The sequence below is a fragment of the Naumannella huperziae genome (genome assembly GCF_054073625.1).
Window position 1 is genome coordinate 3341886 of the sequence record NZ_JBSXPH010000001.1, and the last position, 55218, is coordinate 3397103.

General features: G+C 69.1%; 58 protein-coding genes and 2 tRNA genes (2 of these 60 running past the window's edge). 31 read left to right on the forward strand and 29 right to left on the reverse strand.

The annotated features are described in order from the left end of the window. The 3 genes in view from ACXDC7_RS15950 to ACXDC7_RS15960 are tightly spaced (each overlapping or abutting the next) and all read left to right on the forward strand, a layout consistent with a single transcriptional unit that may run on beyond the window. Positions 1-183 carry the 3' portion of a hypothetical protein gene (locus tag ACXDC7_RS15950; protein WP_459222719.1) on the forward strand. 453 nt of this gene lie to the left of the window's left edge, so only the last 183 of its 636 coding nucleotides appear in the window; its start codon lies off the left edge, out of view; the stop codon is at positions 181-183. Further along, positions 180-812: a SipW-dependent-type signal peptide-containing protein gene (locus ACXDC7_RS15955; protein ID WP_459222720.1), complete on the forward strand. Its 633-nt coding sequence runs from the start codon at positions 180-182 to the stop codon at positions 810-812. The genes ACXDC7_RS15950 and ACXDC7_RS15955 overlap by 4 nt, the downstream gene beginning before the upstream one ends. Continuing rightward, the gene (locus ACXDC7_RS15960; RefSeq protein ID WP_459222721.1) at positions 812-1852 is read left to right on the forward strand and encodes a signal peptidase I; all 1041 of its coding nucleotides are present in this window, start codon (positions 812-814) and stop codon (positions 1850-1852) included. The genes ACXDC7_RS15955 and ACXDC7_RS15960 overlap by 1 nt, the downstream gene beginning before the upstream one ends. A 28-nt stretch (positions 1853-1880) precedes the next feature. On the opposite strand, the gene ACXDC7_RS15965 is transcribed toward ACXDC7_RS15960, so the two are convergent. After that, positions 1881-2567: a TetR/AcrR family transcriptional regulator gene (locus ACXDC7_RS15965; RefSeq protein WP_179445513.1), complete on the reverse strand. Its 687-nt coding sequence runs from the start codon at positions 2565-2567 to the stop codon at positions 1881-1883. A gap of 93 nt (positions 2568-2660) precedes the next feature. Between ACXDC7_RS15965 and ACXDC7_RS15970 the strand changes: the two genes are divergently transcribed. The 5 genes from ACXDC7_RS15970 (at position 2661) to ACXDC7_RS15990 (ending at position 6642) form a co-directional block, all read left to right on the forward strand. Continuing rightward, a complete protein-coding gene (locus tag ACXDC7_RS15970) occupies positions 2661-3416 on the forward strand; it encodes an SDR family oxidoreductase (RefSeq protein WP_459222722.1) in 756 nt (251 codons plus the stop codon). Positions 3417-3461: 45 nt separating this feature from the next. Further along, positions 3462-3791, forward strand: coding sequence for a nuclear transport factor 2 family protein (locus ACXDC7_RS15975; protein ID WP_459222723.1), 330 nt, complete (start codon positions 3462-3464; stop codon positions 3789-3791). A 233-nt stretch (positions 3792-4024) separates the two neighbouring features. Then, the gene (locus ACXDC7_RS15980; protein ID WP_179445510.1) at positions 4025-4927 is read left to right on the forward strand and encodes a MetQ/NlpA family ABC transporter substrate-binding protein; all 903 of its coding nucleotides are present in this window, start codon (positions 4025-4027) and stop codon (positions 4925-4927) included. Continuing rightward, a complete protein-coding gene (locus ACXDC7_RS15985) occupies positions 4928-5974 on the forward strand; it encodes a methionine ABC transporter ATP-binding protein (protein WP_459222724.1) in 1047 nt (348 codons plus the stop codon). Next, a complete protein-coding gene (locus ACXDC7_RS15990; protein WP_179445508.1) occupies positions 5974-6642 on the forward strand; it encodes a methionine ABC transporter permease in 669 nt (222 codons plus the stop codon). Before ACXDC7_RS15985 ends, ACXDC7_RS15990 begins: the two co-directional genes overlap by 1 nt. Before the next feature lie 16 nt (positions 6643-6658). On the opposite strand, the gene ACXDC7_RS15995 is transcribed toward ACXDC7_RS15990, so the two are convergent. Further along, positions 6659-7021, reverse strand: a complete 363-nt coding sequence (locus ACXDC7_RS15995; protein ID WP_459222725.1) for a winged helix-turn-helix transcriptional regulator — start codon at positions 7019-7021, stop codon at positions 6659-6661. 71 nt (positions 7022-7092) lie between these two features. Between ACXDC7_RS15995 and ACXDC7_RS16000 the strand changes: the two genes are divergently transcribed. From ACXDC7_RS16000 to ACXDC7_RS16010, 3 genes are all read left to right on the forward strand, one after another. After that, entirely contained in the window at positions 7093-8463 is a 1371-nt protein-coding gene (locus ACXDC7_RS16000; protein ID WP_459222726.1) for an MFS transporter, read from the forward strand. 99 nt (positions 8464-8562) lie between these two features. Further along, complete coding sequence (locus tag ACXDC7_RS16005; RefSeq protein ID WP_459222727.1) at positions 8563-9429, forward strand: amidohydrolase family protein; 867 nt, start codon at positions 8563-8565, stop codon at positions 9427-9429. Positions 9430-9438: 9 nt separating this feature from the next. Continuing rightward, the gene (locus ACXDC7_RS16010) at positions 9439-10620 is read left to right on the forward strand and encodes an NADH:flavin oxidoreductase/NADH oxidase (RefSeq protein WP_459222728.1); all 1182 of its coding nucleotides are present in this window, start codon (positions 9439-9441) and stop codon (positions 10618-10620) included. 30 nt (positions 10621-10650) lie between these two features. Here ACXDC7_RS16010 and ACXDC7_RS16015 read toward each other — a convergent pair whose 3' ends face one another. The 6 genes from ACXDC7_RS16015 to ACXDC7_RS16040 form a co-directional block, all read right to left on the reverse strand. After that, the gene (locus tag ACXDC7_RS16015; RefSeq protein ID WP_459222729.1) at positions 10651-11562 is read right to left on the reverse strand and encodes a GIY-YIG nuclease family protein; all 912 of its coding nucleotides are present in this window, start codon (positions 11560-11562) and stop codon (positions 10651-10653) included. 859 nt (positions 11563-12421) lie between these two features. After that, positions 12422-14149 (reverse strand): UvrD-helicase domain-containing protein, encoded by a 1728-nt coding sequence (locus tag ACXDC7_RS16020; protein WP_459222730.1) that lies wholly within the window; start codon positions 14147-14149, stop codon positions 12422-12424. Between the two features lie 5 nt (positions 14150-14154). After that, entirely contained in the window at positions 14155-16008 is a 1854-nt protein-coding gene (locus ACXDC7_RS16025) for an AAA family ATPase (protein ID WP_459222731.1), read from the reverse strand. Next, positions 16005-17093, reverse strand: coding sequence for an AAA family ATPase (locus ACXDC7_RS16030; protein ID WP_459222732.1), 1089 nt, complete (start codon positions 17091-17093; stop codon positions 16005-16007). The genes ACXDC7_RS16025 and ACXDC7_RS16030 overlap by 4 nt, the downstream gene beginning before the upstream one ends. A gap of 73 nt (positions 17094-17166) precedes the next feature. Next, entirely contained in the window at positions 17167-17940 is a 774-nt protein-coding gene (locus tag ACXDC7_RS16035; protein ID WP_459222733.1) for a DUF6414 family protein, read from the reverse strand. Then, a complete protein-coding gene (locus ACXDC7_RS16040) occupies positions 17940-18092 on the reverse strand; it encodes a hypothetical protein (protein WP_459222734.1) in 153 nt (50 codons plus the stop codon). The genes ACXDC7_RS16035 and ACXDC7_RS16040 overlap by 1 nt, the downstream gene beginning before the upstream one ends. A gap of 1731 nt (positions 18093-19823) precedes the next feature. Between ACXDC7_RS16040 and ACXDC7_RS16045 the strand changes: the two genes are divergently transcribed. Both ACXDC7_RS16045 and ACXDC7_RS16050 read left to right on the forward strand, forming a co-directional pair. Continuing rightward, positions 19824-20303 (forward strand): matrixin family metalloprotease, encoded by a 480-nt coding sequence (locus ACXDC7_RS16045; protein ID WP_459222857.1) that lies wholly within the window; start codon positions 19824-19826, stop codon positions 20301-20303. 448 nt (positions 20304-20751) lie between these two features. Beyond that, on the forward strand, positions 20752-21336 hold the full coding sequence (locus tag ACXDC7_RS16050; RefSeq protein ID WP_133753123.1) for an NUDIX hydrolase: 585 nt from the start codon (positions 20752-20754) through the stop codon (positions 21334-21336). Here ACXDC7_RS16050 and ACXDC7_RS16055 read toward each other — a convergent pair. Next, on the reverse strand, positions 21314-22390 hold the full coding sequence (locus ACXDC7_RS16055) for a helix-turn-helix domain-containing protein (protein ID WP_133753122.1): 1077 nt from the start codon (positions 22388-22390) through the stop codon (positions 21314-21316). The genes ACXDC7_RS16050 and ACXDC7_RS16055 overlap by 23 nt on opposite strands. A gap of 199 nt (positions 22391-22589) precedes the next feature. On the opposite strand from ACXDC7_RS16055, the gene ACXDC7_RS16060 reads away from it, so the two are divergent. The 5 genes from ACXDC7_RS16060 to ACXDC7_RS16080 all read left to right on the forward strand — a co-directional run bounded on the left by ACXDC7_RS16060 (position 22590) and on the right by ACXDC7_RS16080 (position 27509). After that, positions 22590-23003, forward strand: coding sequence for a hypothetical protein (locus ACXDC7_RS16060; protein WP_133753121.1), 414 nt, complete (start codon positions 22590-22592; stop codon positions 23001-23003). A gap of 107 nt (positions 23004-23110) precedes the next feature. Beyond that, positions 23111-24466: an FtsK/SpoIIIE domain-containing protein gene (locus ACXDC7_RS16065; protein WP_459222735.1), complete on the forward strand. Its 1356-nt coding sequence runs from the start codon at positions 23111-23113 to the stop codon at positions 24464-24466. Positions 24467-24471: 5 nt separating this feature from the next. Next, on the forward strand, positions 24472-26043 hold the full coding sequence (locus tag ACXDC7_RS16070; protein WP_133753119.1) for a replication initiator: 1572 nt from the start codon (positions 24472-24474) through the stop codon (positions 26041-26043). A gap of 186 nt (positions 26044-26229) precedes the next feature. Next, positions 26230-26427 carry a helix-turn-helix transcriptional regulator gene (locus ACXDC7_RS16075; protein WP_133753118.1) on the forward strand — a complete coding sequence of 66 codons (198 nt, stop codon included), beginning with the start codon at positions 26230-26232 and terminating at the stop codon, positions 26425-26427. Further along, positions 26424-27509, forward strand: coding sequence for a tyrosine-type recombinase/integrase (locus ACXDC7_RS16080; RefSeq protein ID WP_133753117.1), 1086 nt, complete (start codon positions 26424-26426; stop codon positions 27507-27509). Before ACXDC7_RS16075 ends, ACXDC7_RS16080 begins: the two co-directional genes overlap by 4 nt. A gap of 32 nt (positions 27510-27541) precedes the next feature. Here ACXDC7_RS16080 and ACXDC7_RS16085 read toward each other — a convergent pair. Beyond that, positions 27542-27617 (reverse strand) — tRNA-Ala (locus ACXDC7_RS16085). 141 nt (positions 27618-27758) lie between these two features. Between ACXDC7_RS16085 and ACXDC7_RS16090 the strand changes: the two genes are divergently transcribed. The 3 genes from ACXDC7_RS16090 to ACXDC7_RS16100 are packed head-to-tail and all read left to right on the forward strand — an operon-like array spanning position 27759 to position 32720. Beyond that, positions 27759-30092: a glycoside hydrolase domain-containing protein gene (locus tag ACXDC7_RS16090; protein ID WP_459222736.1), complete on the forward strand. Its 2334-nt coding sequence runs from the start codon at positions 27759-27761 to the stop codon at positions 30090-30092. 5 nt (positions 30093-30097) lie between these two features. After that, positions 30098-31423, forward strand: coding sequence for a glycosyltransferase (locus tag ACXDC7_RS16095; protein ID WP_459222737.1), 1326 nt, complete (start codon positions 30098-30100; stop codon positions 31421-31423). A gap of 46 nt (positions 31424-31469) precedes the next feature. After that, positions 31470-32720 carry an NAD(P)/FAD-dependent oxidoreductase gene (locus ACXDC7_RS16100; protein WP_459222738.1) on the forward strand — a complete coding sequence of 417 codons (1251 nt, stop codon included), beginning with the start codon at positions 31470-31472 and terminating at the stop codon, positions 32718-32720. A 7-nt stretch (positions 32721-32727) separates the two neighbouring features. Here the strand turns inward: ACXDC7_RS16100 and ACXDC7_RS16105 are convergent, their stop codons facing one another. From ACXDC7_RS16105 to glp, 5 genes are read right to left on the reverse strand one after another with little or no spacing between them, the layout of a single operon-like run. Then, positions 32728-33522, reverse strand: coding sequence for a hypothetical protein (locus ACXDC7_RS16105; protein ID WP_459222739.1), 795 nt, complete (start codon positions 33520-33522; stop codon positions 32728-32730). A 31-nt stretch (positions 33523-33553) separates the two neighbouring features. After that, the gene (locus ACXDC7_RS16110; RefSeq protein WP_459222740.1) at positions 33554-34201 is read right to left on the reverse strand and encodes a GNAT family N-acetyltransferase; all 648 of its coding nucleotides are present in this window, start codon (positions 34199-34201) and stop codon (positions 33554-33556) included. After that, entirely contained in the window at positions 34191-34685 is a 495-nt protein-coding gene (locus tag ACXDC7_RS16115; protein WP_179445488.1) for a MogA/MoaB family molybdenum cofactor biosynthesis protein, read from the reverse strand. Before ACXDC7_RS16115 ends, ACXDC7_RS16110 begins: the two co-directional genes overlap by 11 nt. Then, on the reverse strand, positions 34685-35188 hold the full coding sequence (gene moaC, locus ACXDC7_RS16120) for a cyclic pyranopterin monophosphate synthase MoaC (RefSeq protein ID WP_459222741.1): 504 nt from the start codon (positions 35186-35188) through the stop codon (positions 34685-34687). Before moaC ends, ACXDC7_RS16115 begins: the two co-directional genes overlap by 1 nt. Further along, positions 35181-36515: a molybdotransferase-like divisome protein Glp gene (gene glp, locus ACXDC7_RS16125; RefSeq protein WP_459222742.1), complete on the reverse strand. Its 1335-nt coding sequence runs from the start codon at positions 36513-36515 to the stop codon at positions 35181-35183. Before glp ends, moaC begins: the two co-directional genes overlap by 8 nt. An 18-nt stretch (positions 36516-36533) precedes the next feature. Between glp and ACXDC7_RS16130 the strand changes: the two genes are divergently transcribed. Then, positions 36534-37193, forward strand: a complete 660-nt coding sequence (locus ACXDC7_RS16130) for a 5-formyltetrahydrofolate cyclo-ligase (RefSeq protein WP_179445486.1) — start codon at positions 36534-36536, stop codon at positions 37191-37193. A 7-nt stretch (positions 37194-37200) separates the two neighbouring features. On the opposite strand, the gene ACXDC7_RS16135 is transcribed toward ACXDC7_RS16130, so the two are convergent. After that, entirely contained in the window at positions 37201-39726 is a 2526-nt protein-coding gene (locus tag ACXDC7_RS16135) for a penicillin acylase family protein (RefSeq protein ID WP_459222858.1), read from the reverse strand. Positions 39727-39818: 92 nt separating this feature from the next. Here ACXDC7_RS16135 and ACXDC7_RS16140 point away from each other — a divergent pair, with 92 nt between their 5' ends. The 3 genes from ACXDC7_RS16140 (at position 39819) to ACXDC7_RS16150 (ending at position 41365) form a co-directional block, all read left to right on the forward strand. Continuing rightward, positions 39819-40166: an FmdB family zinc ribbon protein gene (locus ACXDC7_RS16140; protein WP_459222743.1), complete on the forward strand. Its 348-nt coding sequence runs from the start codon at positions 39819-39821 to the stop codon at positions 40164-40166. Positions 40167-40250: 84 nt separating this feature from the next. Then, a complete protein-coding gene (locus tag ACXDC7_RS16145; protein WP_459222744.1) occupies positions 40251-40874 on the forward strand; it encodes an SAF domain-containing protein in 624 nt (207 codons plus the stop codon). 134 nt (positions 40875-41008) lie between these two features. Then, entirely contained in the window at positions 41009-41365 is a 357-nt protein-coding gene (locus ACXDC7_RS16150) for an MscL family protein (protein WP_179445482.1), read from the forward strand. Between the two features lie 99 nt (positions 41366-41464). On the opposite strand, the gene ACXDC7_RS16155 is transcribed toward ACXDC7_RS16150, so the two are convergent. From ACXDC7_RS16155 to ACXDC7_RS16170, 4 genes are all read right to left on the reverse strand, one after another. Next, the gene (locus tag ACXDC7_RS16155; protein ID WP_179445481.1) at positions 41465-41626 is read right to left on the reverse strand and encodes a hypothetical protein; all 162 of its coding nucleotides are present in this window, start codon (positions 41624-41626) and stop codon (positions 41465-41467) included. A 125-nt stretch (positions 41627-41751) separates the two neighbouring features. After that, positions 41752-43146 (reverse strand): UTP--glucose-1-phosphate uridylyltransferase, encoded by a 1395-nt coding sequence (locus tag ACXDC7_RS16160; protein ID WP_459222745.1) that lies wholly within the window; start codon positions 43144-43146, stop codon positions 41752-41754. A 41-nt stretch (positions 43147-43187) separates the two neighbouring features. Then, positions 43188-43260 (reverse strand) — tRNA-Arg (locus tag ACXDC7_RS16165). Positions 43261-43275: 15 nt separating this feature from the next. After that, positions 43276-44916, reverse strand: a complete 1641-nt coding sequence (locus tag ACXDC7_RS16170) for a hypothetical protein (protein ID WP_459222746.1) — start codon at positions 44914-44916, stop codon at positions 43276-43278. A gap of 757 nt (positions 44917-45673) precedes the next feature. Between ACXDC7_RS16170 and ACXDC7_RS16175 the strand changes: the two genes are divergently transcribed. From ACXDC7_RS16175 to ACXDC7_RS16190, 4 genes are all read left to right on the forward strand, one after another. Further along, positions 45674-46198 (forward strand): DinB family protein, encoded by a 525-nt coding sequence (locus ACXDC7_RS16175; RefSeq protein WP_459222747.1) that lies wholly within the window; start codon positions 45674-45676, stop codon positions 46196-46198. Then, the gene (locus ACXDC7_RS16180) at positions 46189-46569 is read left to right on the forward strand and encodes a RidA family protein (protein WP_179445478.1); all 381 of its coding nucleotides are present in this window, start codon (positions 46189-46191) and stop codon (positions 46567-46569) included. Before ACXDC7_RS16175 ends, ACXDC7_RS16180 begins: the two co-directional genes overlap by 10 nt. A 180-nt stretch (positions 46570-46749) precedes the next feature. Beyond that, positions 46750-46956: a hypothetical protein gene (locus ACXDC7_RS16185; protein WP_459222748.1), complete on the forward strand. Its 207-nt coding sequence runs from the start codon at positions 46750-46752 to the stop codon at positions 46954-46956. Then, positions 46934-47209, forward strand: coding sequence for a hypothetical protein (locus ACXDC7_RS16190; RefSeq protein ID WP_459222749.1), 276 nt, complete (start codon positions 46934-46936; stop codon positions 47207-47209). The genes ACXDC7_RS16185 and ACXDC7_RS16190 overlap by 23 nt, the downstream gene beginning before the upstream one ends. Here ACXDC7_RS16190 and ACXDC7_RS16195 read toward each other — a convergent pair. After that, complete coding sequence (locus ACXDC7_RS16195) at positions 47191-47418, reverse strand: hypothetical protein (protein WP_179445477.1); 228 nt, start codon at positions 47416-47418, stop codon at positions 47191-47193. The genes ACXDC7_RS16190 and ACXDC7_RS16195 overlap by 19 nt on opposite strands. Positions 47419-47585: 167 nt before the next feature. Between ACXDC7_RS16195 and ACXDC7_RS16200 the strand changes: the two genes are divergently transcribed. Further along, positions 47586-47930 (forward strand): cupin domain-containing protein, encoded by a 345-nt coding sequence (locus ACXDC7_RS16200; RefSeq protein WP_459222750.1) that lies wholly within the window; start codon positions 47586-47588, stop codon positions 47928-47930. 32 nt (positions 47931-47962) lie between these two features. Here the strand turns inward: ACXDC7_RS16200 and ACXDC7_RS16205 are convergent, their stop codons facing one another. The 7 genes from ACXDC7_RS16205 to pdxH form a co-directional block, all read right to left on the reverse strand. After that, a complete protein-coding gene (locus tag ACXDC7_RS16205) occupies positions 47963-49087 on the reverse strand; it encodes a pyridoxal-phosphate dependent enzyme (RefSeq protein WP_459222751.1) in 1125 nt (374 codons plus the stop codon). Then, positions 49084-49386 carry a YciI family protein gene (locus ACXDC7_RS16210; RefSeq protein ID WP_459222752.1) on the reverse strand — a complete coding sequence of 101 codons (303 nt, stop codon included), beginning with the start codon at positions 49384-49386 and terminating at the stop codon, positions 49084-49086. Before ACXDC7_RS16210 ends, ACXDC7_RS16205 begins: the two co-directional genes overlap by 4 nt. Positions 49387-49458: 72 nt before the next feature. Beyond that, a complete protein-coding gene (gene trxA, locus ACXDC7_RS16215) occupies positions 49459-49827 on the reverse strand; it encodes a thioredoxin (protein ID WP_179445474.1) in 369 nt (122 codons plus the stop codon). Between the two features lie 143 nt (positions 49828-49970). Beyond that, positions 49971-50663, reverse strand: coding sequence for an iron dependent repressor, metal binding and dimerization domain protein (locus tag ACXDC7_RS16220; RefSeq protein ID WP_179445473.1), 693 nt, complete (start codon positions 50661-50663; stop codon positions 49971-49973). Positions 50664-50752: 89 nt separating this feature from the next. Beyond that, entirely contained in the window at positions 50753-51883 is a 1131-nt protein-coding gene (locus ACXDC7_RS16225) for an N-acetylglucosamine-6-phosphate deacetylase (protein WP_459222753.1), read from the reverse strand. Between the two features lie 13 nt (positions 51884-51896). Continuing rightward, positions 51897-52814 carry an SIS domain-containing protein gene (locus ACXDC7_RS16230; protein WP_459222754.1) on the reverse strand — a complete coding sequence of 306 codons (918 nt, stop codon included), beginning with the start codon at positions 52812-52814 and terminating at the stop codon, positions 51897-51899. A 67-nt stretch (positions 52815-52881) separates the two neighbouring features. Next, the gene (gene pdxH / locus ACXDC7_RS16235) at positions 52882-53556 is read right to left on the reverse strand and encodes a pyridoxamine 5'-phosphate oxidase (protein ID WP_179445470.1); all 675 of its coding nucleotides are present in this window, start codon (positions 53554-53556) and stop codon (positions 52882-52884) included. Positions 53557-53594: 38 nt separating this feature from the next. Between pdxH and serC the strand changes: the two genes are divergently transcribed. Beyond that, positions 53595-54731, forward strand: a complete 1137-nt coding sequence (gene serC, locus ACXDC7_RS16240) for a phosphoserine transaminase (protein ID WP_459222755.1) — start codon at positions 53595-53597, stop codon at positions 54729-54731. Here the strand turns inward: serC and ACXDC7_RS16245 are convergent. After that, a protein-coding gene (locus ACXDC7_RS16245) for a hypothetical protein (protein WP_459222756.1) crosses the window boundary here: on the reverse strand, positions 54722-55218 show its end. 958 nt of this gene lie beyond the right edge of the window; only the last 497 of its 1455 coding nucleotides appear in the window; its start codon lies off the right edge, out of view; it ends in the stop codon at positions 54722-54724. The two genes, serC and ACXDC7_RS16245, sit on opposite strands and share 10 nt — an antisense overlap.

Here is a 55218-nt window from a genome sequence, read left to right on the forward strand (position 1 = left end):
CCGGGCCCCACCGATCCGGAGCCGGGCCCCACCGATCCCAGGCCGGCTACGACCGTCCCGGGCACCGCGGGCGCACTCGCCCGTACGGGCGCCACATTCGGCCCGCTGTTGTTTGTTGCTGCGCTCGGAGCGGTCCTCGCCGGAGCCCTCGCCGTGCGCGCGAGAGAGGGGAAACGATCATGAAGCGCGCAGCACGCGCCATCCGTCGGCCGACCCGCGCGGGTTGGCATCGCCGGCTCGCCGGCCTGCTCAGCCTGGGCGTCGTGGTCGGCATGGGCAGCGTCGGCACCCTGGCCTACTGGACCGACGAGGCGACCCTGGAGACGGGCCGGTTCCGCTCGGGCACGCTCGACATCACGCTGAACGACCAGCTCGCCGGCCAGGGCGGAACCTGGACCGACGATGCCACCGGGATGACGTCGATGGTCCCGGGAGAGAGCCAGGCGTTCACGGTCCGGGTGCAGCGGCCGGCCGATTCGGTCGGGTTCGACTATGCCGTCGCCGCGACCGCGTCGGGCGATCTCGCCTCGGCGCTGCGCTGGTCGGTGCATCCCGGCGGACGGGCGGGATCGGCACAGACCTCGAACGGGTTGCGGACCAACACGTGCTCGGGCGAGGCGACGTTCTCCGCCGGGACGCTCGGCGGCAACGCCAAGGAGGTCGTCTCGTCGCGGGCCGCCCTGCGCTCGGGCTCCGGCGCCGCCGAGGAGACGGTCTGCATCCGCGTGGCGCTGCCGGCCGATGCCGACAACACGGCCCAGGGCAAGTCCGGCGCAGCGACGTTCACCTTCTCCGCAACGCAGGCGAAGTGATGGAGCGCGCGCGGCGGCTCGCCGCGAGCCTGGTCCTGTGGACGGGCTGCGCGGCCGGCGTGGTCTGTCTGACCTGGACGCTCGGCGTCCTGCTCAGCGGCGTGACGCCGCTGGTGTTCTTGTCCGGATCGATGTCGCCCGCCATCCGCACCGGCGATCTCGCCTTCGCCGAAACCGTGCCCGCGTCCGAATTGAGCGTCGGCGACGTGGTCAGCGTGCAGACCGCCGAGGGGGTACGCGTCACGCACCGCGTGATCGAGACCGCCCCCTCCGGCCCGGCCGGCGAGATCGCGTTGCGGCTGCGCGGCGACGCCAACGCCGCGCCCGACGCCGAGGCGTACCGCGTCACGGAGGCCGAGCGGGTGATCGTCAGCGTCCCGGCCGCGGGCTATCTGCTGAACGCGGCTCGCCAGCCGCTCGCGCTGCTCCTCGGCGGCGCGCTCGCCGCCGGCGCGATCGCGATCGGCTTCTCCCGCCGCGGGCCCGACGGCCGCGGTGATCGCGAGGATGATGATCATGGAGACGGAGATGATCATGGCGACGACGCCCCCGGCGGCGCCCGGCGCCGCGCCGACGATGGCCTCCCGCGGCGTGCCGCCGCACTGACGGCGGCCCTGATCGCCGCCCCGGCCGGCGCGCTCGCCGGCACCGCGCCGCTCCCCACGCTGGCGGCCTTCTCCGACGCCGCCGCAGCCCGGACCGGAACCTACTCCGCGCTGCGGATCGCCCAGCCCGCCGATCTCAGGTGTGCGGTGTCCGGGATCATCCTGACCTCGGTCTCGGTGCGCTGGCAGCACACCGACGCCCGCTACGACTACCTGGTGCGCGTGACCGATGGGAACGGGCAGGCCGTGCAGACCACGCGGGTGACGGGCAGCGGCTCGGTCGGTTCGACGCTCGCGGTCGACGTCCCCAGTTCGCGCTCGGGCACCTACGCCGTCGGCGTCAGCTCCGTCCTGAAGACGCCAGCAGCTTGGGAATCTCCGGCGGCCACGACCGGCTACAGCGTTGCCTGGCTGGGCAAGAGCTGCCGCAACTGAGCCCGTGCCGGATGGCCGGGCTTGGCGGTCAGGGTTCGCGTTCGAGACGCTGGGCCCATTCGATGAACAAGCGGGTCTCTGCGGGTCCCAACACCTCAGGGTGCGCCGAAGCACGCTCGATCAGTGACCGTGACGCGTCGGCACCCCCCTTCGCGCCGCCGGTCCCGGTGATGGCGGCGATGACCCCGTCGCGGACCGCGGCCGACAGCTCCCGGTCCGGCGCATCGAGCACGATCTGGCGCAACGTGACCCCGATGTTGGCCACCAGAACGTGTGCGGCTGCCTGGTCGGGGTCCACGACAAGCCGGCCCTGGTCGGCGGCCCGCCGGGTGATCGAACGCAGGATCTCGCTGGGCCGCGACTGTGCGGCCGGCGAGTAGCCGGGGCGCACCTTGCCGTACATCAGGGTGTAGAAGCCCGGATTGTCGAGGCCGAAGGCGACGTGGGCATCCCAGCCCGCCCGCAGATCGCGGATCGGGTCGCCGGATGGTTTCACCGCGGTCTTGGTGTCGAGGTACATGTCGAAACCGCGCTCGATGACGGCCTCGATCAGGCCCTGCTTGCTGCCGAAGAAGTGGTACAGGGTCGGCATCCGCACCCCGGCCGCGTCACAGACGGCACGCAGCGAGACCTCCTCGCCGGGGGCGGCCGCGATCATGTCCGCCGCGGCATTCAGCAGCCTTGTCCGGGTATCGCGTTCCCCTGTGTCGACCATGCTGCTACATTAGCTTTATGTATCGGTGATATACCGTTACATGTCACAGATACAATCCGGGTACCAGCACGCAGAACGCACGAGGAGCTGACCATGGCCAACCCCACCCTTGCGGGCAAGAACGTCCTGATCGCCGGCGGCGCGAAGAATCTCGGCGGCCTGATCGCCCGTCAGGCGGCCCAGGCGGGCGCGAACGTCGCCATCCACTACAACTCCGAGTCCAGCCGGCCCGAGGCGGAGAAGACCCTGGCCGAGGTCGAGGCCACCGGCAGTCGCGGCGTGATCCTGACCGGCGACCTGACCGTGCCGGGCAACGTGGAGAAGCTGTTCGCCGACGCCGCGGCGGCAATCGGACAGATCGACGTCGCCGTGAACACCGTGGGCAAGGTGTTGCGCAAGCCGATCGTCGAGACGACCGAGAACGAGTACGACTCGATGTTCGACATCAACGCGAAGGCCGCCTATTTCTTCATCAAGGAGGCCGGCCGGAGCCTGGCCGACAACGGCAAGGTCATCACGATCGTCACCGCACTGCTCGCGGCATTCACCGACGGCTACTCGACCTACGCCGGAGGCAAGAGCCCGGTGGAACACTTCACCCGGGCCGCCGCCAAGGAGTTCGGCGAGCGCGGCATCTCGGTCACCGCCATCGCGCCGGGGCCGATGGACACTCCGTTCTTCTACGGACAGGAGACGCCCGAGCGTGTGGAGTTCCACAAGTCGCAGGCGATGGGCAATCAGCTCACCAAGATCGAGGACATCGCGCCCATCGTGCGGTTCCTCGCATCCGAAGGCTGGTGGATCACCGGCCAGACGATCTTCGCCAACGGCGGCTACACCACTCGTTGATCGCGTACTTCCGGATCCAGCCCGCTACCACCGAGGAGAACCGGCATGACTGATCCCACCATTCCCGAACCCGTCGCCTCGTTCGTCGCCGCCGTCAACCGACACGACGAACAGGCCTTCCTCGACGCGTTCACCGACGACGGTGCCGTCAATGACTGGGGACGCGAGTTCCCCGGCCGCGACCAGATCAAGGCATGGAGCGACAAGGAGTTCATCGGCTCCCGCGGCACCCTCACCCCCGAGGAGGTCCGGGTGGACGGCGACACCGTGACCGTGGTGGGCGACTGGCGCAGCAATTACGCCAACGGGCGCAGCCGGTTCACCTTCGATGTCGCCGGCGACAAGATCGCCAGGATGACGATCCGGGAGGGATGAGCGGGTGACGGCCGGGTGCGACCCGGCCGGGCGCCCGGCTGGTCCTCGGCACGTTCCCCCGCGTGCCGGGGACCTAGCACGCGCGTCCGGACCGGCGTACCCGCGACCACATCGCAAGAAACTCGATAGGGACAGTCGAGTATTGCCTACGTTGGGCCTCACCGCGGCGCCGCGACCCGACGCAGCCGCGTGTCCGGGTCGGCCGTGGCACACACCGACCGAAGGAGAAACCCATGTCCCGCAAGCTGTTGCCCGCGCTGATCACGGCAGTCGTCGCGCTGGTGATGGCGGCATGCTCCTACGGCCCGGGCGCGAGCCCGGCCGGCGGGCCGAGCGCCGCGCCCGGCGAGCCCGTCACGATCAAGATCGGCACGACGGAGGGCGCGCAGCCGTACTGGAACACGATCGTCGAGCTCGGCAAGGCCGAGGGCCTGGACATCCAGGTCACCAACTTCACCGACTACACCAAGGCGAATCCCGCCGTGTCGTCGGGCGAGCTCGACCTGAACGCCTTCCAGCACCTGCAGTTCCTGGCCCAGTACAACGTCGAGGCGAGCGACGACCTGACGCCGATCGGCGCGACCTATGTGGTGCCGCTGAACCTGTACTCGGAGAAGCACACCAGCGTCGACCAGATCCCGGCCGGCGGCACGATCGCCGTGCCGAACGATCCGTCCAACCTGGCCCGGGCGCTGCTGGTCCTGCAGCAGGCCGGCCTGGTGGAGCTGCGCGACGGCGGCAACTCGCTGTCGGGTGAGTCCGACGTGCTGCCGTCGTCGAAGGTCAAGATCCAGGCGGTCGACGCCTCGCAGACGGTGGTCGGCCTGGGCACCGTGGACGGCGCGATCATCAACAACAACTTTCTCGCCGACGCGGGGATCGATCCGAACTCCGCGATCATCAAGGACGACCCGAACGCCGAGTCCACCAAGCCGTACGTGAACGTGATCGTCTCCCGCGCGGCGGACAGGGACAACCCGGCCTTCGCCAAGATCGTCGACATCTACCACCGTCCGGAGGTCGAGAAGCAGCGCCTCGAGGCCACCGGAGGCACGGGGGTCTCGCGCACCGACTCGCCCGATCAGTTGCAGGCGACGCTGACCGAGATCGAGAACAACCTGAAGAACAAGGGCTGAATGCCGACCGCACGCGAGGCCGCCGGCCGGGCACCGGCCGGCGGCGTCGGCCTGCGCGGGGTGTCGCGGCAGTTCCCGGGCGACCCGCCGGTGCTGGCCGTGGACGATGTCACGCTGGACATCCCGGCGGGCCGGATCTTCGGCATCATCGGCGCCTCCGGCGCCGGCAAGTCGACGCTGGTACGCCTGATCAACGGCCTGGAGCCGGTCACGTCGGGCTCCATCCGGGTCGGCGACACCGAGATCACCGGGCTGCCGGAGCACAAGCTGCGCGCCGTGCGTACCGGCATCGGAATGATCTTCCAGCAGTTCAACCTGTTCCGTTCGCGGACGGTGTTCGGCAACGTCGAGTACCCGCTGCGGATCGCCGGCTGGGATGCCGAGCGGCGGCGGGCGCGGGTGAGCGAGCTGCTCGGCTTCGTCGGGCTGTCCGGGCGCGCGCGGGCGTACCCCGAACAGCTCTCCGGCGGGCAGAAGCAGCGCGTCGGCATCGCTCGGGCGCTCGCGACCAACCCGGCGCTGTTGCTCGCCGACGAGCCGACCAGCGCGCTCGACCCGGACACCACGGGCGAGGTGCTGCGGCTGCTCCGCCGGGTGAACACCGAGCTGGGGGTGACGATCGTGGTGATCACCCACGAGATGGACGTGGTCCGCACGATCTGTGACCGGGTCGCGGTGATGGCCGACGGGCGGGTGGTCGAGGAGGGCGAGGTGTTCGACGTGTTCGCCGAGCCGCGCTCCGCGGTCGGCGCCAGCTTCGTCGGCTCGACGCTGCGCGACCGGCCGTCGGACGGCGAGCTGGAGCGGCTGCGCGCGACGCATCCGGGGACGCTGCTGCGGGTCGCCCAGCGCGAGGGCGTCGGCCTCGGGGTCGCGCTCGGCGGGGCGGCTGCGCGCGGGGTCGACTTCGAGATCGTGCACGGCGGGATCCAGACGCTGCAGAATCGCGCGTTCGGTTCGCTGACGCTGCAACTGCGCGGTACGCCGGAGGCCGTCGACGGGCTGGTCGCCGAGATCGCCCGGCGTACCGAGGTGGAGGTGCTCTGATGCGCAACGGCATCAACTGGCCGGTCTTCGGCCCCGAGTTGATCACCGCCATCGCCGAGACGCTCCTGATGGTGGGCGTGGCGCTGGCGGCGGCCGGGGTGTTCGGGACGGCGCTCGGCGTGCTGCTCTACGTCACGCGACGCGGCGGGCTGCTCGCCAACCCGGTGCTGTTCAACGTCGTCAACGTGGTGATCAACATCATCCGGCCGATCCCGTTCATCATCTTCATCACGCTGATGGCGCCGGTCACCTATGCGCTGGTCAGGGCGTCGTTCGGTACGCCGGCGATCATCGTGCCGCTGGCGGTGGCGGCGTCGGTGGCGTTCGCGCGGATCGTGGAGCAGAATCTGGTCGCCATCGATCCCGGGGTCATCGAGGCGGCCCGGGCGATGGGCGCGAGCCGTTGGCGGATCATCTGGTCGCTGCTCGTGCCGGAGGCGCTCGGCCCGCTGATCCTGGGCTTCACGTTCATGTTCGTGGCGATCATGGACGCCTCGGCCGCGTCGGCGCTGATCGCGGGCGGCGGCCTCGGCGAGCTGGCGATCGTCCAGGGCTACAACCGGTTCAACTTCGCGGTGATCGCGGTCTGTGTGCTGACGATCGTCCTGATCGTCCAGATCGGCCAGTTCGTCGGCAACCGCTTGGCCCGCCGGGCGCTGCGGCACTGAGGCCCGCGACGGGAGCTCAGCTCGGCTCGCCCGGGCCGAACCGCGCGGCGTACCCACGCCCCCAGCGGGCCATCACGTCGAGGACCTCCTGCGCCTCCTCGCCGACCTCGGTCAGGCGGTACTCGACCTTGGGCGGCACCTGCGGATACACCTGCCGCGCGACCAGGCCGTCCTCCTCCAGCTCACGCAACTGCCGGGTCAGGCCGCGTTCGGACAGCCCGCCGGTACGCCGGGCGAGCTCGCGGAAGCGCAGGACGCCGGCCTCACGCAGCTCGTGCATGATCACCGGCTTCCACGCCCCGGCGAGCACCGTCGCGGCGATCTCGGCGGCGCAGGTGTGCTGCCACTCGCGCACTACCTTCTCGGTCTGGGCACGCATCGGGGCTCCTTCCACACGGACAAGAATGTCAGTACTACCCGTTTCGTAGCGTACAGCGAATACTCGCCTAGGTGGCAGAGAGCGAACCGACGACGCCCTCGGGACCGAGCAGCCGCTGGCTCGTCCTGATCCCGCTGCTGCTGGGCATTCTCGGCAGCAGCCTGTCGATGAGCCTGATCGCCGTCCCGGCGCCGGTGATCGCCGCCGAGGTGTCGCTGTCGGACACGGGCCGGGCGTGGCTGGTCGACAGCTACCCGTTGTGCCTGGCCGCCGGATTGCTCTTCGCGGCCCGGCTCGGCGATCGGTTCGGGCGGCGTACCGTCCTGGTGATCGGTCTCGGCGCGATGGCACTCGGCAATGCCGTGGCGATGCTGGCGAGCGCCGGTCTCGTGTTGATCATCACCAGGGCGATCACCGGCCTGGCCGGCGGCGCCGTCATCGCGAGCGTCGTGGCCACGATCGGCACTCGCTTCCGCGGCCGTGATCTTGCCATCGCCAACGGGGCCTGGGTTGCCACGGTCGGCGCCGGCAACGCGCTCGGCCCGGTGCTCGGGGGCGTGTTGACCGATCGTCTCGGCTGGCGCTCGGTGTTCGCGGCGCTCGTCGCCATCGCCTCGATCGCCGCCCTCGCCGCGATACGCCTGTTGCCCGAGTCCCGCGGCGCCGGTCGACCCGGTTTCGATCCCGTCGACCTGATCTTGTCCGGGGTCGGCCTGGGGGTGATCGTGCACGCGGTGAAGCGACTCGCGGCCGCGCCCGTCGAGGGCACCGGCCTGCTCGTGATCGGCGTCGCGCTGCTGGCCGTCTTCGTCCGCCGGCAGCGGCGTGCGACGGACCCGCTGCTCGATGTCGCGCTGTTCGCCAGACGGCGGGTGAGCGTGTCGGCGATTCAGTTGTTGATCTCGGCGGCCGCCGCGGGCGCCTGCATCTATCTGGTCAGCGTGCACCTGCAGCTCGCCGAGGACCGCTCGCCGAGTCAGGCGGGGCTGGCGCTGGTGCCGCTCGCGCTGGCCACGACCGCGGGCGGCCTGCTCGCGCCGCTGACCCACGCCCGGCTCGGTTCCGCGCTGGTCGTCCGTATCGCGCTGGGGGTGCAGGCGGCGGGCGCGCTGGCCACCGGCCTCGGCGTCGTGCCCCTGCCCGCTGCGCTCGCGCTCGTGGGGCTCGGCTACGGCGCGGTCGGCACCATCGCGACGACGGCGCTGTTCGAGGCCGCGACGCCGCGACGAGCCGCCCAGGCGGGTGTCATCCAGGAGATCGCGTTCGCCGTCGGCACCGGCCTGGGGATTGCCGCGTTCAGTACGGTCGCCGCGATCGATCCGGTGCTCGGGTTCCCGATCGCGCTCGTCGCCGCCGCGGCCACGGCGCTCGGTGCGGCACTGCTGCCGACCGGCGTACCGACCCATACTCACTCGGCGGCCGATGACCGTCCCTCGCAGTGAAACGCCGCGCTTGTCCGGCCGCGCGGCGGCTGATTAGGTTCGGCGCTCGGATGCCGTCGGGTCCTCCTGCTCGGCGGCGGTGATCAAAGGAGATAGCTGATGTCCGCAGGCGAGCCGTCGACGGTCGAGACGCCCAGGTTGCCGGCCGGCAGCTATGACTGCCACGTCCACATCTACGGCCCCTACGATCGGTTCCCGGGCTCCGAGGCGGGCCAGCACACGTCCGCGGCGGCGAAGCCGGTGGAGGATCTGCTCGCCCTGTGGGACCGGCTCGGCATCGCCAAGGGCGTGATCGTGCACGCGCGCGGCGCGGGCGCCGACAACGCGGTCACCTACGACGCGCTGCTGCGCCATCCCGACCGGCTGCGCGCGATCGGGTTGGTCGATCCGGCGATCACCGACAAGCGTCTCGATGAGCTGACCGAGGCGGGCTTTCGGGGCGTGCGGATCAATCTGCTGCGGCTCGGTGGGAAGAAGTACGCCGAGGGCGGGATGACGCTGGAGGATCTGGAGGCGCTCGCGAACCGCATCGGCGAGCGCGGCTGGCACGCGCAGCTCTGGGTCGCCGCGGCCGATCTCGCCGAGCTGGCGCCGCGGATCGAGAAGCTGCCGCTGGACTTCGTGATCGACCACATGGGGCGTACCCCGGCCAACGAGGGTGCGGACAATCCGGGCACCCGCGAGCTGTGCGAGAAGCTGAAGACGGGCCGCTACTGGACCAAGATCTCCGGCGCCGACCGCAATTCCCAGATCGGCGCGCCGTTCACCGACACCGAGCCGTTCATGCGCGCGCTGGTCGAGGCGAACCCGGATCGCGTGGTGTGGGGTACCGACTGGCCGCACGTCGGCGATCACGTGCCGCCGCGCGAGGAGGACCTGATCGATCTGCTGCTGCGGGTGGTCACCGACGAGGCGACGCTGCACAAGATCCTGGTCGAGAACCCCAAGGTCCTCTACGGGTTCTGAGGAGACGAGATGACCGGGCGGACCCCGTTGCTGTTCACGCCGATGCGGTTGCGCGAGATCACGCTGCGCAACCGGATCGTCACCGCGCCGATGCACCAGTACTCCGCCATCGACGGGTTCCCCACCGACTGGCATCTGGTCAACGCGGGCCGCTGGGCGCTCGGCGGCGCCGGCACGGTAATGCTCGAATCCACCAAGGTCGAGAAGCGCGGCCGGGGCACGATCGGCGACCTCGGGATCTGGTCGGATGCGCACATCCCGCCGTTGGCCCGGATTGCCGACTTCATCCGCGACAACGGCGCGACGCCGGCGATCCAGCTCGGGCAGTCGGGGCGCAAGGGGCGGGTGAAGCGGCCGTGGGAGGGCGCGGCCGCGCTGACCCCGGAGGACGTGGACGCGGAGACCTGGGAGCAGTGGGACCTCGTGGCGCCGTCGGCGATCGCGTACTCGGAAGCCTCGCCGGTGCCGCGCGCGTTGGAGCTGGAGGAGATCCCGGACGCGATCGCCGCCTGGGGCGCGGCGGCGGCGCGGGCTGACCGGGCCGGCTTCGACATCATCGAGTTGCACGGCGCGCACGGCTACCTGCTGCACCAGTTCCTCTCCCCCGCGGCGAACCAGCGCACCGACGCCTACGGCGGTTCGGAGGAGAACCGGATGCGCTTCGTGCTGGAGGTCGTCGAGGAGGTACGCGCGAACTGGCCGGCAGGCAAGCCGCTGTTCGTCCGACTGTCGATCGAGGACGAGGCGGGCTGGGGGCCCGCGGAGAACGTGCGGCTGGCGCGCCGGATGAAGCCGCTCGGTGTGGACGTGATCGACTGCTCGACCGGCGGCACCACCTCGGCGGTGCCGAACTTCTTCCGGCTGAACAGCTTCGGCTACCAGGTGCCCTACGCCGAGCAGATCCGCCGCGAGGCCGACATCATGACGATGGCGGTCGGGTTGATCATCCACGCCGACCAGGCGGAGTCGATCTTGCGCGACGGCGACGCCGACCTGGTCGCGATCGGCCGCGAGTTCCTCTACAACCCCAACTGGGGTTTGGATGCCGCGCAGAAACTCGGCATCGATCCGCGGTACGCCATGTCGCCGCCCCAGGCAGCGCACTGGCTCGCCAAGCGGGCCCGCCGCGGCTTCGGCGGGAAGGGCTCCACCTGGGCCGCCGGCATCGACGAGGCGGCCATCCCGGAGTAGTTCGCCGGGCCCGACGGGGTCCACCGACGGTCAGGCATTTGCCTCTCCGGTCCCGAACTGCTTCCGCAGTGCGGAGAGCTTCTGCCTCAGCGGTGTTTTTGGGACCTTCGCGAGGTTCAGCGGGGGGTCGAGCTCGGCGAGCAACGCGGACTCCAGGTCATTGAGTGTGTCCGGATCATCGACAGGGATCGTCACGACGCGCAGATGCGCGTGCATCCAGCTCGTTAGCTCGACCTCGTCGATCGTGGGCTGCCCGTGTGCTGCCGCCAGGATCCCGCCGAGGCTCCTTCGCAGCGTGGAGAACTGGCGCTTGTTGCCAAGGTGCATCGTCGCGATGCGTCCCCATAGTGTGTTTGACGACTTCGACCCACCGTTGCGGGTCGCTCCTGCCAGTCCCGCGTAGATCAGGCCGGGCTCGACCGGGTGACCGAGGCCGCGGGAGAGGTCTTCAGCGCCAGCAGCATCGACCCACCAGCTGTACATCCCTGGCGACTTCAGGCCGCGCCCGCCGGTCGCGAGCACGTCTGCAAGGCTGTTCGATGAGGCGTCGTCGCGGAGGCGGTCGAGGACCGAGCCGATCTCGACGCCAGCCGGACTCTCATTGTCCGGATTAGTCCCTGGGTGGATCGTCGGCGGCGGGGAAGGCCGAGTCGAGGAAATCGTCGCCCGACTCGAAGGTCGCCCCTGGGCGAACGCTGCGTTCTCGCTCCCGATCGCGAAGCCCAGATTCTCGAGCCAGCGTCGCGAGGACTGCGATGGGAATCGCTTCCGGTCCTTGACGCCGGTCGCGAGCGAGATGACCTGCTTGACCGGCCAACGGATGCCGTCGATATCGACCCAGAAGTTGCGGATCTTCTCGGGCGCATGCCCTTCGAGGCGCGACCGAACGAGCTCAGGCGTGAGTTCGAACCACTGGCCGTCGAGGGTGATGCGCATGATCATTGATATCGCTCGGAGCCGACAGATTCAGTCAGACGAAGGGTCACAGTCGACTCCGTTCTGGCTCCCATCACGGCCCACACCGACCCTACGGCCATCTGGAGAGATTCCGATCGCCGTCGCTTCAATCGGGCCGGTTCACCCGGATCTACTTCGATCCGATCCCTGAGGACCCGGACCCGCCGCTCACGCGGGCGGTTTCCACCGCGCTCTCCGAGACGCTGGAGATCACCCGGCAGCCGGCCCAGTAGCGCCTCCGCAACGCCGGGCACACCGAGAACGCAGAGCCGCCGAGCTCCTCTGGGGCCGGAGGTTCCATCTGCCACCTCGCCCTGATCAGGTCAAGGGTTCCAATGACGGCCTCCTCGTGGACGCGGGTGGACTCAAACCGAACACCTGGCAGCGGTTCGAGCAGCTGAGTTCCGCGTGGAATCAGGCGAGACTCGGTATCGGTGATGCCCAGACGGCGCCATTGACGACGAACCCGGGGTCGCGAGCCTTAGGAGACGAGCCAGAACGCCCCCTGGCGGAGAGCAAATGGACGCTATCCGAACTGCCCGCACGAACGGTGATAGCGCGATCCCATCAGTCGACGACTCGATGTGCATCGAGCGTCTGATCACGTAAGCCTCTCCGGCTCAGCCTAGGAGGTCATCCTCGGCGCTAGGTGTCCGATCCGAGTGACGCTGTCTCAGTTACTCAAAGACGTTGACAACTCCGACCTCTGGGAGCCGTCTATCCACCGTGGACCTCGTCTCGGCTAGTCGGAGTGCCATCAGGGTGTGACCGTCCGAACGCGGCCTCGATCTTCGCGGTCGCGTCGATGTCGATCCTGGGTCGGGGTGTCTCGTCATCCCGCAAGTCATGCCAACGCCGGCGCACCCGCTGGGACCACAAGTGCCGGAGCGCCTTGCGGCCGAATGATCGTCACCTGGTGTCGCGCGCGGGTGATGCCGACGAACAGCAGACGTCGCGCTTCGGCTCGCTGCACCTCGGTGTCCGTGTCGCGAAAGAAGTTGCCCTGGTACTGCCCCTCGATGAGCAGGACGCCATCGAACTCCTTGCCCTTGGCCTTGTGGATGGTCATGAGCACGCAGCCGCGTGGGTCGCGCTGGTCGGCCTGGAGTCTGCTTACCTCGAGCGCGCGACGTACGACGCCGACGGCGCGTCCGTAGCTACCGTGGAAATCCCACGCCGAGGCAAGTCGACTTCCAATCTCATCGGTTGCGCGGAAGAGTCGGACGAACTTGGCGTTCGCCAAGAGATCAGACAAGTCGTTTCCGGCGCCGAGCAGATCACGCGCGTGTAGCCAGTCCCGCGCTGGATCGCCCTGAAGCGCCAGACCGCTGTCGTAAGAGGCAGTGAGTGCCTTGGCGCTCTTCAACCGCTGCGCCGCACCTCTACGCGCGAGGTCAGCGGCCGTCCGGTACCGCCCGCTGGTCTGCTGGGCGGCATTGCTCGCGCTGGCAGCATTCTTCGCATCGAAATAGCCGGCGATGCGATCGAAGGTCTGGCCGAGTGCAGCATCCTTGGGGTGACTCTGCCACTCCAGAATTGAGGCCACTACCAAGGCGGCCGCCGCGGTGAGGTCCGCGTCCCACAACACGTCGTGCTCTACGGGTCTGAGTGTCTGGCCGTTGAAGCTGTGTTCTTGTCCGAGGATCGCCGATAGCTTCCCGACGAGCGCGTTCGTTCGTGCAAGTACGCCGACAGAGGGATTGGTGATGCCCACTTTGCGGAGCGAACTGAGCATCCAGATGACGCCGGCGTGGACAGTGCTATCGAATGTGTTCGCCCAGTAGGCGCGCGTGATCACGTCCTTGGTGTCCGGGAGAGGCCGGTTCGTCAGCACTGCGTTGGCGTACTGCAGGATACTGGCGTCAGCGCTTCGGTGGTTCTCACCGCTGAGGTCGAACTCCGCGGGTCCGAGGTGGTCACGCAGATGGTTGATGCGCTCCGGGTCCACACGCGCGTCATAGTCGAAGATCCGCTGATCCGGGTCGGCCATGAACACGCTCTTCGAGCGTGCGGACAGCGCCTTGACCAGCGCCCACTGAGCGTCGTCGGTGTCTTGGAACTCATCCATGATGATCACCGGGTACTTGTTGGCGAGAAGGGCCGCAATCGACGCGCTGCCCGAAACGAGCTGGGCAGCGGCTGCGGCGAACTGTCCGAACACGTAGCGGCCCTCATCGCGTGCGAGACGTTCGACTTCAGCGCCCCAGTCGCCGTCGAAGGCGGCCTTGGCGAGGTTCTCATCGCCGGGATAGACAATGTGCGGAACGCGTCCGGTGAGCAGGCGACCATGCGCACGCAGGATGTCCATCGCGAAGGCATGGTAGGTGCGCACGACTATCTGCCGACGGTCGTCCGAGCGCAAGATGTCGCGACAGCGGATCTCGACCTGACGGACAGCCGCCCGGGAGAAGCTGAGGAAGAGGATCTCCTGGCCGGGCTGCAGAACCGGGAGCATCGCTTGCGCTTTCAGGAGCGACAGCGTGGTCTTGCCAGAGCCGGGGCCACCGAGCACCAAAACGGGGCAGTCGCGATCCAGGGCTCCCTGGGCGGTCTCGGACAGCTGCACCTCCATGGCGCCTACTCTTCGGGCTCTGCGGAGCCGGTCGCTGGTTGAGCGTCGTCAAGAGTTGGTTCAGGCTCGTCCTGGAGCTGTTCGTTGATAGTGAGAAGCGCATCGCGGATGAAGGCGGGCAGTTCATCCTCGGTCTGACACTGCTCGATGAGTGTCCCGGTGTACCCGAAGCCGAACGCGTCGCCTTTGCGGGCCTTCAGTACCTTCATTGCCAATACGGCCAGGTCGTCGTCAGCAACTTGCTCGGCCACGTACGGATGGCTCGTCGGATAGTCGTCACGCTGCACGACTTCGTCGAGGAAGCTCCGCAACACACGCGTCGAAACCTGCTTCACGAGGATCTGCTCGATGCCCGTCTCCGGTGACTCCCAGAACTCGTCGAACGAACTGGCGTTCTCCGCTGCGTCCGCTGCATCAGGGGCGTTCAGCTTGTCGCGCATCCCATAGACCCGCTTGCCGAGAGCCTTGAAGATCGGAGCGTACCGCGGCACCTCGCGGTCGTTTCCCGCGTTGAAGAGAGTAACGCCAGTGAGATCAACGTGCGAGTAGTCGCCCCGGAACTGCTCGAGCGCCGATGAGACGGAGTGCACGGCCACCATCTCCGTTTGCCCCTCAAGAACGAGGACGGCGCGGCTCAGGATCGCCTCAGCAAACTGGCGGCGCTGCGTGCGGTACGTCTTCGGCTTCACGCTTGTAGTGTCGATCGGTGCACCGGAGAAGGCATCCCCGTCACGCGAGAGGATCACCACGTTCTCTGGGTCGAACTGCTCGATGACATAGGGCGAATGGGAAGTGACGATCGACTGTCCCATCTGCTGCACTACGTACTTCGTCACGCGCCGTTGGGTGTGGGGAGGAAGCGCGATCTCCGGCTCCTCCATCACGAAGATGACCGAGTGGTCTTGCTTCAGGTCCGCGATTATCGTCAGCAGCGCGAACACCAGCAGATTGATCGAGCCGGTGCCCTGTTTGGCGAACGGCACCGAATGGTTGCTCGGTTGCGTCGCAACGAAAAGCCGGACGACCTCGCGTAGGTGCTCGCGTGTCAGGTCTGAGGCGAAGAACGCCGCGGAGTCCTCGCCTGGAGCAAGGTTGACGAACTTGCCGAGACGTGTGCGGATGTCTTCGCGGATCACCTTTAGCTGTTCGATCTCTCCGATAGCCGGATCGAGGTCTTGCAGCGCGCCAAGTGCGTCCTGCCACATCTCCGCTGCGCCCTCGCCGCCGAGCCGAAGTATAGTGTCGAGTAGCGAACCGCGTTGCAGGCTGAGAGCGCGAGATCCGGTGCGCAGCGCTCGCAGAAAGATGAAGCCGCAGAGTCGCTTGTGTGCACGGCTGAACCGCGCACGGCCCGATCCCAGTGATGCGCGCTCGTCTTCGTCGAGCTCGTCAAGCTCGGGTAACGGGTGGTCGAAGAACGTGTCTCCGGTGAAGTCGTCTTCTTCGCGGTCATAGCGTCCTACAAAGATGACAGGGAGCGCCCAGACAGTTCCATCGTCATCAGCGGATTGGAGACTGTCCGGTTCCTCGTCAACGAACGAGAGCTTCTCGTCATCCCAGCGCCGGACGTGCTGGAAAAACCGGCGCAGCTGCTCCTCCGAGAGGTCGGTGAGCACGGCGCGAACGCGAATCTCGCGTGGGTCGCCCTCGTCGCCAAGGTAGGCGCCGTGGGAGAAGTCGTGCTCATCGATGACCGGACGACGGTAGAGGCGCTCCGGTCCCAACACCAATTCAAGCGCCTCGCACACCGTGGACTTTCCGATGTTGTTTCCGCCGACGAGCAGGGTGTGCTGCTGGAAGACAAAGCGTCCCTCTGTGATGCCGCGGAAGTTCTCGATCTCGAGCTGTCTGACCCTCATACCGCAGTGTCCTCGCTATCGGGGGACGTAGGCCCGGTGGGATCAGTCGCTTCATCTAGCACCGCACGGACCAGCAGCAGCGAGATCACCTCGTCGACCAGCTTTCCGAGCTTGCGGACGTTGCCGGTGCCACTTGCGTGAGCGTGGAGCAAAGACTTGATCTCGTCGCTGTCGAGGGCCGCCCGCTCATCGGTCGAGAGAGCTTCGAACCGACCATTTACCAGCCGATCGGTGACTTGCCTGATTTCGTCGGGAGACAGCGGCTCGAACGGGATCAACGCATCGAAGCGCGAGTAGAGAGCGTCCCCTAGCGCTTGGCGGATCTCGTCTTCCGAGCCGTAGTTCGATGTACAGATGATCAACGCCGGACCAAGCTGCACCCGGTAGTTCTTATCTTCGAAGAAGCCTTGGTCAAAAACCTCGTAGAAGGCACTGTGGAAGACGGAGTTTGCCTTGTCGAACTCGTCGATCAGGATCACGCCCGAGGAGCGGTCGAGCAGATCCCGCGCAAATGAGCTTTCGGAGTGTGTGCCGCCAAAGACATAGGAGGCGAATTTGTCACTATGGAACATCGAGAACTGCTTACGAAGCAGCTTGCCACCAAGAAGTCCATTGATGAACTGGGCAGTCTCCGTCTTGCCGACGCCGGACGGGCCGTAGAACATCAGGACAACTGGCTTGCTGCGCCGATCCGTAGTCAGGGGGTAGAGGGCGGCCAGCATCCGTTCTCGGACTGCTCGCTGTCCAACGAGATGATCTGCGAAGCCGTCGCGGAACTTAACCAGGGTGTCGCGCGTGACGACTGGATAGGCGAAGGACTCAACCTTCGTCTTGAACACTCTGCCCAGCTGCGTATGGATGAGCTCGGGTGGGTTGTGTAGGAGCAGGTGCTCTGGGTTGATCTCTCGCACGAGGCCAACGAAGTTCGTTATGGCGTGCTCATGGACACTCGCGTAGTCGCTGGACATCGCGATCAGGCGGTCTGGCCGCGGCGCGGGCGCCTCCTCCTCGGTGCTCTCTTGCCCATCGACGGTGTGCCAGATGCGGCGTCTGGCTTCGTCGCGTTCGTTGATGGCGTCGAGCAAGTACCGTCGAGACCCCCTGCCGAGTTGCTTCTCGAACCATGGAAGGGGGCCGTAGTAGATCCTGACCTTCGTGTCACTCCCCATACTCGACTCCCGCAAGGATGACGTCGTAGACGTCCAGCAGCTGCTTGGCTCCTTTGAGGGCGCCGTCGACCACGTCCAGACCCGTCACCGGTGCGGGCTCGGCACCGGGAGCCATCTCCGCCTGCATAGTCAGGCTGGACTCCGAGGCCTTGCCGACACGGATGCCGTGAAACACAAGACGCATGCGGCCGAGATCAACCAGTCCATAATTGTTTCGGAACGCCTGAATGTTGAAGCGCAAGATTCGCTTCGTGCCGTCCGCACTTTGCCCGAGTAACTCGTAATACCCCTTCGCCGACGTCAGCGCGCTATCCAGTTCAGCAAGATTGACGGGTAGCTCATCGATCTTGAGCATCGCCAAGTACGGCGTGAACATCTTCATGTATGCCGCTGAGTCGCTACGAGCAGTAACCGTCAGGCCTTCAAGCCGTTCTATACCCTTCAGCACACTAAACCTGCTGAGGTAGTCGGTCAAGATGGTGTTCGAAAGAGTCTTGTTGAGGATACTGCGTCCGACCGCCGACGCACTCGCAGCAGCACCAGCCTCGGCAGATCCCCCGAAGAAGGGCAGCCAGTTGAACTTTGCGGCGGCCTTTGCGCGCGCCTCAGCCTCCACCTCTGCTGCCCGTTCCTTGGTCAACTCCTTTGAAGAAGTCTCTTTGCCCCCGGCCACGATATCTAGCAAGTCCGAGGCCGACTCCTCATCGAAGTAGACGATCTTGATCAGAGGCGGGTTCGTCTGGGCTTTGCCTGCACCAACCATCAGCCTTCACCTCCGAGGGCTCCGCCGATCAGCAGCCCGTGCTTGTCGGCCGTGCAGTTGTAGCTGACCACTCCGATCGGTGCGGCGTCGAACTGATAGTTGGCAGAGCTGGTACCCGTCGCCCCGCCCCAGTCGAGGTCGTCGAGGATCATTTTTCCGCCAGTGCACCGAACCCGACGAAGGCTCAACGTGCTTGAGTAGCCCCAGAGCGGGATCTGCGGAGATACCGACGCCATCGTCTGCCTCGCTCTCTGGCGGTGTCCGGCTGCGCGAACTCGCCTGGTGCTACAGATTCATGTCATCCAGCAGTATGACGAAAGGGTTGCCCGCAACGGGCGACGACACGACCGCGGCTTCACGCACGAGTCGGCCCTCCCGGTTACATGTGGTCGGGGACAGGGCCCAACATGCCCGGGGAGCACATCGCACTCAGCAAGCAACGTGAACAGAGAAGTCTACCTCGAGCGTCGGGGTTTCGGTGGCGGACAGGTCGGCGTCGCTGCGCGCGAGCACTTTGGGGAGCCGATCTGTCAGGGACCTCGGCCTCGGGCTGGTCGAGATGCGGCTCGACCTCAGGCGGGTCGCGCACGATCACGTGGGCGTGGTTGCGGTGTTTCCCGTGCGTCGTCGCCACGTAAAGCAGCTCCCTCGATGACGCTTCCGGGTCAGCGAGCGCGTGCGCGGTGTCGACGCTGGCGTCTTGGGCGCGATGGACAGTAGAGCCGTCGTCGAGTCCGGATTCCTCGCGCGGCAGGCCACGGCTGGCGGTCTTCTCCCACTCGTTGGCTAGCGGCGCACATCGGTAAAAATGCAAGGGCCTTGCGAACCAGGCGCTGACCAACGACATCGGCATCAGCAAGGACGAAAGGGCGACGATCCGACTCGCTGAGCCGTTCGCCGCCCTCGTCCCAGCCCCCACATCTTCCGATGTCAGGAGTTCTAGTACGTCCACTTGTGGAGCTAAGGGGATTCGAACCCCTGACCTTCTCATTGCGAACGATATCTGACCTGTCCAATCTGCCGGTGCACCGCATGGACGCCGTGATCAACGTGCACTACGGGCGATGAGATTGGATCTGGGGGCACGCCGGGGGAACATGCATGGTTGTACCGCAAGCTCGCGGACTGGCCGGTGACGGAAGGTCCGTCGATAGGGGCGCGCGCCCACCTCAGGGCCGGGAATTCGGTTACGAGACGACGACGCAGAGGTGAACGACCGGCAGAAACGATAGACAGCATCGCCCCGAGCTAGTTAAGTTGATGCCGTCGGCACCACAGCGTATGCGGTGATCGATCTCGGAAGAATCTGCCGACCGCCCTCCACGCAAGCCCCCCCGACGGGAGATTGTGCCATGAAGATGAGTCGCCGATCGAAGACCGTAGCAATCACATTCGCACTCACGGTAACCTGCGCCTTCATAGTGCCAGCGGCGGACCGGGCCGCGCACGCCGCCCCGCTCTGCGGCCCTCTGATCGAGTTCGAAAACATAGCTGACCTTCCGGCCGACTGCGACCCGACGGGCACACAGATCGAGTTTGAAAACGGTGTTGTTCTCGATGTTCCGACAGAGCCTGACCGGTTAGTCACCGTGAGCGCGCTAGGACGGACCCCGAGCGAGGGATACGAGCTCTCGGCCTATCTCGACGAGTCATTCAACCTCGCAGCAGCCGATGACGGGACGGTGCTGGGCAGCTCACCCTCCGCGGCCCGAACACTCTCAGACGAGCTGGCGAACGGGGGCGAGCAGGAGAGTGCTCCACGGCGAGCTAGCCCTAAATGCGCCACCAATGCACCGTACCTATTGAATCGAAAGTGGGCGGCAAAGCGTTACGACTGGTATTACAATAACTCGGGCGCGCCTGTTTCAGGTGGTCGGGAAGCGATGCAAAGAGCCGCAGCGTCAGTCTCGACGGGCCGAAGTTCTAGCTGTGGCAACCGCGACAGCGCATTGATCACTTCTAATCGAGGAACGACCAGCCGGTCGTCACAAGTGACTAGAGATGGCACATGCCCTGTTGTGGGCGACAATGTCAACGTAGTCGGCTGGGGCCCAATCGACAGTTCCGTTTTGGGCGTTGCATGTTCTTGGGCGGCCATAGCCCCTGGACTTCGACTCGAATCCGATATTAAGGTCAACTCGAATTACAAGAATTGGTATGTGTCAGGCTCGTCTTGCAGCGGGCAGAGATACGACCTCGAGTCTCTGGCCGTGCACGAGTTCGGTCATGCCGGAGGCCTTGGTCACGTCGGCGACGACGAATCCCAGATAATGAAGCCCTTCATAAACCAATGCAATTTGAGCCAGCGCAGTTTGGGCCGCGGTGATCAGAATGGACTCTTGAGGCACTATGGAAGTGCGTAGGAGGAGCAGGATCTCTCGGGTGATTCTGATCACCGTAATCGTGTTGGCCTTGTTAGTAGGCGTGGCAGCATTGTTTACACTTCGCCAAGTCGAGCACTGCGTCGATGCCCCGGCTGGCGGACCCGTTATCTCGGAGTGTCGAACCTACTGGACCTGGAGCGAGATATTTTGATTTCTGGCGAAGTAGGCGATTGAGCCAGGCCACGACCGGATCGATCTATTCCGGACCAACAAGCCTCAATAGTTCTATGTCGCCCATACCCTGATCCATTTGCGGTTAGAACCTGAAGGGCGCGGTGACCTGTGAGGATCGGCCCGCAGCGCGAAGCGGAGCGGAGCGCGAGGACCCGGACCGCAGCGGCTCGCCGAGCGCAGCGAGGCGACTTGATTGACTAGAGCTGGATTCGGCAGTTGGGTGCGGTCGGACGCCGCCGGTAGCGTAACTGTCGTGACTTCGGAAGACCACGACGAGCAGGCGGCTAAGCCCGTGGGCGAGTGGGCAACGTTCGGTGAACGGTCGCTGTATGAGAGTCCATGGGTACGCCTGACCAAGGTCGACGTCCAGCCGCCAGGTGGCGAACGATTTGAGCATCACGTGGTTCGGCTACAGCGCGTCGCGCTCGTAGCAATGCTGAACGCCGAGGATAAAGTGCTGCTTCTGTGGAAGCATCGGTTCGTCTCCAATGAATGGGGCTGGGAGCTTCCTGGTGGCATTGTCGATCCCGGTGAGGCTTCTGAGAAGGCGGCGACTCGTGAAGCGCGTGAGGAAACAGGCTGGGAGCCACAATCGGTCGAGCGTCTCCTCTCGTTCCAGCCAGCGATCGGCATGGTGGATAGCCCTCACGACCTCTTCGCAAGCCGTGACGCGGTTCACGTGACATCGGAGACTGACAGCGAGGAGACTGGCGTGTCTCGGTGGGTTCCGCTGGCCAGCATTCCCCAAATGGCCGCGCGAGGTGAAGTTCTGGGCTCTGGCTCGCTGGTTGCCCTGCTCTACTTGATTGCTCGCGTTAGGCGGCCACCAGATAGTTGAGCCGCCGCTGCTGTCGTCGGGATCCGCTCTCCTGGACGAGCTCCAGCGCAGTCCCCCGCTCTCGACGGGCATCAGACTTATGACCAAGCAGTGCATGGCACTCGGCCATGTCGGTATGCAGACTGCCCCGAGCACGGACGAAGTCGATCGGCATCGCTTCTGCCGCTTCTTCCAGCATGTCAATCGCGCTGCGCTCCCCGATCATGCTCAGTGAGTGCCCCGCCCACCGCTGTAGGTGGGCAGGACCAAGCGTGATGTATGGCAGCGCTGGGTCGGCCCGCTGACCGTCAGGCAAGACATCGAAAGCAGCGCGCACAGATTCTCGACATGTCCTGCCATCGCCGGCGGCAGCACCGGTCTCAGCGTTGGCGGCGAGCAGCCACGCCCAGAACAACGTGGATACCTTGCCTTCGGCCTGGGCTCGTGTGGCCTGCATGAGCTGATGCGCATCGTCAGGGTGATCAAGATCAATCAGCGCGACAGCCTGACCCGCCCGGGCGTGCGCGATCAGGTGAGCGTCCTCCGCATCGCGCGCGTATTGCTCGGCCCTGCGATATCGACTCAAAGCGGCTGCTGGTTGGCTGAGGTCAATGAGTTGCCAGGCAATCAAGGCCTCTGCGTCAGCGAGCAGCGCCGCCAGCCGGATTCGTACCGGTAACGGTCCGCCGGTGCCAAGGCTGCCTCGGAGGGCGGCTGCATAGATGTCGAGCTGCGGGTTGGTCATGTGCGCGAGTCCGTGACGATCCGATCGACGGATCGCACTGAGCACTTCGGCCTGCGCGTCGACCTGGACCAGCGTCATTGCCTGACCGATTGGCTCGCCCGTGTTGTGGCCATCGTCAAGGTCAATCCCTAGGGTCGCCCGGAGCAAACTGCGGTGGTGCTGCTTCGGTGCGACGTGTCCGTTTTCCCAGCGCGAAAGAGCGGTCGTCAGGGATCCCCGAGTCATCAGCGAGACGCCATTCGCTTGAGCTGCACGCTCAATTTCCGCGACAAGCCGTGACTGCGACCATCCGCGGCTTTCGCGTGCCGCTCGAATTTGGTTGTACGCCATCGTCAACTCCTGGTGCGTAGCGCCTCATCGGTTGCACAGCATGCTGCCTCATCGGACTGACATATCAAACCGTTTCGCAGGGTTAGCACTCCTGGCACGGTGCCTGCCACCTCCTGCCATCTTTCGCGCAACTCGCCCACGCCGTTCGCTAGATGCATCGGAAGTTCCGATGTGCAGCGAGTACCAGGAGGCACACGCCATGGGCGTTCAGGGTCCGTTTCAGGTCAGTTTTCAGCAGGTGTTCCCGCATGGTGCGGGGGTGGTTGGTGAGGTGTCGAAGCAGCGTGATTTCGACCGTTCATCGAAGGAACGTGAGGTGCAGCAAGTGGACGAGCGCACTGGCTTGCCGGTGTGGGTTGTCGATGTGATGGATTTCGATCCCGAAGCCCGCGAACGCACCCACCGGGTCAAGTTGCTGGCGGACGTGCAGCCGGTGCCGCCGGAAGCGATCCCGGGTGTTCCAGTGCGGCCGGTGGTGCTGAGTGAGTTGACGGTCACCCCGTATCTGAAGGATGTGGGGAATGGTCGGCAGCGGATCGCGTTCTCGCTGCGAGCCACCGGGATGGCCTCACCCAAGGGTGGACGTGCTGCTGGTGATTCGAAGGCGGCGTGATCATGCCGGCGATCAAGGTGCTGCGCTGGTGCGGGCTGGAAGTGTGGTGGTGGGTCTCGCGGCTGGTCCGGCTGCTGCTGCGGTACTGGCTGTGGTCGCTGCTCGCGGTGATCATCGTCTGTGTCGGCGAGATCCAGCAGAACCGGTGGCCGCTGATCGTCATCGTCACCTACCTCGCCCTGCTGGGGGTGTGGGCGCGGGTCTGGCCCGTGTCGTTCGACCGGCATGTGGCACTGCCGTCATTTCGGCGGCGAACGAAGCGGTGGGTCCGCAAGAGCTGGGGACCGGTCATGGATGCCTGCGGCCTCGCCCGCCGCACCCCCGGCGAGGAAACAGTGGCGGTGCCATCACGGCGGCGGCTGCGCTGGATCGACGGTCAGCTGTCGGTCGATCTGTTGTTGTTGATCGGCCAAACCGTCGAAGATGTCGAACACGCCGCCGACCGGTTACGGACCGCTGTCGGTGCCCGCCGGGTCCGGATCATCCCCGACGACACCTACACGACCTGCAGGATCGTGTGGTCCTTCGGTGACCCCTTGGGTGAACCGTTCCTCGCCACCATCCCCGACTACGGCCACGGTGCCGATTACGGCTCGGGTGGCGAGTTGGTGGCGGTGCCGGTCGGTCGGACGGAGGACAGCACGACGTGGTGGCTGCCGCTGATCTCGACTTTGGTCGCTGGGTGCACTGGCGCGGGTAAGGCATCGGTGATGTGGAGCACGATCTTGGCGCTCGCCCCGGCGGTCCGGTCCGGGCTGGTGGAGCTGCACGGGATCGATCTCAAAGGCGGCATGGAACTCACCATGGGCCGACGCTTGTTCACCCGCACCGCCACCACACCTGTTGAGGCCGTTCAGTTGCTGGAGGATGCCGTGCAACGGCTGGAGGAGCGCACGCACGCCTTGGCTGGTCGGGTGCGGGATCACCGGCCGACGATCGCGGAGCCGCTGGTGCTGATCGTGGTCGACGAACTTGCCTCGCTGGTGGCCTATTCGGCGGATCGGGATCTGGTGAAGCGGGCGGAGGCGGCGTTGTCGCGGCTGCTGAGCGCAGGCCGGGCACCGAAGTTCCTGGTGCTCGCGTTCTTGCAGGACCCGCGCAAAGAGATAGTGAAGATGCGGCACCTGTTCCCCCAGTCGTTGGGGCTGCGGCTGCGGGACCGGGAAGAGGTCGCGATGGTCCTCGGCGACGGAGCAGTCCAGGCCGGGGCGACCTGTCACAAGATCTCCCGCGCTCTGCCCGGCACCGGCTACGTCCTCGGCGACACCGGCGACATCGTCCGGGTCCGCGCCGGATACGTCACCGACGACCTGATCACCACCACCGCCAAATCCTTCGCTGCGCCGAAACAGATCCCCATCTGCCCACCCGCCACGAGCCAGGATCCGGGCACCGGGGACAGCACGCCCGGCTCACGCAGCTCGCGCCGTCGGCGGTCGCGGCGTCCGGATGAGGAGGGCTGAGTCCGATGGGTGCGCCGGTGCGGCTGCGGGAGGTGTTGAACGACACCATGCGCGAACTCGCGATCAAGGAACGCGTCTGTGTGCGGCCGATGATGCGCCGCGTCCTCGACCGCGACACCGGCAGCGACACCGTCGTCGCGCTCCCCTGCGGAGCCACCCGCGCATCCGCCTGCCCCTCCTGCGCCCACAAAGCACGCGTGCTCCGCATGCAGCAATGCGCCGAAGGCTGGCACCGCACCGACGAACCCGACACCCACGACAACCCGGACGCTCCAGACGGTCCGGGCGACCAAGATCACCACGACAACGACGACCGAGCGGACGCCGACAGCCGACTATCTGGTCCAGATGATACGAGCCCGGTCGACGACGCCACACCTGGCCTGGTCGGGGCCGTTGCGGGCGGTCGTCGGCAACGGTCGACGCGTCGTCGGCAGGATGCGGGAAGTTTGCCGCGTGTCCCGGTCGAGGACCGCACGATCGGCACCGTCTATCGGACGCCGGAGGGTCGGGAGTTCCGGCCGTCGATGTTCCTCACCCTCACCCTGCCCTCCTACGGTCCAGTTCGTGACGGTGCCCCGACCGACCCGGCCAGCTATGACTACCAGCGGCAAGCCAGGGACACGGTGCACTTCGCGAAGCTCGTCGACCGATTCATCCAACAGCTCCGCCGGACCTGTGGGTTCAAGCTCCAATACTTCGCCACCGTCGAACCGCAAGCCCGGCTCGCGCCGCACCTACACATGGCGATCCGGGGCACCATCCCCCACCAGATCATCCGCCAAGCACTCGCAGCCGTCTATCACCAGGTGTGGTGGCCGCAACACGACCAGCCGGTCTATCTGGACGAGCTGCCGGTGTGGACCGGTGCCGGATACGCCGACCCGACCACCGGTGAACTCCTCCCCACCTGGGATGAGGCGACCGAGGATCTGGATCGGCCAGCGCATCTGCTCCGCTTCGGGACCCAGCACGATTCACGCGGGATCATCGCCCCCTCCCCCGAAGCTGACCGGACCGTCCGCTATCTGACGAAGTACCTCACCAAAGCCGTCTCCGACCCGCTCGGCGGTGACGACGCCGACGATCATCCCCGGCGGCTCGCGCACATCGCCCGGATGGAAGCCGAACTGCGGTTCCTGCCCTGCTCGCCTGGGTGTTGGAACTGGCTGCGCTACGGCGTCCAGCCCGACCACGCTGCTCGCGGGATGGAACCGGGCCGGTGCCCGAAGAAGGCGCACGATCGTGACCACCTCGGCCTCGGCGGCCGCCGCGTCCTGGTCTCCCGCAAATGGTCCGGCAAGACCCTCGCCCGGCATCGCGCCGATCGTGCCAGCGTGGTCCGCGAAGCCCTGCACGCCGCCGGATACCTCGACCCCGACATCGAATCCATGGCCGCCGACGTCACCAGCACCGACGGCCACCCCCGCTACATCTGGACCGACACCGACGTCCCCGCCGACACCTACGCCCGCGTCATCAGCGACCTGATCGTCCAACGACGCTCCTGGCGTGATCAGTACGACGCCGCGAAACAGGCTGTGGAAACCCGTTCGGCAACCGGCCCCGACCCGTGAACGCGACCGTGATCCGGCTTCCCCGGATAGCTGCCATCCCTTCGGTCACCGGGTGGCGGGTCCAGGGTGAGCAACGCGAATCACGCAGTGACACCGCAGGTGCCCTTGACGCGCCACCCGGTGACTGAACCCCATTCAAGATCAAATCCGGGGAAGCCGTTCCCCGACTGACACGAGGAGATTGTCATGAGTGCATTGTTGTCCAGTGATCTTCCGGTGCTGATGACCAGCGCGGAGGTGGCCAAGGTGTTGAAGGTCGACCGGTCGACACTGAGTCGTTGGCGCACCGCCGGGCAGGGGCCTCGGGTGACGTGGTTGTCCCCGTCGGTGCCTCGGTATCAGCGTGACGATGTCTTGTCCTGGCTGCATGATCAAGTGGCATGACCATCCGCAAGGAGCCATCCGGACGATTCCGGGCGGTGCTCAAGTCCGGCCGCACCTATGTCGCGGGGAGGACGTTCGATACCAAGCGTGAAGCGACAGCATGGCTGAACCGTGAGCGGGCGGCGCTGTCCGGAGGTGTCGATCCTCGTGCTGGTCGGGAGACGGTGGCAAAGCTGCTGCCGATCTGGCTGGAGGAGCGCAAGGACTCGGTGTCGGCCAAGACGTATGTGGCCGATCGGGCGTTGCCGCGTCTGGTGCCGACGAACCTGGCGGCACTGTCGATCGGCTCCGTCACCGACCGCGAGGTGACGCGTACTTTGATCCATCTGACCCGCCGGGGTCTGGCGGAGTCATCGGTGCGGCGATTCCGTGCGTCGTTGTCGACCTTCTTCGCCTGGGCGGTGCGGGAGCGGCTGATCCTGCTGAATCCGGTGACGCCGACACGCGTCCCGAAGGCGGCCAGCCCGAAGGTCGAGATGTATCCGTTCAATGAGGCCGAGTTGGATGCCTTCGTCGCTCGGGCGGCTGAGCGGGATCATCGCCTGGCCGAGGTGATGCTGATCGCTGGGTGGACCGGTCTGCGGTGGTCGGAGCTGCGCGCGGTCCGCGTACGGGATCTGGTTGAGGTTCCGATGCCGATGCTGGTGGTGGAGCGCGCCGAGCCCGAAGGTGTCGCGGCGAAGGCTTCGAAATCGGGCAAGGGTCGGCGAGTGCCGCTGGCCGGAAAGGTGCTGCCGCTGGTCCGGTCGATGGCTGCCGATCGTGCTCCTGATGAGCCGCTGTTCACGACCGTGACCGGGCACCGGTTGCATGCGACGGCGGTGAAGCGGACGCTGAACTGGTCATCGACGGCTGGCGGTCGACGGATTCACGATCTGCGGCACACGGCCGCCTGCTTGTGGCTGGCTCGCGGGGTCGATCCGGTGACCGTGCAGGCGTGGATGGGGCACGCGTCGATCGCGACGACGAACATCTATCTGCACCATCTGGGAACGGGTGCGGATCGAGCGGGTCTGGCACGGCTGAATGGTCCGGGGCACGCCGGGGGCACACGTGAACGACATGACGAGGTGGAGAACTGACTTCGCGGGTGTGGAAACCCCACTGTTTCCGGTGGTGGAGCTAAGGGGATTCGAACCCCTGACCTTCTCATTGCGAACGAGACGCGCTACCAACTGCGCCATAGCCCCATGCGACGCACGACTATAGCAGCCCGCCGCACCGATCGCCCACTCGCGCGGGCGGGCGTACCGCCCACCACGACCCCGCCGGGAACGCGATCGTTGCAGCGCGGAAACACCGTCGTTACGGCCGGCTCGTAGCGTCATCGCATGGTGGCTCGGGCACGGCCGGCGCAACCCACCGACGCGCCCTCGGCGCGGCCGGAGCCGGCGCCGCGCGCGGGCAACTTCGACCGCGTGGACCCGTTCATCGGCACCGACATCACCGACCTGCCCCGCCCCGACGGCCTGGCGGCGACCTGGTGGTGGCCGAAGCCGCAGGTGGGCAACACGCATCCGGGCGCGACGCACCCGCTCGGCATGGTGTCGGCGTGCGCGTACGCCGGCGGCTACCCCACCGGCTACGGCACCTTCGACCTGAACACCGAGGGCATCCCCGACCTGATCGCCGCCGAGCACCGGATCAGCGGCTTCACCCACTTCCAACAATCCGGCACCGGCGCGATCCGCAAGTACTACAACTACTTCCGCATCACTCCGATGCTGCAACCGCTCGACACCCTGGGTGAGGCCCGGCCCATCGTCGACGAGCGCGCCGCGCCCGGCTGGTACGCCGCCCGCCTCACCGACGTCGACCCCGACGACCCCGCCGCCGGCATCGACTGCGAGGTCACCGTCGGCCCGAAGTCGGCGGTGCACCGCTACACCTTCGGCGCCCACCCCGACGCGCGGATCGTGATCGACTTCTCCCACGGCGGCCTGACCATCCCGCACGGCCAGACCGTGCCGCTGCGCGCCCAGCTCGCGATCACCGGCCCGGGCGTCGCGCAGGGCGAGATCGTCGTCGAGGGCGTACCGCTCGCGATCCACCTCGAATGCGACACCCCGGGCTGGCGCCAGGCCCTCTGGTACGACAAGCGCCTGATGCAGGGCGGCACGCGCCTCGACTTCGACTACATCCGCCCCACCACGCTGCGTCCGTTCGGGCTGCTGCTGCGCGGACCGACCGAACCCGGCCAGCAGGTGGAGGTACGCCTCGGCTTCTCGCTGCGCGGCGTCGAACAGGCCCGCCGCAACCTGTACGCCGACTGCGGCCAACCCGACCCGCTGGCCGGCACGATCCCCGCCAGCTTCGCCACCCGCCGCAACCGCACCGCCGACGCCTGGCGCGATCACCTCGACCTGATCACCATCGACGCGCCGGACGAGCGTACCGAAACGATCTTCGCGACCGCGCTCTACCACTCCATGATCAAACCGTGCTTCGCGCCGTCGGAAAGCCCGTCGTGGCCGCAGGACGGCCCGTACGCCTTCGACCTCGCAACCATGTGGGACATCTGCCGCACGCAGCTCCCCCTGCTCACCACCCTGCTGCCCGAGCGCGCCGTCGAGCTCGGCAACGCGCTGCTGCACGTCTGCGAGAACGAGGGCAACCTGCCCATCGGCTACCGGATGGCCAAGGGCGCCGACCGGTTCGCCCGCCAGGGCAGCGCGCTGGCCCACCCCTTCCTCGCCGACCTGTGCCAGCTCCACCTGCCCGGCCTGGACTGGGGCTGGGCGCTGTGCTTCATGGACACCGACTTCCGCCGCGCCTGGGGCGAAGAGTTCCTCGAGCGCGGCATCACCCACCCGATCAGCCACACCCTCGACCTCGCGCACGCCTGCCACTCCACCGCCATCGTCGCCGCCCACATCGGCGACCACCCCGCCGCCGCCCGGTACGCCCGGCTCGCCACCAACTGGCGCAACGCCTTCGACCCGGCAACGGGCCTGCTGGTCGACTCCACCTTCTACGAGGGCGGCCGGTGGAACTACTCCTTCCGGCTGCTGCCCGACATGGCCGGCCGGATCGAGCTGGCCGGCGGCGACCGCGGCTACGTCGCGCTCCTCGACCGGTTCTTCGGCTACGACGCCGAGCCGGTCACCCAGCCCGGCCGGCGGCCCGGGCGTGCCGAGCTCGACCGCGGGTACGCCCTGAACCGCTTCGAGGGCCTGAACAACGAGCCCGACCTCGACGCCCCCTACGGCTACCACTACGCCGGCCGGCCCGACCGCACCGCCGAGGTGGTCCGCGCCGCCTGGCTGTACCAGTTCGGCACCGGCCCGGGAGGCCTGCCGGGCAACGACGACTCGGGCGCGCTCAGCTCCTTCTACGTCTGGGCGACGCTCGGCCTGTTCCCCGTCACCGGCCGGTCGATGTTCCTGATCAACGCCCCGAACGTGCGCCGCTCGATGCTGCGGGTCGCCGGCGGCGAGTTCGTGATCATCGCCGACGGGCTGGCACCGGGCGCCGCGTACCAATACGTCCGATCGGTACGCCTGAATGGCCAACCCTGGCAGCGAAGCTGGCTGCCCGCCGCGACGGTGCACGCGGGCGGCCTGCTGGAGATCGAGCTCGGCCCGGAACCGTCGGACTGGGGGCGCGCCGACCGCCCGCCCTCCCTGGCCGAGCCCACCCATGACGCCGAACCGGAAGGCTGGTGACGACCATGATCACTCCGCACGCGCCCACCGCCCACGACCTGCCCGAACTGACCCTGCTCGATGGTCCGGTGCGCCGCCGGATGATCATCGTCGTCCGCGCCGACCCGGTGATCTGCGGGCACTCGGTCGAGGCGCGCAACCTGGCCGAGGTCGCCCGGCTGCGCGGCTTCGACGAGGTACGCATCCTGACCTGGCCGCTGGACCGGCTCGCCGAGACCGGGCTGCCGCTGAAGCCCGCCGACGGCGTCGCGCCCTACTCCCCCGGCATCGTCGTGGAGCGGCCGGAGCCGGTCGGCGACTACAAGGTGCCCGACGGTCGCTACCTGGCCGGGCTGACCGGCCGGATCGTGGAGCTGATCGCCGACGGCACCCCGACGGTCTGCATGTCGCTCTACCTCAGTCCGCACGACCGCGCGGTCACCGATGCCCGGCGGATCGCGCTCGCCGCCGGACTACCCGCGCGGGTCACCACCATCGCCGAGGCGGTGGGCTCCGATGTCACCAACATCATCCGCTCCTGCGTCGCCGACGGCCGCTTCGGCGCCGCGCTCGACGTGCTGACCAGCTATCTCGCCAACGACCACTGCGTCGCGGTCTCCCACTACACCCGCGACCTGATCATCGACTCCGCGGCCGAGCTCGACCAGCGGATCGGCACCACCTTCGCCGCCCAGCTTGCCGAGCGGGTACGCGTGTCCTACCCGGCCATCGACGCCGGCCCCTACCTGCGGCAGAGCGGCGAATCGATCGCCGCCACGCTCGCCCGGCGCGGGGTGTCCCGCAACGGCTACCTGCTCTTCTTGTCCCGGCTCGGCCTGGCCAAGGGCGTCGACGACCTGATCGCGGGCTTCGCCCGCACCGCGGCCCGGCATGATCAACTGCTGGTGATCGCCGGTGAGGGGCCCGACAAGGCGTACTTCCGCGAGGTCGCCGCCGACTCCGGGCTCGGCCACCGGATCGTCTTCCTCGACGACGTCGACGACGCGGAGAAGCCCGCGCTGATGGCCGGCTGCTCGGCGTTCGTGCTGCCCAGCAAGCCGCGCCCGGAGTTCACCGAGACCTTCGGGATCGTGCTGGCGGAGAAGATGCTCGCGGGCGGCGGCCCGGTGATCACCACCCGCACCGGCGGGATCGGCGAGGCCGTCGGCGAGCACGCGATGATCATCGAGCCCGGCGACCCCGACTCGATCGCGGCGCGGATCGACCAGGCGCTCGCGCTCGGCGAACCGCAGCGGCGGGCGATGGCGGCGGCCGCGCGCGCCTGGGCCGAGCAGTTCGACCGCAGCCAGGTCTTCGATCTGCTCCTCGCGCCGCTCGCCGCGGCGGCCTGAGCCGCCCGCCCGACCGGCCGCGGAGCCCGCGGCATAGCCTGTCGACATGTCAGCCAGCAACGAGAACACCCCCCGCCTGGTGATCGTCGGCGGCGGCCTCGCCGGCGCGAAGGCAGCCGAGGCGGCGCGCGCCGACGGCGACACCGGCCACGTCACCCTGATCGGCCAGGAGGAGGAGCTGCCCTACGAGCGGCCCCCGCTGTCCAAGGGCTACCTGCAGGACAACGAGTCCCGCGACGACTTCACCGTGCACGACCGGCAGTGGTACGTCGACAACAACATCACCCTGCACCTGAACACCCGCGCCACCGCCATCGACACGGGCCGGCACACGGTGCACACCTCCGGCGGCGACCGCATCTCCTACGACAAGCTGATCCTCGCCACCGGATCGACGCCGCGCCGCCTCGATGTGCCGGGCGCCGACCTCGACGGGGTGCACTACCTGCGTACCGTCGACGACTCCACCAGCCTGCGGGCCGCGATCGAGGGGGCCGAGCAGGTCGCGATCATCGGCGGCGGCTGGATCGGGCTGGAGGTCGCGGCCGCTGCCCGCCAGGCCGGCAAGCCGGTCACCGTGATCGTCCGCGACGACCTGCCGCTGGCGAACGTGCTCGGCGCCCAGGTCGCCTCCGTCTTCGCCGAGCTGCACCGCGAGCACGGCGTCGACCTGCGCGTGGACAGTGAGGCCGCCGAGATCCTGGGCCGGAACGGCACGGCCAGCGGGGTACGCCTGACCGACGGCCACGAGGTCGACGCGGACCTGGTGGTGATCGGGATCGGCGCCGTGCCGAATCTCGACCTGGCCGAGGACGCCGGGATCACGATCGACAACGGCGTGCTGGTCGATGACTCGCTGCGCAGCAGCGATGCCGACATCTATGCGGTCGGCGACATCGCCAACGCGCCCTACCCCGCGCTCGACGTGCGGCTGCGCGTCGAACACTGGGCGACCGCGCTGAACCAGCCGCCCGTGGCCGTGGCAGCGGCCCTCGGGCAAGACGCCCGGTGGACCGAGCTGCCGTACTTCTTCAGCGACCAGTACGACCTCGGCATGGAATACCTCGGATACGCCACCGGCGCCGAGCTGGACCAGGTGGTGATCCGCGGCGACATCGAGAAGCGCGAGTTCATCGCCTACTGGCTGGACGCGGCGAACAAGGTACGCGCGGGGATGAACGTCAATGTCTGGGATGTCGTCGACGACGCCAAGGCATTGATCAACTCCGAGCGTGCCGTCGATCCGGCCAAGCTGGCCGATCCGGACGTGCCGTTCGACCAGACCTACGCCCGCTAGGCCCCGGTCACTCGCCGACGGCGCGGGGGCGCTCGTCGCCCTCGTCGCCGTCGCGGCGCACCTGCGTGCTGCCGGAACGCTCGATCGCCTCGGTCGGCTCGTCGGCGGTCACCGGGCGATCCTTCGCGTCGGTCGCCGCCGGCGCATTCGCCGGCGTGGCCAGATCGATCGTCCGGACGGAGCGACCGCCGGCCGGCCGCGACACATAGGTCGGCGCGGTGATCGGCAGCGGGTCCCACAACTGGCCCCCAAGATCATCGGGTACGCCGAGCGCCACCCCTTCGACCGCGGCCCCCTCGCGCAGCTTCGCCAACTGCTCGGCCGACACCTCGACGGTCTCCTCCTCATCGCCACCGAGCAGCCGCTCGCGGCGCCGGTCCAGGTCGCGGCGCAGGAAGACCACGCTGACCCGGGCCGCCGCAAAGAACGCGATCACCAGGCCGCCCGGGATCGCCAGCGCCCACCACGGCGTCACCTCGGCCACGCACAGCGCCAGCACCACCGAGACCGCGAACATCAGCACGGTCAACACATTGCGCCGGCGCCGGGCGGCGAGCTGATCGAGCTCGCGCAGCTCGCGCAGGCCCGCACGTCGGGTCAGCGGGGTCGACACCCCGGCTGCCTCCGCGCCGTCGGCGACCGGGTCATCGGCATGATCGCGGCGTACCATCCGCACCCCGGATCCCAGCGGGCGGATCGCCTGCTCGGTGTCCTCCACCTTGGTCCGCCGCAGGAACTGGGGAACGAGATAGGCCAGCCACGCGACGACGATGGCGGCGTAGATCAGTCCGGCGGTACCCACGCGGCACACGCTACGTCGCCGGCAGCCATGATCAGCTCAGGCGGCGCGGAGTGTCGCGCAGGCGGGACCGCAGGCCGTCCGGCACCTCGTCGGAGTTCAGCGCGAAGATCAGGTGATCGCGCCACTGGTCGTTGATGTGCAGGAAACCGGGGCGCAGACCCTCGGGGCGGAAGGCGAGCTTTTCCACCACGCGCAGGGATTTTCCGTTCTCGGGGCGGATCGCGATCTCGATCCTGTGCAGCCCGAGCACCTCGAAGCAGTAGTCGCACGCGAGCGCGACGGCGGTCGGCACGATGCCGCGCCCGGCCCAGCGTTCGTCCACCCAGTAGCCGATCGATGCCATCAGGGCCGAGCCCCAGGTGATGTTGTTCACCGTGAGCTGGCCCGCCAGCACCGGGTCGCGGCCGTCGTGGGCGTACCGGATGATCCAGGGCAGCGCGGCGCCCTGACGGGCGGCCGCCTGCAGCGCGCGAACCAGCTCACCGAAGCTGCCGGCGCGGCCGCCGGAGCCCGGCGGCGCGGTGGCCTCCCACGGTGTCAACCAGGCGTGATTGCGGGCGCGTACCTCGTCCCAGTCCCGCCGGTCCGCGCGGCGGATGGGGGACAACACGACGTCGCCGTGGCGCAGAGTGACGGGCCAGTGGTGCCGACGCGGAAAGGGCTCGGCGTCAGCGCTCATGGTCGCCGGCGCCGCGCAACTGACGCACCGCGTGGGGGACGACCATGCCGAGCGTCTCGAGCCCGTCGTCCACCGCTCCGCGCGAACCCGGCAGATTGATGATCATGGTACGCCCGGCCACGCCCGCCACGCCGCGGGTCAGCACGGCGGTGGCGACTCCCTTGTCGAGCCCGCGGCGGACGAACAGCTCCGGCAGCCACGGCAACTGGATGTCCAGCAGCGGCGCCGTCGCCTCGGGGGTGCGATCGGTCGGGGACAGGCCGGTCCCGCCGGTGGTCACGATCAGCGACAGCTCCGAGGCGATCGCCGCCTGCAGCGCCGCACCGACCCCCTCGCCGTCGGGCACGATCACCCCGGGATAGACGTTGAAACCCCACACCTTCAGCCTCTGGGCAATCACCGGACCGGTCTCGTCGGTGTACTCCCCGGCCGCCGCTCGGGTCGAGACGGTGATCACCATCGCCCTGCCCAGGTCCGTGACCATCAGTCCTCCCGCTTCCAGTCGCCGCTGCGACCGCCCGACTTGGCCGCCACCTCGACGCGCTCGATCCTAGCGAGTCGGTCCACGGCCTTGATCATGTCTATCAGCGCACAACAGGCCACGGACACCGCCGTCAGGGCCTCCATCTCGACTCCGGTCGGCCCATGGGTGCGCACCCGGGCGACGATCTCGGCACCATCGTCGGTCACCTCGACGGTGACGTCCGTGCCGGTGAGCGGCAGCGGGTGGCACAGCGGGATCAGCTCGGGCGTCTTCTTGGCGGCCATGATGCCGGCGATCCGGGCGACCGCCAGGGCATCGCCCTTCGGTACGCCGCCCGAACGCAGCAGCCCCACGCACTCGGCGCTCAGCCGGACGAAACCGCGCGCGGTCGCCTCCCGCGCGGTGGCCGGCTTGTCGGAGACGTCGACCATCCGCGCCTCGCCGGCGTCGTTCAGGTGGGTCAGCGTCGCGTCCCCCGCGCGCTCGACCGGCCGCTCAGCCATCGGCGAGCATCCACACCGCCACCGGCTGCCCGGCTGGCACGACCTCGGTCTCCGGGCCGAGCAGGACCAGCGCGTTCGCCCGCGCCAGGTCGCCCATCAGGTGCGATCCGTGCCCACCGACGAGTTCGACGGTACGCCGCCCGCCGGCGTCGGCGGTGACGATCCCGCGGGCGAGCTGCAGCTTGCCCTTGACCGAACGGATCGCCTTGGTCGCGAAGGCCCGCTCCGACGGGCGGACATAGGGCTCGACGCCCATCAGCTTGCGGATCACCGGGCGGACGAAGGCCTCGAAGGAGACGAAAGCGCTGACCGGATTGCCGGGCACCATGATCATCGGCACCCGGTCGTCGGGGTGCTCGCCGATCAGCCCGAAGCCCTGCGGTTTGCCCGGCTGCATCGCGACCTCGGTGAAGTCGGTCAACCCCAGCTCCGGCAGCACCGACTTGACCAGGTCGTAGTCGCCCTGGCTCACCCCGCCGGAACTGACCAGCAGGTCGGCCCGGACGAGCTGGTCGGAGATGGTCTGCTTGATCTCGTCGGGGTCGTCGCTGACCAGCCCGACGCGGTAGACCTGCGCCCCGGCGGCCTTGGCGGCGGCGGCCAGCAGATAGGAGTTCGAGTCATAGATCTGCCCGCCGCCGGTCAGCGGATTGCCCGGCTGGACCAGCTCGGATCCGGTGGAGATGACCACCACCCGCGGCCGCGGCCGGGCCAACACCTTGTCGATGCCGACGCCGGCCATCAGGCCGACATTGCGCGGCGCGACCAGGTCGCCCTCGTTCAGCAGCAGCGTGCCGGCGGTGACGTCCTCGCCGCGGCGGCGGATGTTCAGCCCGGGCTGACCCGGGGCGAAGATCCGCACGGTCTCGCTGCCCCGGTTGGTCCCCTCGTAGGGGATGACCGCCTCGGCGCCGTCCGGGACCGGCGCGCCGGTCATGATCTTGACCACCGTGCCCGCGGCGAGCGGCGGCAGGTCCCCGTCGCCGGCGGCGATCTCGCCCACCACCGGCAGGTCGACCGGGTTGTCCTCGGCCGCCTCGGCCACGTCGGCGCAGCGCACGGCGTACCCGTCCATGGCGGAATTGTCGAAACCCGGCAGATCGATGTGGGAGACGATGTCCTCGCACAGGCTGAGGCCCTGGGCCTCGATCAGGTTATGGCCGAACGGCGGCAACGGTTCGACCAACGACAGCAGATAGTCGCGATGGTCCTGCATGCTGCGCAGCCCGTTGATGGAGGGAGCGGGCGGGTCGGGCAGCCGCGGAGCCTCGGGCTCGGGCTGCTCGGCGACCTCGGTCTGCTTCTTGCGTCGGCCGAACAATGGCATGGTCCTTACGATAGGCCAGTGGACGAAGAGCTCCGGGCAGCCATCGCCGAGACCAAGCAGCGACTGCGTGAGGCGATCGGGCTGCGCCGCTCGGTACGCGACGCCGACGAGGCGGCGGCCGCCGACGAGGCCCGGACGCGGCTGGTGGCGGAGTTCCTCGGCCCGCGGCTGCACTCGGAGCTGACCGCCGCGTGCTACCTGTCGCGCCCGGGCGAGCCGGGGACCCTGGCGATCATCGCGCTGCTGCAGGCCGCGGGGGCCCGGGTGCTCCTGCCGGCCTTCGATGCGGCGCCGCCGCCGATCGACACCACGGGCGGGCGCCGCGGCGGCGCGCCCGGGCGGCTGCCGAATCCGCGCTGGGCCTGGTACGCCGGGCCGGACGAGCTGACCACCGGACCGCACGGGATCCTGCAGCCGAGCACGCCGGCGCTCAGCCCGCCGATCCTCGGACGTGCCGAGGTGATCATCTGCCCGGGGCTGGCGGGTACGCCTGCCGGCGAGCGGCTCGGCACCGGTGGCGGCTGGTACGACCGGGCACTGCCCTGGGCCGACCCGGCCGCGGCGACCGTGCTGTTGTTGAACGAGGACGAGGTGTTGGACTCCCTGCCCACCGAACCCACCGACGAGCGCATCGACGTGATCATCACCGAGGAACGCGCGATCGCGACGAGGGGCTAGGACCGGGCTAGCGCGGGATCAGCCACATCCGGCGGGTGGCGGCGGCATCGACCGCGCCGACGCTGAACGGGAACGGCTGCAACCGATTGGTGATCATCAGCTCGAACTGGTCGTCGTAGTTCTCGTGGCCGGCATGTCCCGACGTCCCGGACTGGTTCACCCAGCGCGAGTTGTCCAGGTCCGACAGGTCGACCAGCATCCGCATCGCCGGGCCCGCGGTGACCCGGAAGTTGTCGCTGGTGGCATCCCAGCCCCAGGCCTCCACGATCGCCGACCCGCCGCCGACCGGCGCCGGGTCGGGGTTGAACAGCCGCTCCACCGGCGCGACCCCGCTCGAACCGAGCGTCTGGTGCCGCAGCCCGATCGTGTGCAGCCGGCCCCAACGCCAGGTGTCGATGTCGTTGGACATCAGTACCACCCCCTCCTTGCGGGCCCGGAGGAGCGCGCGGGCGATGATGTCGTCGCGGCGTTCGCGCTGGGGGGTGTTCACGTCGTCCCACCAGGGGTCGTCGGGGTGCTTCAGCAACTCGGCCAGCGCGGCATAGCGGCGGTCGCCGCCGGAGGCCCGCAGCTCCGGCGGCAACTCGTCGTCGAAGGTCAGCGTGATCATGGCGCGCACGGTCAGGGCGAAGTACGCCGCACCGGCGGAGTCGGCCGCCATCTGCCCGTCCCAGGTCCGCAGCAGGTCGCGGGCCTCGCGTACCCACGGGTCGGCGAGATAGCTGTCGCGCAGCAGCGGCAGCAGCGGCTCGGTCAGCCGGAAGCTCTCGTCGGTGAACAGCGACTGGGCGAAGTCGAGATCGATCCGCGGCTGGCCCGCCAGCCGGTCCGAGATCGCCTGGCTGCGCCAGCCGTAGGACTGCCCGGCCTGGAGCGGACGCGGGTACGCCTCGACGACGCTCTGGTTGGCGGCGACGATCCGGCCGCTGGGCGGGTTGTAGGCATAGGGCAACTCGGCGAACGGCACCATCCCCGTCCAGCCGGTGCGCCGGGTCCAGCCGAGCGTCGGCTGACTGCCGTCGTAGCCGTCGCGGATCGGCACGTCGCCCGGAAGCTGGTAGCCGATGTTGCCGTCGACATCGGCATAGATCAGGTTCTGCGCCGGGCTGCGCAGCATGGCGGCGGCATCGCGGAACTCGTCGAAATTGCCGGCCCGGTTGAGGGCGAAGACCGCATCGATCGAGGGCGTCGGCCGCAGCGCGGTCCAGTTCAGCGCGACGGCGTACTCGTCCCCGGACTCGTCGCCGCCGGCACTCTCCGGCTCGGGCAGCGCGGCGAGTTGGGCATCCACATCGGAGATCAGCGGCCCGCGCGGTCCGACGCGCACCTGCAGGGGCCGCGGCCGCTCCTCGCCGCGGACCCGGATCTCCTCGGTGCGGACCTGCAGGTCCTCGGCACCGGCGGCGCTCACCACGCGCCCGCCCCGGATCCGCTCGACGACCAGGTCCTGGGTGTCCAGGTTGGGGGTGGTCAGGCCCCAGGCGATCCGGGCGTTGTGCCCGATGATCACGCCCGGTACGCCGGCGAAGGCGAAGCCCGACACGTCGTAGGGACAGGCCGGTCCCACCGCGCGACAGTGCAGCCCGACCTGCATGAATGGTGACGGGATCGACGTGCCGAGGTGGGGGTCATTGGACAGGATCGGCCGACCGCTCGCGGTGTGCTCGCCGGAGACGACCCACGAGTTCGAGCCGGCGCCGCCGTCGCCGGTCTCGCCGAGCAGCCCCGGCACCGCCTGGCCGAGCCGGCCGGCCCGCCCGATGGCGTCCTGCGCGGGGCCCGGCAACCCGTCCAGCTCGCGCCGGTTGGCCGCCCGGTCGCCCGGCCGGAACGCCCCGCCGCTGACCGCCCCGTCGGTGACGATCGGGGCGATGTCTGGATCCTGGGGCGGGAACAGCCGGTCGACCTGATCGGCGGGCAGCGTCTTCAGCAAGGTGGCTCGCTCGACCTCGAGCTCGTTGTTGCCGTCCAGCGACCACGCCATCGCCTTCAGCCAGGCCAGCGAATCCACCGAGGTCCACGGCTCGGGCCGGTAGCGCAGGCCCGTCAGCCCGAGGATGGCGTACTCCACCGACATCTGCTCGGTGGCCCGGCCGGCCATCCAGTCGTTGACGCCGGCGGTGTAGGCCTCCAGGTAGCGCTGCGACGTCGGGGACAACATGCCCAGCTCGGCCTGGGCCACGCGGCGCCAGCCCATGGTCCGGATGAACGCATCGGTCTCGACCTGCTCGGGTCCGAACAACTCGGCGAGGCGGCCGGCGGTGACGTGGCGCCGGAAGTCCATCTCGAAGAACCGCTCCTGGGCGGCCACATAGCCCTGCGCGGCGAACAGATCCTCCGGCGTGTCGGCATAGATCTGCGGGATGCCGAGCTCGTCGCGGACGATGTCGACGCGGCCGCTGATGGCGCTGCTGGACACCTCGCCCTCGGTCCGCGGGAACGCCTCGCGGACGGTCACCGTGGCCAGGCTGGTCAGCGCGATCGCGAACAGGGCAATGATGCCGAGGGCGACGACGAGCCATCGTGGAAGCATCCGCACCGAGCAGACGATACTATTGGCAGTCGGTACGCTTGAGTGCCAGCGTGCCCGTCCCCGGCCGCCCGCCCGACACAGAACGAGAACCGATGCCCACCTATCAGTACCGCTGCAATCAGTGCGGCCACGATCTCGAGGCCGTGCAGAAGTTCACCGACCCGGCGCTCACCGAGTGCCCCGAGTGCGGCGGCCCGCTGCGCAAGGTGTACAACGCGGTCGGCGTGGTGTTCAAGGGCTCGGGTTTCTACAAGACTGACAGCCGGTCGAAGTCCTCGAACTCCTCGGGCGGCTCGTCCTCCGGGTCCTCGGGCGGGTCCGGTTCGTCGGGCAGCTCGGGTTCGTCGGGCAGCTCGGGTTCGTCGGGCAGCTCGGACAAGTCGGCGACGTCCGGCTCGGGCGAGAAGAAGGCCGGGTCGGCGACGTCGACCGGAAGTTGATCTGAATTGGCCTGATCTGAACTTGCCTGTGGACAACCGGGGTGAACCCGCGCATCGGCGCGGAGAATTCAGCATCGTGGTGTCATGCCCTCCTGGTTCCGCGCCGTCCGCAAGACCCTGTCCTGGCACCGCCGCGCCGTGGCCGCGGTCTGTGCGGTGGTCGCCGTGCTCGCCCTGGCCGCGGCCCTGAGACCGCCCGAGACACCGGGCGCTCCGGTCGTGGTCGCGGCGGCGACCCTGCGGGGCGGGCAGCCGGTGGCGCCCGGGGATGTCCGGGTGGCCCGCTGGCCGGCCGAGCTGGTGCCGGCCGAGGCGATCACCGACCCGAGCGCGGTGATCGGGCGTACCCTCGCGGCACCGGTGACCAGCGGCACCCCGCTCACCGCGGTGGCGGTGGTCGCCGACCGCTCCGGGGCGCTGGCGCCGGGGATGGTCATCGCGCCGGTCCGGGTGGCCGACCCGGACCTGATCGCGCTGCTCCGGCCGGGCGACCGGATCGACCTGCTGGGCGCGGGTGCCGAGGGGCGGTACGCCGTCCTCGCCGACGGGGTCAGGCTGGTGGCGGTGCCGACTGCCGAGGAGAGCGGCGGCGGCCTGGCCCCGTCGGGCTCGGGCGCCTCGATGGTCCTGGTGGAGGTGGACGCAGACGCCGCGCTGACCCTGGCGGAGGCGGCTGCGGCGGGGCCGATCGCGGTGGTGTTGCGCTGAGCGTACGAGCGTGGCGGCGGCACCGCGCCGCCTCGGGCAGATCCGCGCGCGCTGCTGCTAACGTCTTTCCAGCGCAGCCCCCCAAGGGCCCTGTCCAGGGCACTGCGAACCGAAAGAACAGGAGTAAACGGCCCATGAAGGGTTTCAAGGACTTCTTGATGCAGGGCAATCTCATCGAGCTTGCCGTCGCATTCATCATGGCCTCCGCATTTGGCGCGGTCGTCACCGCATTCACCACGGTCGTCATGGACCTGATCGGGCTCATCATCGGGACGCCCGAGTTCTCGTCCGTCATCATCGGCGGGGTCAATGTCGGCCCGCTGCTGACCGCCGCCGTCAACTTCCTGCTGATCGCCGGCGTGGTGTACTTCGGCATCGTCAAGCCCTACGAGGCCTACAAGGCCCGCACCGCCAAGCCCGAGCCGGAGGAGATCGCGGAGGACGAGCTCAAGCTCCTCGGCGAGATCCGCGACCTGCTGGCCGGTCGCTGAGCACCTGACTCCCTGGCGGAGAGCCGGGCCACGACGAGGTGGCCCGGCTCTTCGCTGTCCGGAGTCGAGCCTTCGCTGACCGGAGTCGAGAAGGGGTCCTCACCAGTGCGGCGGGCGGTCGGCCAGCAGGCGCCGCTCGTCGGGGCCGAGCACACCGGGCCGCCTGGTCGGCGACGGGTCGAGGGCCAACTCGTCGACGGCTGCCCGGAGCGCCGCGGCCCACCGGGCGTACCCGACCCGCGCGAGCAGTTCGTCGGGCACCGGCAGCGGCCAGGCCTCGCCCCGCCCGCGAGCGGCGTCCCGTGCGGCGCGGGCGGCCTCGCGGCCCCGCTCGCCGGGTTGGCCGGTGAGCGCCAGCCCGAGCGCGTCGTCCAGCGGGTCGGCGGTCAGGACAGCTCCGTACCGGGCTCGACGCGCGACGGCGTACCCGGATCGGCCAGCTCGGCATCGCCGACCACCCGCACGTCGGCGCCGAAGGTCCAGTCGCCGCGCACGGTGAGCGAGGCGGCATCGCGCAGGGACGGCGGCCCGTCGGGGAAGCGCGCGTCGAAATCGCCGACCAGCTTGTAGTGGCGCGGGTCGAGGTCCACCACGGGCGCCGGATCGGCGACCGCCTCCAGGTGGCCGTCGTCGGCGAGGGAGTAGGCGTCGGAGCGCACCACGAGCAGATCGTTGGTGGTCTTCACGGGCTGGAAGCGCGAGCGCGGCACCTCGATCACCTGCGCACCCTCGAAGGCCTCGATCGCCGCGCCCATCGCGGTCTCGATCTGGATCACCTTCGGGCTCTCGGGGTCTGCGGGGTCGACGGTCTTGCGGTTCACGATCATGGGCAACCCGAGCACGCCGTCACGTTCGGCGAGCACGTCGGCGAGCGCGCGCAGGTCGAGCCACAGATTGTTGGTGTTGAAGTAACCGTGCCGGTCGGTGTCGGAGAAGGCGTCGGCGTCGTCGTCGCGGACCTGGGCGCTCTCGCGCAGGATCAGGCGCTCGTCGGCGCGCCGGATGGCGAGGTGGCCGCCCTTGCGGTCGGCACGGGTACGCCGGCAGACCTCCAGCGCGAACGGCGCGCCGCTGTCGACGAACCAGGCGGCCAGTTCGGGCGACGGGGTGGCGCCGAGATTGTCCACATTGGAGACGCAGGCATAGGCGTACCCCGCGTCCAGCAGGGCCTGCAGGACCCCGGAGTCGCGCAGCGACGGGTAGAGGTCGCCGTGGCCGGGCGGGGTCCACTCCAACTCGCGATCATCGGGCCAATCGACCGGAGCAAGATCATCGGCGCGCAGCTTCGGCTCCTGGCTCTGCAGGAAGTCGACCGGCAGGTCGGCGACGATCACGTCGTCGTGGGCGGCGACGCGGGCCAGCGTGGGCTCCCGGGTGCGGAAGCTGTCCATCAGGATCAACGGCAGCGGTACGCCGTGGCTGGCGCGGGCGTGGCGTACCTGTTCGATGATCAGATCGAGGAAGGTCTGCTCACCGCGGACGGGCAGCAGCGATTTCGGGCCGGTCATCCCCATCGAGGTGCCGAGGCCGCCGTTGAGTTTGATCACCGCGACGCGCGCGAGGGCGTCGGCGGCCTGCTCGGGGCCGAGCTCGACGTCGGTCAGCCGCGGCGGATCGGTCAGCGGCTCGATGTCGGACTCGGCGACCTGGCCGGTGGCGCCCTGTTCGAGCTGGCGGTAGTAGCTGGCGAACGCCTCGATCGCCGCGGGGTAGACGCCCGCGTCGGTCATCTTGGCCCGGGCCCGGGCGAGGCCCTCGGGTTCGGTCGTGGTCTCGGACATGGGGCACATGGTGGCACGTCGGGCCCGGCGAAGCGCGTCGGCGCCCCCGGCAGGACTCGAACCTGCGACGCACGGTTTAGGAAACCGACGCTCTATCCTCTGAGCTACGAGGGCCTGGCGGGCTACATGTTAGCCGTTGCGGTCGCTGCGGGGCGTCACGGCCGCGGGCGCACCACCAGGGCCGCCCCCCTGCACCGAACGGGCCGGTCGACCGGCCGGGAACTCGGCGCGGCCGGGGTTGCCGGAGACTCCCACGGCCACCCGGACCCGGTCCGCACCGACCAGGGCCGCCGCCAGCCCGGCCGCGATCACGAGCCACACCGGGAAGGGCAGCACACCGGCGAGCCCGACGGCATCCCAGGACTTCAGCGTCCACAGCGGATCGGGCCACAGGTCGGTGTCACCGATCATCAGCAGCGGCCAGACGAACTCCTGCCAGCGCATGGCGAACAGCAGCACCACCGCGGCGCCGACCACCCCGGCGAGCGGCGCGACGGCGGCCGCTATGACCCGGCCGTAGCGGTCGGATGAGTCGCGCGCCGCCTCCGCAGCGAGCGCGACGACCATGATCATCCAGCAGCACAGCGCGCTCGGTCCCAGCAATGCCGGCAGCGTGTCGAAGGACCCGGCGGCGCGCGCCGGGAGGTACCAGGCGATACCCAGCGGGACCACGCCGACCAGCAGGAACGGGGCGAAGATCAACAACAACCAACGCGAGCGCGCGCCCAGCGGGCGGAACCAGCCGATGCCGATCCCGGCCGCCAGCGCCACGACGGTCTGGATCGCGGTGCCACCGAGGGCCGCCCCGGTGGCGATGAGCGACGGTGTGAGCGGCCGCTCCATACCGGGTATCGCCGGCTGCGTCGCGCTCAGCCAGGGCAGCGCCGCGAGCAGCGCGGCGACGGCGATCAGGGCAACCGCCAGCAGGCCGACCGTCGCCCCGGCGCGGGGCCGGGTGTTCGGAGCCGGATGCGGCACGGCGGGCGGGACGACGGTCAGGCGTACCGTGATGATCATCAGGACCGTCGCCCCGAGGCCGAGCACAGCGAGCAACACGAGCATGATCACGGAGATGGCCGACGCTCCGCCGAACTCCGCGCTGACCAGCCAGCGCAGCACGGCGCCCGAGGCCTCCAGGCGGCCGCCACCGACGTAGCCCAGGGCGGTGAGCTGCAGGCCGCCGGCGCCGGTGACGACGACCATTGCCGCACCGATCACCGGCAGAGCTCGCACCGGGCCGCCCGGGACGGCCATCAGCACGGCCCCGATCAGGCCGGCCAGGGCGGGAGCGAAGGTCGCGACCGCCACGGCGACGGTGGCTGCGGTGGCGCTGTCCGGGGCGCGGAGCAGTTGGGCGTGGCCGAGGGCCATTCCGACCGGCGTGACACCGGCCAGCACCGCGGCGATCAGCACCCGGGCAGCGATCCGCATGCGCCGGCCGCCGCCAGCGAGCATCCCGATCAGCGCGCCGCCTGCGGCACCGAGGACCGCCACCGCCCCCGCGGCCAGGAAACCTCGCGCGAGCAGCGTGGGTACGCCCTCCCCCGGACCGATCAACAACGACCGGTAGTTCAGACTCCCGGCCCAGGTGCAATCGCGGGCGAGGGAGGCGCACCGCTGGAAGCTGGCTGTGACGGTACGCGCCGCCGGCAGCGCGTAGTCGACCAACACCAGCACCACGGCCGGGACGACCAGCACCGCGCCGACGATGCGAGCGGCGCGGCTGGGCCGCGGTGCGGTCCGCTGTCGCGGCGGCAGATTGCTGGTCACGGCGGCAAACATAGCCGTCCACCGGTCCGGAAGAGGGGTGTTGGGCGGGATGATCCTGATCCGTGGCACGAGCCCGCGTGGGCGGCCGAGGCGCTGGCGATCCGGGAGGCGGGCGGGGACGCATCCCGCGTGATCACAGGCGACCCGTTGGGCGGCCGGTGCGATCGCGAGCCGGTCCCGGTGCCGGAGCCGGCTCCCGTCGGCGGCGCCGATGCGACCGGCCGATGGCTCGCCGGCCGACTGGAGTCTCTTGATCAACATCTCGAGGAGCTGCTGCCGAGCGAACTGGTCGACATGATCACCGACGCGACGAGGCTTGCCCGTTGGGCGGAGGCTGTGCAACTGCGAGCGATCCGCGCGATGACCGACTATGCCGCGCACGGGATGGCCGATGGCGACGAGCCCTTGCAGCTCCCGGGTGGTCCGGGGGCCGTCGACGCGGGCTTTCGCACCGGCGAGGATGTCGATGAGTTCCTGGCCGATCACCTGGCCGTGATCATGGGTACCTCGCGGACCGCGGCCGATCTCACGATCACCGCGGCGTCGATGAGTCGGGAGGTGCCGCAGGTCGCCGAGCGGCATCGGCGCGGGGAGATCGACCTGGCCCGGATCAAGGTGCTGGCGACCGAACTGCGGCCGATCGCCGACGGTGGTCGAGGCCCGACAAGGTCTGAGGCTTTCTGCGCTCTACGCAGTGGCATGCCACGTGGCGGGAACTCGCTGGTTGGGCACCTGATGCGTATGGCAGCATCGGCGCATGGTGATCGCACCGGACACCAAGGACTGGACCTGGGTCATCAACGACCCCTGCCCGGAGTGCGGGTTCGACCCCGCGTCGGTTACCCGGGACAACCTCGTCGCCCGCATGACCGCCGCGCTGGAGCCCTGGTCGGCCATCCTGCAGCGCGAGGACGTCCGCGTACGCCCCGACCCCGACACCTGGTCTGAGGGGGAGTACGGCGCCCACATCGCCGACGTGTGCGAGGTGATGGCAGGGCGGATCGCGCTGATCCTCGCCGAAGACGACCCCGAGTTCGCCAACTGGGACCAAGACCGAGCCGCCGCCGAAGGCGACTATCCGTCGCGCGACCCGCAACGCACCGCTGACCAGATCGCCGGCGTGAGCGGTGAGCGGTGGAACGCGCCGGCCGCCGCTCCAACGGCTCGCGGTCCACGGCGTACACGCTCGGCGTCTACGCGATGCACGATCTTGAGCACCACTTGTGGGACGTGCGCACCGACCGATAGCCGCCGCAGCGACCGGAGGTCTACATGGAGCTGATCGCGCACAATCCGTCTGACGGACCAGCGCTGGGCACCTACAGCCAGTCGGTCGAAGTCCGCGCGGCCACGCGCACGCTCTACATCAGCGGGCAGGTGCCCGAAGATGCCGACGGCGTCGTACCGAGCGACTTCGAAGCGCAGTGCCGGCTCGCGTGGAGCAATGTGCTCGCCAACCTGCAGTCAGCCGGGATGTCGGTGGGTAATCTCGTCAAGGTCACGACATTCCTTAGCGACAAGCAGTTTCGCGAGGTCAACACCGCGGTGCGCGACGATGTGCTCGGTGAGCATCGTCCGGCGCTGACGGTCATCATCACCGGCATCTACAGCTCCAAGTGGCTGCTGGAGATCGAGGCTATCGCGGCCGACTGAGCCGCACCCAGACCAGAAGCTCCTCTTTCGGCCACGTGTTGACGATGCGGTCGATAGGTACGCCGAGACGCTCCGCGCGAGCGGCGCCGTACGCCTTGAACGCCAGCTGCCCGGGCGCGTGCGCGTCCGAGAACAAGCAGCCGATGTCGAGCGCGAGGGCGAGGGCGATGAGATCGTCCGGTGGAGCGGATCAGCCGGCCGGTGCAGTGGCCGAGCACGTTGACGCGGGGGTTGCGCACGGCCGCGAGCAGGCGCGGCGTCCATCTCGCTGCCCGGCATCCGCAACTTGGAGTGCACGCCGGCCACGACGACGTCGAGCTGGGCGAGCGTGTCCGGCTCCTGGTCGAGCGCACCGTCATCCAAGATGTCGACCTCGATTCCCCCTGAGGAGCCCGAAATCCGACCATTGGTCGTTGAGCTCGTCGATCACGGCGAGCTGCTCGGTGAGGCGTTCGACGCTGAGTCCGTTGGCGACCTGCAGGCGCGGCGAGTGATCGGTGAGTACGGCGTACTCGTGCCCGAGGGCGAGGTGCGCGCCATCTCCTCGATCGGGCTGATTATCACCAGATCAGGCGCTGCGCGACTGCGGCTATCACCAGGCCAGGCGCCGACCGACCGCGATTATCGCCAGGTCAGATAGAGGAAGTACCCGGCCCGCGGCGGTTCGAGGTAGCAGTTTGCGTCGAGGATGTAGGGATTGCGCAGGTACGCCGCCCGGCGCTCCCGGCACTCCTCGTAGGAGTACGGACCGAGCACGGTGGCCTCGGCCGACGGTGCCGTGAGGATCGCACCGCCGACGCCGAGTGCGACCGCGGCAGCGGTCGCGGCAACTGTTCGTGTGATAGTCATGGCGACAGCCAACCATGTGACGCACGTCACCGTGGCCGATCCGCGGGATTCCTGCCAACCATTGGCGAACGGGCAATGCCGCGAACAGGCACTGCGGCGAACAGACAATGCGCCGAACAGACAAGGCGGCGAAAGCACAAGGAGCCGAACCCGACAAGGAGGCATGGATGGACGGATACGTACTGAACCGCGCGGACGCGCGCGACGACGGCGATGACTGGGCCGAGAACTACACCGAGTTGCCCGGCGCCCCAGGCATCTCGCTGATCTTCGAATCAACCAGCGAGGCCGGGGTCGGGCCGCGCCTGCACCTCCATCCCTATGCCGAGACCTTCGTCATCCGGCGCGGCAGCGCCAGGTTCACGATCGGCAACGAGACCCTGGACGCGGACGCCGGTCAGATCCTCGTCGTGCCGGCCGAGACGGCGCACAGGTTCACCACCCTGCCCGGCGGCTACGAGGCCATCCACATCCACAGCGGCGACCGGTTCGAGACCACCTGGCTGGAGTAGGTGTTCGGACGCGAAGCCGAGCAGCCGCAGACCTAGAGCAACCGCTCCAACACCGGGCCGGCCTTCAGCCCGCTGCCACTGAGCACGGCCACCGCCTCATCCCCGGCCCGCAGATCGCCGGCAGCCAGGTACTGCGGGACCGCGGCGGCCACGCTCGCCGAGGTCGGCTCGACGTACCAGCCACGCGCCGAGAGCTCGCGTACCCCGGCCACGATCTCCTCCTCCGCAACCGCGACGATCCGGCCGCCCGATTCGCGCACCGCGGCCAGCACCTCCCGATCGCGCACCGGATGCGCGATCGCCGTGCCCTCGGCGATCGTCTGCGCCCACTCCCCCGGACCCGCCTCGTCGGCCCCCGCCGCGAAGGCGCGTGCCAGCGGAGAACAGTTCGCCGGCTGGCTCGCCAGGATGCGCGGCAGCCGGTCGATCGCCCCGGCCCGCACCAACTCCCCGAAGCCGATCGCGCAGCCCAGCACCAGACTCCCGGCGCCGAGCGGCACGAGCACCGCATCGGGCGCGCGGAAGCCGAGGTCCTCCCAGATCTCGTAGGCCAGCAACTTGGTTCCCTGCAGGAAGAACGGTTGCCAGTTGTGCGAGGCATAACAGATCCCGGCCGACCGGCGTACCGCCTCGTCGGCGGTCGCCTGCCGATCCCCCGGTACCAACTCCACCCGCGCACCGTGCACCCGCGCCTGCACCGTCTTGGCCGCCGACGTCGCCTCGGGCGCCAGAATGGTCGCCTCCATCCCCGCCGCGGCCGCATACGCCGCGATCGCCGCCCCACCGTTACCGCTGGAGTCCTCCAACAAGGCGGGTACGCCCCGAGCGGCCAGCCAGGCCACCATCACCGCCGCCCCGCGATCCTTGAAGCTGCCCGTCGGGTTCTGATACTCGGGCTTGATCAACAACTCGGCTCCGCCGAGCTGCCCGGGCAACAGCGGCGTGCGCCCCTCCCCCAGGGCGAGCGGCGCGAGCGGGACCGGGAGCGTCGCGGCATAGCGCCACTGCCCCGGCAAACTCGGGTCGATGTCGGCCGGCCCGATCCCGGGCAGCTCGCTCATCATCAGCGGCGAGCCGTCCTCGCCGCGCCAGCGGGGCGCGTCCTCGGCCAGCGGGTAGCGCCGCCCGTCGCGACCGAGCAGCGCGGGTGCGCTCACCCGCCCACGAACTCGCCGGCGAGCGGGCCGATCGGCGGGGCCCACTCACGGATCGCGTAGCCCGCGATCACGCCCGCCTCCTGATAGGGGTCGCCCTGCACGAGGTTCTCGACCTCGGCATCCGAGCCGGCCCGAACGATGATCAACCCACCGGGGGCCGACTCATCGGCAAAGGCGCCGGCGACCAGGACCGTGCCCTGTTCGGCCAGCCCGGCAAGGTACTCGCGGTGGCGCGGGCGTACCTCCATCCGGCGATCGGTCTCGTCGGTGTAGCGGTAGATCAACGCGAAGACGGCCATGCGCGCAGCCTAACCGCTGCGCACATGGCCGTTTCGGGCGAGGACCGCGCTATCGCGGATCCCAGTCCGGCGTCAGTTGGACTTCTGCTCGTCCTCCGCCGGCTGCGCCTCGCCGTCGTACTTGGCGAGCGCGTCCAGCACCTGATCAAGCTGCTGAGCGTTCAGCGCGCCGGCCTGGTTGAACACGAGGTTGCCCTTGTGGAAGGCCATCAGCGTCGGGATCGCCTGGATACCGAGCTGTGCGGCGAGCTGCTGGTTGGCCTCGGTGTCCACCTTGCCGAAGACGATGTCGTCGTAGTCGCCTCCGTCGGAGGCCTTGGTGTAGATCGGCGCGAAACGCTTGCACGGGCCACACCAGTCCGCCCAGAAGTCAACGATCACCCGATCGCTGTTCTGCACGGTCTCGGTGAAGGACTGGGTGTCCAGATCGACGGTTGCCATCTGCTTTGTGCTCCTCTCGGCCCGGGCGGGCCCGCGGATTCGGCGTACCCCATTGCAACACCCGGGTCGCGGCGGCTATTCCGCGGGTCCGCCGGAGGCACCGATGCCGCCTTCCGGGGTCGCCTCACCCGGTACGCCGCAACTCAGCCGCGCGTGACGAATAGGTGCTGCGCGGTCTCCACATCGACCTCGGCGCCCGGCCCGCCGGCCTCGGGGATCAGGCGGACGCCCAGCCCACCGGCCTCCGCCTTCAGGTCGACGCCCGGCACCACGCCGCCGCCGCGCAGGTTGGCGAGCAGTTCGTTCTCCTTCTGCAACTCCTCGCTGATCCGCGCCAGCCGCACCTGGACCGGGCCGTCCTTGACCGCCGCGGCCAGCGGCACGGTGCCGTCGCGGAAGCCGACCTCGGTGATGTCGTCGACCAGCTCGCGCAGCCCCGGGATCGGGTTCCCGTAGGGCGATTCCACCGGGCTGTCGAGGATCGTCACCAGCCGCCGCTCCACCTCGTCGGAGATCACGTGCTCCCAGCGGCAGGCCTCGTCATGCACGAACTCCCACTCGAGCCCGATCACGTCCGACAGCAACCGCTCGGCGAGCCGGTGCTTGCGCATCACCTTGATCGCCTGCGCCCGACCGGTCTCGGTGAGCTCGAGATGCCGGTCGCCCTCGACGGTGAGCAGGCCCTCGCGCTCCATGCCCGCCACCCGCTCCGAGACGGTCGGATTGGACATCTGCAGCCGCTCGGCGATCCGCGCACGGATCGGAACGATGCCCTCCTCCTCGAGCTCGTAGATGGTACGGAGATACATCTCCGTCGGGTTGATCAGGTCGCTCACGTACGTCTCCTTCAGGCTCCGGCCGGGGGCATCCCGCCCATCCCGACCGGTCGCGGGCCGCTGCCCGCGATCCTAGGGCATCAACACCGTCACGCAGCCGGGGATTCCCGCCACCGCCCCCGCCACAACACGCCCTGGCGCCGGCCCTCGTCGTCCACCAGCACCGCATCGGCCGGCTGACCCGGCGCCAGCACCCCCGCGTTGTCGACCCGATGGGTACGCGCGGGCGTGGTCGCGGCCATCACCGCCACATCCGGAATCGGGTAACCGAGGCCGACCAGCCGCTCGAACGCCGCATCCATCGTCAGCGTCGACCCCGCGATCGACCCGAGGCTGCCGTCGGCATTGCGGATCCGCGCCAGCCCGCCTGCCACCTCGGCGGTCATCGAACCGAGCGGGTACGCCCCGTCGGCCAGCCCGGTCGCGGCCATCGCGTCGGTGATCAGCGCGATCCGCTCCGGGCCGGCAGCGTCGACCGCGAGCTTGATCACGTCGTCGTCGAGGTGGTGTCCGTCGGCGATCAGCTCCGCCGTGACGTCGCTCTCGGTCAGCAGCACCGGCACCGGCCCCGGATCGCGATGGTGGATCGGCCGCATCGCGTTGAACAGGTGCGTGGCGACGACGGCGCCCCGGCGTACCGCCTCCCGGGTGGTCGTCGCATCCGCATCCGAATGCCCGAAGGCGACCTGCACCCCGGCGGCCGTGAAGGCGTCGATCGCACCCATCGCACCGCTCAGCTCGGGCGCGAGCGTGATCATCCGCAGCGCTCCGCCGCCGGCCTCGATCAGCGTCCGCACCGACGCCGGATCCGGGTCGGTCAGCACCTCGGGGTCGTGCGCCCCGCACCTGGCGACCGACAGGAACGGACCCTCCAGGTGCCATCCGATCAGCCCCGGCACGTCGCGGGGCAGGCTCCGCAGCCGCGTCGCGAGGTCGGCGACCGGCGCCGAGACCAGGCTGCCGATCATCGCCGTCGTGCCGTGATCGCGATGATGCTCCAGGATCGTCGCGACCCCGTCGGCATCGGAGAAGTCCGCCCCGGCGGCACCGTGGCAATGGGTGTCGACGAACCCCGGCACCAGCCAGCCGTCGTGTTGGCCCGGGCCGCGCCGATCGGGCCGGATCTCGACGATCCACTCCCCGTCCAGAACCAGCTCGGCGTGCTCGATCACCTCGGCGCCGGCCACCAGGCGGCGCACCCGCAGCGTTCGCTCGGCCATCGCCGTGCCCCGCTCAGCCCGCCGCCGGTTCGTCGAGGATGATCGAGCGGGTCAGGCTGCGCGGCCGGTCGGGGTCCAGACCCAGGTGGCGGGCCCGCGCGACCGCCACCCGCTGCGCGACCACCAGGTCGGCGAGCGGGTCACGTTCGCCGGCCCGGAAGGTGGCGCCTGTGGCGGCCACGTCCTCGGCCAGCCCCGCGGGCGGCGTACCGAACATCCAGACCACCCGGCCCGGCTCGGCGATCGAGATCGGGCCGTGCCGGTAGTCCATCGCCGGATAGGACTCGGCCCAGCTCGACGACGTCTCGCGGAACTTCAGCGCCGCCTCGTTGGCCAGCCCATAGGTCCAACCCGTGCCGAGGAACGTGATCTGCTCGGTGGCCGGCAGCTCGTCGGGGATCGGCTCGGACAGCGCGGCTCGGGCCGCCTCGGGCAGGGCCGCCGAACCCTCGGCGTCAAGCCAGGCCCGGAGCAGGACGAGGGCCGTGGTGGCGAACCGGGTCTGCACGACCGAACGTTCGTCGGCGAACGACAGATCGATGACCTCATCGGCGGCGGCCGCGGCGGGCTGCTCGACATCGCCCAGCAGGACCACCGTCGGCGTGCGGCCGGACAGCTCGCGCAGCAGGTCGATCACCTCGGTGGTGGTACCGGACCGGGTCAACGCGACGACCCGGTCGTAGCGCCGATCCCGCGGGAACTCGCTCGCCGCGAACGCGTCGGATTCGCCCTGCCCGGCGGCCTCGCGCAGCGCGGCTGCGGCCTGCGCGATGAACCACGAGGTGCCACAGCCGACGAACGCGACCCGCTCACCGGGGCGCGGCAGCCGATCCGCCAGCTCGGGCGCCAGCTCGATCGCCCGCTGCCAGGTCTCGGGCTGGCTCGCGATCTCGGACTCGACGAAGTAGGACGGCTCGGCAGCAGTGGACATGGGCACCTCCGGGGGGCGTGGGGTGGGCGGGCGTCAGCCTAGCGGTGCCGGGGAAACATCGGAGGACTTAGGGCGCCAGCCGGGCCCGCGACCAGGCGCCGCCGACGCGGCGATAGATCAGCCGATCGTGCAGCCGGTCCGGGCGGCCCTGCCAGAACTCGACCGCCTCGGGCGCCATCCGGTACCCGCCCCAGTGTTCCGGCCACGCCACGTCGCGGCCCTCCCAGCGCTCGGTCTCCGCGGCAACCCGTTCGGCGAGAGCGTCGGCAGCGACCACCCTGGACTGCGCCGAGGATCGCGCCGCGATCTGGGCGCCGCGCGGGCGCGAGGCGAAGTACTCCCGGGACTCCTCGGGATCGACCCGCTCCACCTTGCCCGTCATGCGTACCTGCCGGTGCAACGGCGCCCAGAGCAGCGACACCGCCGCATACGGGTTCGCGGCCAGTTCGACACCCTTGCGCGACTCGTAGTTGGTGAACCAACTGATCGCGCCGTCGCCGCTGCCCTTGAGCAGCACCGTCCGCACGCTCGGCCGGGCGTGCCCGTCGGCATCGATCGCCGCGGTCGCCAACGACATCGCCGTCGGCTCGCTCAGATAGCCGTCATCGCGGGCCGCGAAGGCTTCGGCCAGCCAGGCGTCGAACAGCGACCACGGCTCGTCCGGGGCGTCGGCCTCGATCAGCCGGCCGCCGATGTAGTCGCTCCGCTCACCGGCCAGGTCCGGCTTCTCGCTGGTGGTCATGGGACCAACCATTCCACGGAACCTGCGAGGATCGCGGCATGGCACCCACCGAGTCGAGTCCCGACCGCCTGCGTATCCCGGCCGACCTGCTGCCGGCCGACGGGCGCTTCGGTTCCGGTCCGTCGAAGGTACGCGCGGAGGCCGCGGCGTCCGTCGCCCGCGCACCCGAGCTCGGCACCTCGCACCGGCAGGCGCCCGTCCGGGCGCTGGTCGGGCGCGTCCGCGAGAGCCTGGCCGCATTGCACCGCGCGCCGGACGGCTACGAACTGGCGCTCGGCAACGGCGGCAGCTCGCAGTTCTGGGACATCGCGGTGTGCGGCCTGATCGAGCGGCGCAGCTCGCACGCGGTGTTCGGGGAGTTCTCCGCGAAGTTCGCCCGCGCCGCCGAGTCGGCGCCGCACCTTCAAGCGCCGCAGGTACGCGTGGTCGAGCCGGGCGAGGTCGCGCTGCCCGACCCCGCGCCGGGCGCGGACGCCTACGCCTGGCCCCAGAACGAGACCTCGACGGGGGCCGCCGCGCCGGTCCGGCGGATCGCCGACGACGGTGCGCTGGTGCTGGTGGACGCCACCTCCGCGGCCGGCGCGATGGATGTCGATCTTGCCGCCACCGACGCCTGGTACTTCGCCCCGCAGAAGAATCTCGGCTCCGACGGTGGGCTGTGGCTGAGCTTCCTCTCGCCGGCCGCCATCGAACGGGCGTACCAGCTGCGCGCAAGCGGTCGGTGGATCCCCGCCTCGCTGGACCTGGTCGACGCGATCGAACAGTCGCGGAAGAACCAGACCACCAACACCCCGGCGGTCGCGACCCTGCTGATGCTGGCCGCCCAGCTCGACTGGCTCCAGGAGCGCGGGGGCCTCGACTTCGCGGTCGAGCGGACCCGGGACAGCTCGGGGCGGGTGTACGCCTGGGCGGAACGGCACCCGCTGGCGAGCCCGTTCGTGGCGGACCCGGCGCACCGCTCCCCCGTCGTCGCGACGATCGACTTCGCGGGGTCGGTCGACGCGAAGGCGCTCGCGGCGACGCTGCGCGCGAACGGCATCGTCGATGTCGAGCCCTATCGCAAGCTCGGCCGCAACCAACTGCGGATCGGCACCTATGCCGCCGTCGACCCGGACGACGTGACCGCCCTCTGCGCCTGCCTGGACTGGGTGCTGGAGCGGATCGCTCAGACGTAGGGGAACCGTTTCGGCGGCTCCGGGTCGGGCTCCGGCTCGGGTTCGGGCGGCACTGGCAGCCCGCCCGGCTCGTCGTCACGGGCCGCGCGGGCCGGCTCACGGCTCAGCGGATCGCGGCGTCGGGACCGTCGGACCGGTGCCGGCTCACTCTCGTCGGCGGGCGCGCGCTTCTTCGAGGCCTTGGCTGGCGCCTTCTTCTCGGGAGCCTTCGCCTCCGCGGGGGCCTTCGCCGCGGCCTTGGCGGGTGTCTTCTTCTCGGGAGCCTTCGCCGCGGCCTTGGCGGGTGTCTTCTTCTCGGGAGCCTTCGCCGCGGGCGCGTCCTTCGCCGCGACCGGCGCGGCCGCCTCGGGCCGCGACCCCGGTTCGTCGGCCGATTCGGTCAGGGTCACCCGGGGCCGCTCCCGGCCGTCGCGTACCACCGGCGGCCGGCTGCGCAGCACGATCACGGCCGCGGCGACGGCGACCAGCCCCGCCAACACCAGCGCGA

Bases quoted from the DNA above. Each gene is read 5' to 3' on its own strand.
- ACXDC7_RS16020 (WP_459222730.1), bottom strand. From the start codon at position 14,149: ATGGAGGTGCAGCTGTCCGAGACCGCCCAGGGAGCCCTGGATCGCGAC.
- ACXDC7_RS16080 (WP_133753117.1), top strand. From the start codon at position 26,424: ATGACCATCCGCAAGGAGCCATCCGGACGATTCCGGGCGGTGCTCAAG.
- ACXDC7_RS16070 (WP_133753119.1), top strand. From the start codon at position 24,472: ATGGGTGCGCCGGTGCGGCTGCGGGAGGTGTTGAACGACACCATGCGC.
- ACXDC7_RS16150 (WP_179445482.1), top strand. From the start codon at position 41,009: ATGAAGGGTTTCAAGGACTTCTTGATGCAGGGCAATCTCATCGAGCTT.
- ACXDC7_RS16095 (WP_459222737.1), top strand. From the start codon at position 30,098: ATGATCACTCCGCACGCGCCCACCGCCCACGACCTGCCCGAACTGACC.
- ACXDC7_RS15985 (WP_459222724.1), top strand. From the start codon at position 4,928: ATGCCGACCGCACGCGAGGCCGCCGGCCGGGCACCGGCCGGCGGCGTC.
- ACXDC7_RS16045 (WP_459222857.1), top strand. From the start codon at position 19,824: ATGCAAAGAGCCGCAGCGTCAGTCTCGACGGGCCGAAGTTCTAGCTGT.
- ACXDC7_RS16195 (WP_179445477.1), bottom strand. From the start codon at position 47,418: ATGACTATCACACGAACAGTTGCCGCGACCGCTGCCGCGGTCGCACTC.
- ACXDC7_RS15960 (WP_459222721.1), top strand. From the start codon at position 812: ATGGAGCGCGCGCGGCGGCTCGCCGCGAGCCTGGTCCTGTGGACGGGC.
- ACXDC7_RS16010 (WP_459222728.1), top strand. From the start codon at position 9,439: ATGACCGGGCGGACCCCGTTGCTGTTCACGCCGATGCGGTTGCGCGAG.
- trxA (WP_179445474.1), bottom strand. From the start codon at position 49,827: ATGGCAACCGTCGATCTGGACACCCAGTCCTTCACCGAGACCGTGCAG.
- moaC (WP_459222741.1), bottom strand. From the start codon at position 35,188: ATGGCTGAGCGGCCGGTCGAGCGCGCGGGGGACGCGACGCTGACCCAC.
- ACXDC7_RS16005 (WP_459222727.1), top strand. From the start codon at position 8,563: ATGTCCGCAGGCGAGCCGTCGACGGTCGAGACGCCCAGGTTGCCGGCC.
- serC (WP_459222755.1), top strand. From the start codon at position 53,595: ATGGCACCCACCGAGTCGAGTCCCGACCGCCTGCGTATCCCGGCCGAC.
- ACXDC7_RS15955 (WP_459222720.1), top strand. From the start codon at position 180: ATGAAGCGCGCAGCACGCGCCATCCGTCGGCCGACCCGCGCGGGTTGG.
- ACXDC7_RS16210 (WP_459222752.1), bottom strand. From the start codon at position 49,386: ATGGCCGTCTTCGCGTTGATCTACCGCTACACCGACGAGACCGATCGC.
- ACXDC7_RS16200 (WP_459222750.1), top strand. From the start codon at position 47,586: ATGGACGGATACGTACTGAACCGCGCGGACGCGCGCGACGACGGCGAT.
- ACXDC7_RS16060 (WP_133753121.1), top strand. From the start codon at position 22,590: ATGGGCGTTCAGGGTCCGTTTCAGGTCAGTTTTCAGCAGGTGTTCCCG.
- ACXDC7_RS16055 (WP_133753122.1), bottom strand. From the start codon at position 22,390: ATGGCGTACAACCAAATTCGAGCGGCACGCGAAAGCCGCGGATGGTCG.
- ACXDC7_RS16075 (WP_133753118.1), top strand. From the start codon at position 26,230: ATGAGTGCATTGTTGTCCAGTGATCTTCCGGTGCTGATGACCAGCGCG.
- ACXDC7_RS16190 (WP_459222749.1), top strand. From the start codon at position 46,934: ATGTCGACCTCGATTCCCCCTGAGGAGCCCGAAATCCGACCATTGGTC.
- ACXDC7_RS15970 (WP_459222722.1), top strand. From the start codon at position 2,661: ATGGCCAACCCCACCCTTGCGGGCAAGAACGTCCTGATCGCCGGCGGC.
- glp (WP_459222742.1), bottom strand. From the start codon at position 36,515: ATGCCATTGTTCGGCCGACGCAAGAAGCAGACCGAGGTCGCCGAGCAG.
- ACXDC7_RS16135 (WP_459222858.1), bottom strand. From the start codon at position 39,726: ATGCTTCCACGATGGCTCGTCGTCGCCCTCGGCATCATTGCCCTGTTC.
- ACXDC7_RS16140 (WP_459222743.1), top strand. From the start codon at position 39,819: ATGCCCACCTATCAGTACCGCTGCAATCAGTGCGGCCACGATCTCGAG.
- ACXDC7_RS16175 (WP_459222747.1), top strand. From the start codon at position 45,674: ATGGTGATCGCACCGGACACCAAGGACTGGACCTGGGTCATCAACGAC.
- ACXDC7_RS16025 (WP_459222731.1), bottom strand. From the start codon at position 16,008: ATGAGGGTCAGACAGCTCGAGATCGAGAACTTCCGCGGCATCACAGAG.
- ACXDC7_RS15990 (WP_179445508.1), top strand. From the start codon at position 5,974: ATGCGCAACGGCATCAACTGGCCGGTCTTCGGCCCCGAGTTGATCACC.
- ACXDC7_RS16180 (WP_179445478.1), top strand. From the start codon at position 46,189: ATGGAGCTGATCGCGCACAATCCGTCTGACGGACCAGCGCTGGGCACC.
- ACXDC7_RS16145 (WP_459222744.1), top strand. From the start codon at position 40,251: ATGCCCTCCTGGTTCCGCGCCGTCCGCAAGACCCTGTCCTGGCACCGC.
- ACXDC7_RS16100 (WP_459222738.1), top strand. From the start codon at position 31,470: ATGTCAGCCAGCAACGAGAACACCCCCCGCCTGGTGATCGTCGGCGGC.
- ACXDC7_RS16035 (WP_459222733.1), bottom strand. From the start codon at position 17,940: ATGGTTGGTGCAGGCAAAGCCCAGACGAACCCGCCTCTGATCAAGATC.
- ACXDC7_RS15975 (WP_459222723.1), top strand. From the start codon at position 3,462: ATGACTGATCCCACCATTCCCGAACCCGTCGCCTCGTTCGTCGCCGCC.
- ACXDC7_RS16230 (WP_459222754.1), bottom strand. From the start codon at position 52,814: ATGTCCACTGCTGCCGAGCCGTCCTACTTCGTCGAGTCCGAGATCGCG.
- ACXDC7_RS15980 (WP_179445510.1), top strand. From the start codon at position 4,025: ATGTCCCGCAAGCTGTTGCCCGCGCTGATCACGGCAGTCGTCGCGCTG.
- ACXDC7_RS16160 (WP_459222745.1), bottom strand. From the start codon at position 43,146: ATGTCCGAGACCACGACCGAACCCGAGGGCCTCGCCCGGGCCCGGGCC.
- ACXDC7_RS15965 (WP_179445513.1), bottom strand. From the start codon at position 2,567: ATGGTCGACACAGGGGAACGCGATACCCGGACAAGGCTGCTGAATGCC.
- ACXDC7_RS16115 (WP_179445488.1), bottom strand. From the start codon at position 34,685: ATGGTCACGGACCTGGGCAGGGCGATGGTGATCACCGTCTCGACCCGA.
- ACXDC7_RS15995 (WP_459222725.1), bottom strand. From the start codon at position 7,021: ATGCGTGCCCAGACCGAGAAGGTAGTGCGCGAGTGGCAGCACACCTGC.
- ACXDC7_RS16110 (WP_459222740.1), bottom strand. From the start codon at position 34,201: ATGAGCGCTGACGCCGAGCCCTTTCCGCGTCGGCACCACTGGCCCGTC.
- ACXDC7_RS16040 (WP_459222734.1), bottom strand. From the start codon at position 18,092: ATGATCCTCGACGACCTCGACTGGGGCGGGGCGACGGGTACCAGCTCT.
- pdxH (WP_179445470.1), bottom strand. From the start codon at position 53,556: ATGACCACCAGCGAGAAGCCGGACCTGGCCGGTGAGCGGAGCGACTAC.
- ACXDC7_RS16090 (WP_459222736.1), top strand. From the start codon at position 27,759: ATGGTGGCTCGGGCACGGCCGGCGCAACCCACCGACGCGCCCTCGGCG.
- ACXDC7_RS16015 (WP_459222729.1), bottom strand. From the start codon at position 11,562: ATGATCATGCGCATCACCCTCGACGGCCAGTGGTTCGAACTCACGCCT.
- ACXDC7_RS16225 (WP_459222753.1), bottom strand. From the start codon at position 51,883: ATGGCCGAGCGAACGCTGCGGGTGCGCCGCCTGGTGGCCGGCGCCGAG.